This window comes from Streptosporangium sp. NPDC053982 (assembly GCF_055585205.1).
Genome location: NZ_JBVJKQ010000010.1, coordinates 297,708 through 348,206, shown reverse-complemented (window position 1 = coordinate 348,206; position 50,499 = coordinate 297,708). Strand labels below are relative to the sequence as shown.

Here is a 50,499-nt window from a genome sequence, read left to right as displayed (position 1 = left end):
GGGGGGGGGGCCCCCGCGCCCCCCCCCCCCGGGCGCCCCCCCCCCCCCCCGCCCCCCCCCCCCCCCCCCCGGGGGGGGGGGGGGGGCCGCGGCCCCCCCCCCCCCCCCCCCCTCTGCTTCAGGCTCCGCGGTCAGAGGCCGTACAGCCAGTCGGTGTAGCGGTGGTCGGACGGGTCGCGGGTGCGCATCAGCTCGTTCCGCAGCGTCTGGCCCAGGCCGTCGACGTGCCAGATGTCGCCCCAGACGCGGGCGGTGGCCTGCACCCGGGCCGTGCGCGGGACGCGGATCCTCTGGTAGGCGGCGAGCGCGTCGTCCCACGAGCCGGCGTGCCCCGCCGACTGCTCCGCCAGCACCTGGGCGTCCTCCAGCGCCTGGCAGGCGCCCTGGGCGAGATACTGCAGCATCGGGTGGGCGGCGTCGCCGACCAGCGCGACCCTGCCGTCGACCCAGGTGTCCGCCGGTTCCCGGTCGAGCATGTTCCAGTGGCGGTCGCGCCACAGGTGCGCCAGGGCGCCGCGCACCTCGTCGCAGCACCGTTCGAAGGCCGCCTCCGGGTCGCCGGGGCCGCGGAAGACCGCGACCTGGTTGAGCAGGGCGCCCCGGCGCAGCGGGTACTGCACGAGATGGCAGTCCGGGCCCAGCCAGGCGACGACCTCGTCGAGGCTGACGCCGAGGCCGGCGACGGGCACCGTGCCCCGGTGCGCGACGAATCCGGAGTCCACCGGGCCGTCGGCGACGAACCCCGCCCGCAGACCCGACCCCAGCCCGTCGGCCCCCAGCACCACGTCGCCCTCGTACGCCGAGCCGTCGGCGCAGATGACGCGCGCGCCCGCGGGCAGGTGCTCCACCCGTTCCGCGTGGCATCCCCTGATCAGGTCCACTCCCTCGCGCTCGCACGCCTGGAGCAGGACGCGGTGCAGGTCACTGCGGTGGACGACGACATAGGGGCCGCGGTAGCGCCGCAGGAACCCCTCGCCGAGGTCCAGGTGGGTGAGCTCCTCGCCGCTGACCGCGTCGCGGAAGACCAGCCGCCTCGGCAGCACCCCCTTCTCCGCGACCTCGTCCAGCAGGCCCCAGCCGGCCAGCACGCGGGTGGCGTTGGGGCCGAGCTGCAGCCCGGCCCCGACCTCGCCGAACTCGTCGGCCCGTTCGAGCAGCCGTACGGTGCGGCCGGCCCTGGCCTGGGCGTACGCGGCGGCCAGCCCGCCGATCCCGCCTCCGACGACGATCACGTCGGCACGCTTCACATGCACTTCCACTCCTCCCAGATCTCCTAGAGCCAGCGGCCCGGGTCGCGCGGCGCCCCGCCCGGGGCGGCGCCGCGCCCGGTCAGCCAGGCGGCGAGGCGCGCGGCCGGCGCGGTGAGGGGCGGTGAGGGCTCGCCCGCGCTCCAGGTCCGGTCGCGGCCGACGGGCGCCAGGGTGAGCGAGGGCTCCTGCCCGCGCCGGCGTCGCAGTTCCATCACGTCGGTCAGCAGCGCGTCCACGAACTCCGGGGGGAAGTCGTCGAAGCTCGCGCCCGTGCCCAGGTCGACGGCGTGCACCCACACCTCGCGACTCCGCATCCACGGGATCTCGGTCGCCGGGACGGTCCGGCCCTGGGCGGTGACGACCCTCGTCCGCCACTGGAGGTCCGACAGCCCGGTGAGCGCCCCCTCCAGCTCCGCCGCGGTCCGGGCGACCAGCCCCCGCAGCTCGGCGGGCTCCAGCGCGACCCCCTCGGCGATCTCCGCGTCGCGCGCCTCCGGTCCGCCGGGGTACATCGGGGTCTCCTCCCCCGTGCGCGCCCAGTGGACGAGCCGGGTCAGCGCCCTGGCGTTGAAGGCGACGTGGGCCGCCAGGTGGCGGCCGGTCCAGCCCGGCAGCGGGGTGGGCCGGTCCAGGTCGGCGGCGTCCAGGGCGGCCGTGAAGAACACCGTGCCGTGGCGGGCCCACTCCAGGGCCGTCCCGACGCCGGGGTCCCCGGTTCCGCGGTTCCCGGTTCGGGGGTTCCCCGCGCCGGGGTCCTCAACGCCGGGGTCTTCTGCGCCGGGGTTCCCGGCGCCGGGGTCGCGGGCGTCAGCCATCGCGGCGCGCCGTGTTGGCCAGTTCGCCGATCCCGGCGATCCGGGTGACCAGCCGGCTTCCGCCGGCCAGGTAACGCTTCGGGTCTCGGGCGTGCCCCACCCCGCCGGGGGTCCCCGTGGCGATGACGTCGCCGGGACGCAGGGTCAGGATCTCCGACAGGTAGGAGACCAGCTCCGCGGGCCCGAAGACCAGGTCGGCGGTGCCGGCCCGCTGCACGGTCTCCCCGTCGACCTCGCAGGAGATCTCGCACGACGGCCACGGGTCCCCGGCGAGCTCGTCGGGGGTGACCAGGACCGGGCCGAACGGCGTGGTGGCCTCGAAGGTCTTGCCCTGCAGCCACTGCACGGTCCGGTACTGGTAGTCGCGGGCCGTCACGTCGTTGAGGACGGAGTAGCCGGCGATGGCGGCCCGCGCCCGCTCGGGGCTCGCGTGCCGTACCGTGTCGCCGATCACGACGGCCAGCTCGGCCTCCCAGTCCATCTCCGACGAGACGGCGGGCAGGACGATGTCGTCGTACGGGCCGACCAGCGCCTCGGGGAACTTGGCGAAGATCGTGGGGTGCCGCGGCAGTTCACGGCCCATCTCCAGGATGTGGGTCCGGTAGTTCAGTCCGACGCACAGGATCTTGCCCGGCCGCGGGACCACCGGCGCGTAGCCGGCTCCGGACAGCGGGTGCGACGCCCCTCCCCCGGCCGCGGCGAGCTCGCGCCAGCCGGGCCTGGCGAGCAGCTCGCCGACGTCGGCGGCGTCCAGCTCCACGGCCAGGTCCCCCTCGATCCGCGCGGCCACCGTACGGCCCGGCAGGCGCAGCGTGGCGAGCCTCATCCGATCTCCTCCCTGAACTGGTGCAGTGCCTCGAAGACGGGGGTGTCGCTGAAGCGGAACAGGTCGAACCGCGAGTCGGCCCGCACGGTCAGCGCCGACCACGAGGGCACCACGACGAGGTCGCCTCGGCCGAGCCGGTGCTCCACGCCGTCCAGCGTCACCGTGCCCTCGCCGTCGAACACCTGGTAGACCGACGAGCCGACCTCGCGCCGGGTCCTGGTGCGCGTGCCCGGCCGGAGCCGGTGGAACTCGGCCCGGATGGTCGGCATGACGTCGCCGCCGGTGGTGGGGTTGGTGTAGCGGACGGCCGCGTGCCCCGGCTCGACGGTGACGGCGTGGCCCTCGTCCTCCAGGGCGAGCTGCTCGTCGAGCGCGCGGTCGGTGTGCTCCCAGCGGTAGGCGGCGATCGGCGAGTGCGGCCTGGCGTCCAGGCCGGACAGCGGCCGCAGGCCCGGATGCCCCCACAGGCGCTCGGAGCGGGACAACGGCGGCGTCGAGGTGTCGGTGACCTGATCCGGGCCGAACTCGAAGAACGAGCTGCCGGTGTAGTGGACGAACGGGATGTCCAGCCCGTCGATCCAGGCCATCGGCTCGTCGGTGGTGTTGTGGTGGCCGTGGAAGCGCCAGCCGGGGGTGAGCAGGAAATCGCCCCGCCGCATCGCCACGGGGTCGCCGTCCACGACCGTCCAGACCCCCTCGCCCTCCACCACGAAGCGGAAGGCGTTCTGCGTGTGCCGGTGCTCGGGGGCGACCTCGCGCGGGCCGAGGTACTGGATCGCCGCCCACAGCGTCGGGGTGGCGTACGGCCGGCCGCCCAGCCCGGGGTTGGCCAGGGCGATGGCCCTGCGCTCCCCGCCGCGGCCCACCGGCACGAGGTCGCCGGCGCGCCGGGCCAGCGGGTGGAGTCTCTTCCACTCCCACACGTGCGGTTCGGCCTCGGGCCGGGGGTGCGGGGGCATGAGGTCGCCGACCTGCGTCCACAACGGGAGGAGGTGTTCGGCCTCGAAATCGGCGTAGAGCCGCCCAAGGGCGGCGTCCTCACTTGGATTCATGGCCTCAAGCTATCGACCTGTTCTGCATGACGCACTAGCATTCTTCTATGAAGAACAAGCCGGCGTACGCGCTGGGCTCCGTCGACAACGTGCTCCTCCTGCTGCACATGCTGCGCGACCAGGGGAGGCTCAAGGTCACCGACGCCGCGAAGGAGCTGGGCATCGCCCGCTCGACCGCGCACCGGCTGCTGGCGATGCTGGTCTACCGCGACTTCGCCGTGCAGGACGAGAACCACACCTACCTGCCGGGGCCGTTCCTCTCCTCCGCCGGCGGCGTCGGGGGCTCCGCCCTCCGGCGGCTGCGCGAGGTCGCCCAGCCCCACATGGAGGCGCTCTGCGGCCGGGTCCACGAGACCGTCAACCTGATGATCCGGGTGGGCGCGGAGGTGCGCTTCCTGTCGAGCGCGGAGTCACCGCAGATCCTGCACGTCGGCGACCGCCGCGGTTCGATCCTGCCCGCCCACCGGGCGTCGGGCGGCAAGGCGCTGCTCGCCGTACTGCCCGCGGACCGGCTCGGGGAGGTCTGCCCCGACCTGACGGAGGCGGAGCTCGCCAGGCTGACGCGGGAGCTCGACGAGGTCCGGGCCCGCGGGTACGCCCTCAACGTCGAGGAGACGGAGCAGGGGGTCTCGGCCGTCGGGGCCGCCGTGCGCGACGGGCGGGGGACCGCGGTCGCGGCGTTGTCGATCGCCGTCCCCTCGGCCAGGTTCGGCCCCGACCGGGTCGGCGCGTTCGCCCGGGATCTCCACCGGACCGTCCTGGACGTCGAACGCGACCTCGCGGGCGTCCCGGACCTCTGACACCCGGGCCTCTGACACCCGGGCCTCCGGCCCCCGCCGCCCCCCGGGCCGGGCGGGGACGGCGGGCGGAGCGTCGGACCGGCGGCTCTCACCCCATCCGGGTGGCGATCGCCGACGGCCTGGAAACCTGCGAAGGCTTGGAGAGCCGGAGGGCCTCGGACGGCTGCGGAGTCCTGGACTGCTCCAGGGGCTTGGACGGCTGCGGCACCGTGGCGCCCTGCGGCGCGCCGCACAGATGGCGCAGCACCTGCCGGAGCCGGTCACGCAGCTCCGGGTCGGCGACCCGCCCGGCCTCGTCGAACCGGCCGGCGGCCGGCGGCACCGGCAGGTCCACGCCGTGCACGACGGCGCCCGCGGCGCCGAGGGCGCGGCGCAGCTCGATCTGCGTCCAGATCGCCTCGTACGGGCGCAGGCAGGCGGTCACCACGCCGACCGGCTTGTCCACCAGGACCGCGCCGCCGCGCCCGGAGGCCGCCCAGTCGAGGGCGTGACGGAGCTGGGGAGGCAGGTCGCTGTGCGCCGGAGCGGCGATCAGCACGCCGTCCGCGGCGGACAGCGCCCGGCACAGCTCCTCCACGGGGCCCGGGAGCGGGCCGTCCTCGAACGGCGGCACCTCCTCCAGGCCCTCCCACGTCTCGAATCCCACCGAGGCCGGCAGCTCGCGCCCGGACGCCTCCAGCAGCCTTCCGACGTACGCTCCCGGACGCAGGCCACCCGCGATTCCAATGATCTTCATCCCCGACCCCATTCTGTCGCCACGCTGCGACCCCGTCTCCCGCCCGGACCGGGCCGGTGGACGTCCTCCCCGAGCGCCGCCACGACACACGTCACCGGCCTTCGCGCTCCATCACGTCGCTTGACCCTGCCCTGGGGAACGGCTCCCGAACATGACGTACGTCACATCTTTCACAGAGGAGCACCAGGCTCCCTCCAGGAACGCCCGGCGCGCGGCGCGGCGCGGAGCGGGACACGGCTCCTCTCTCCAGACTCGGCCGGAGAGATGGATCATGTACGGAGGACTCATGCGTGCTCTGAGGTACCGGCTGGGGCTGGGAGCCTGCGGCATCGGCGCGGGGGCCATCGCCCTCGCCCCCGCCTCGGCGATGGAACCGATCAACCCGATCGCCGGGAACAACGGCTTCACCGTCATGGTGGAGGGGGACGCCACGCTGACGAGCAACGAGAACGAGGGCACGCTGGCGATCGGCGGGAACCTCATCATGACCGGCGACTACCGGGTCGCCCTCGCCACGGCCGGCTCCTACCTCGTCGACGGCGATGCCCGACCGACGGCGCTGGTGGTGGGCGGCCGGGTCGCCTTCGACCAGAGCACCCCCACCGGCCGCGTCTCGGTCCCCTCCCGGGGATACGTCAAGATCGGCTCCCTGGTGGACTCCGTCGTCATGGACACCGACGACAACCAGGCGCCGGCCGACACGCGGGTGAACTCCACGGGGGACTACGAGGATCCCAAGCGGATGGAGCTGAACGTCCGCCAGCCCGCCGCCTCGGTGGGCCCGGCCACGATCTTCGACTTCCAGCGGCTCTTCGAGACCTACCGGGCGCGGTCCGCGGAGCTGGCCGCGTGCGAGAACAACGTCGTGCTGCGCGACGGGAACGGCCGGCCGTTCCCCGGCGGGGTGATCCCCCCGGGCTCAACCGCGCGGATCAGCCTGGCGGGGAACACCACCAACGTCATCCGGATCACCGGCCGGAACCTGGCGGCCATCACCCGTCTGGTCTTCACCCGCAGACCGACGGCGGCCTCGCCCCTGCTGGTCGTCGTGGACACCTCGGCCGAGGACGGCGTCCTCACCTGGGTGCCGCCCGCCGTCACCGGGATCGGCGGGAAACAGGCCCGTTTCATCCTGTTCGACTTCCCGGACGCCGTCTCGATCACCATGCCGCCCGGGCGGGGCGGTACCGTCAAGGGGACGATCTACGCGCCGGGTGCCACCCTGACCGACACGAACCCGGCAGGCATCGACGGCAACGTCGTCGTCGGTTCTTTCGTCCAGGGCGGACCGGGAAGCGACGGCGGGAAGATCCGCGATCTTCCGTTCGGCGCCACCCTGAGCTGTCCCGCCGTCAGGCCCGCGGCGCCGGCCGGCGGAGAGCCTCCGCGTACCGGGTGAGGCGGCGCCGCCGAAGGCCCCTACAGGCCGAGCACCTCCCGCTCGACGTGGTCCAGGGCGAGGCGGACCGCGCCGAGCGCGACGCTCTCGTCGCCGAAGGTGGACAGCGCCACCTGTGGCGGGGTGAGGCACAGCTCGTCGAGGTGGCGGCGGAGCGGCGTCAGCAGGACGTCTCCGGCGCGCGAGCAGCCGCCGCCGACCACCACGAGCTCGGGATCGATCGCCAGGACGAGCGCCGAGGCGCCCACCGCGAGGTTCGCGGCGAAGCGGTCGACCATCCGCAGCGCGCCGGGGTCGCCGGCCCCGGCCGCCACGAAGACCTCGTCGGCCGCGGCGTCCCGGGTCAGCTCGACGGACCCGCTCTCCCAGGCCACCTGGCGCAGGGCGCCGATCTCGCCCGCCCCGCCGCCCCGGCCGCGGTGCAGCCGCCCGGCGATGAGGACACCCGCTCCCGTACGGTGTCCGACGAGCAGGTAGACGACGTCGGAGGCGTGCTGGGCGCTGCCGCGCCAGTGTTCGGCGAGCAGGGCGAGGTTGGCGTCGTTCTCGGCGAGTCCCGGGCAGCCCAGCCAGCGGCCGGCGACGGCCGCCAGGTCGACCCCGGTCCAGCCCGGCAGCAGGATGGACAGCGACACCCGGCCGGACCGGTCGATGATGCCGGAGGTGCCGGCGGCGACCGTCCAGACCCGCCTCCTCGGCACACCGGCGCCGTCGACGCAGGCCAGGACGGTCCGCTCCGCCAGCGCCAGCCGCTCGGGCGCCGGCGCCCCGTCGTCGACCGCGACCCGTTCGACGGCCACGACCTCACCGTTGAGGTCGGCGAGCGTCGCGAGGATCTTGTTGGCCCCGATGTCCACGCCGAGCACGTAGCCGGCGTCGGCGCGGAACCGGAAACGCCGCGCGGGGCGGCCCATCGCCCCCTCGTCCGGCGGGGTCTCCTGAACCCAGCCGCGCCCGCCCAGCTCGTCGAGCACCGTCTCGACCGTCTGCCGGGAGAGCCCGGTGATGCGGCCCAGCTGGGTGAGGGTCGCGACGCCCTGTCTCCGCAGCGCCCGGAGCGTGATCTGGGTGTTGACCCGCCGAAGCAGGGACGGGTCCCCCGGACGCATGTCAGCCACTTACGAGACTCCGTTTCATAAATGTTACCAGATCACCCCATTGACCCCGATAGACAGTGATTCTAGCATCGGCCGACATACGTCAACGAGTTACATAAGTGGAGGACTCATGACGCGAGCGGTGACCCTCGCCCTGGTCGGCGCCGGTTCCCGGGGGACCGTGTACGCCCGCCACGCCGCAGCCGCCGGGGCGGAGATCGCGGCGGTCGCCGATCCCGTGGCCGCCCGCCGTTCCCGGGTCGCCGCCGAACACCCGGCGGCCGTGCCGTACGAGGACTGGCGGGAGCTGGCCCGGCTCCCCCGGCAGGCGGACGCGGTGGTCATCACCACCCAGGACGCCGACCACGTCGAGCCGGCGACGAGGTTCGCCGAGCTCGGCTACGACATCCTCCTGGAGAAGCCCATGGCGGTCTCCGAGGACGACTGCCGCCGGATCGTCGACGCGGCCGAACGCTCGGCGTCGATCTTCGCGGTCTGCCACGTCATGCGCTACATGCCCTACAGCAGGGCGCTGAAGGAGATCATCGACTCCGGGCGGATCGGCGAGATCGTCAGCGTCCAGCACCTGGAGCCGGTCGGCTGGTGGCACCAGGCCCACTCCTACGTCCGGGGCAACTGGCGGCGCAGCGACGAGTCGACGTTCATGCTGCTCGCCAAGTCGTGCCACGACCTCGACTGGCTGGTCCACCTGACCGGCAGGCGGGTCAGGCGGGTCTCCTCCTTCGGCGGCCTCACCCACTTCCACGCGGGGAACCGCCCCGAGGGCGCCGCGGACCGCTGCCTCGACTGCCCGGTCGAGCCGGGCTGCCCCTACTCGGCGCCGCGCACCTACCTGCCCATGGTGGGCGACCCCTCCTGGGAGAAGTGGCCGCTGCGGGTGCTCACCGAGGACGTCACGACGGAGGGCGTCACCGAGGCGCTGCGGACCGGCCCCTACGGCCGCTGCGTCTACGCCTGCGACAACGACGTGGTCGACCACCAGGTGGTGAACCTGGAGTTCGACGGCGGCGCGACCGCGGCGTTCACCATGACCGCCTTCACCCCCCTGGACTTCCGTCAGACGCGGGTCTTCGGCACCCACGGCTCGATCGAGGGCGACGGGGCCCGGATCACCCTCCACGACTTCGTCACCGGCGCCACCGAGACGATCGAGACCGTCCCGGAGGGCGGCGCGTCGGCCTCGGACGGGCACGGCGGCGGCGACCGGGGCCTCGTCGAGGCGTTCCTGGACGCGGTCCGCACCCGCGACCCCGGCCGGGTGCTGTCCTCGCCCGGGGAGAGCCTGCACAGCCACCTCATCGCCTGGGCCGCCGAACGCTCCCGGCTCACCGGAGAAACCGTCACCCTGGAAGGAAGCTCATATGCAGGCTAAGAAACTGGTGCTCGGCCTGACGCTGGTCACCGTCCTGGGCGGCACGGCCGCCTGCGGCTCCGACGGCGGATCCGGCGGGTCCGGCGGCGGCTCCGGTGACGCGGCGGCGCCGCAGGCCGACGGCGGGCGCGGGCCGATCACCTTCGCCAGCGGCAAGCTGGAGGCCGAGGCCACCGAGAAGGCCATCGCCACCTGGAACACCGCGCACCCCGGCGAGAAGGTGACCTCCGTCCTGCTTCCGGAGAGCGCCGACGAGCAGCGCCGCAAGCTGATCCAGAACGCCCAGACCGCGTCGGACTCGTTGGACATCGTCCTCATCGACGCGGTGTGGACCGCCGAGTTCGCCGCCAACCGGTGGGTCGACGAGCTGCCGGCCGACGAGTTCGACGTCTCCGGCTTCCTGCCGCCCGCGGTCGACACCGGCAAGTACCGCGACAAGCTGTACGCGATGCCGATGTACACCGGCACCGGCCTGCTCTACTACCGCAAGGACCTCGTCTCCGAGCCCCCGAAGACCTGGGCGGAGATGAAGACGATCTGCGACAGGGTGCTGCCGAAGCAGAAGGGCATGAGCTGCTACGGCGGCCAGTTCGACAAGTACGAGGGCCTCACCGTCAACTTCTCCGAGGCGGTCAACTCCGCGGGCGGGGAGTTCCTCGACGCGTCCGGCAAGCCCTCCCTGGACAGCGAGGGCGCCAGGGCCGGCGCCACCTTCATCGCCGACGGCTTCAAGAGCGGCATGATCCCCAAGGAGGCGATCACCTACAAGGAGGAGGAGGGCCGCAACGCCTTCCAGGAGGGCAAGCTGCTCTTCTACCGCAACTGGGCCTACATGTACGAGCTGTCCGGCAAGACCGACGGCTCCAGCAAGGTCGCCGGGAAGTTCGACGTCGCGCCGCTGCCGGGCCTGAACGGCCCCGGCGCCGGCACCCTCGGCGGCAACAACCTCGCGATCTCCTCCTTCTCGAAGCACAAGGAGACGGCGAAGGACTTCATCGCCTTCCTCACCTCGGCCGAGCAGGAGAAGGAGTTCGCGCTGATCAGCTCCACCCCGCTGGCCCGCGCCTCGCTCTACGACGACCCCGCGCTGATCAAGAAGTACCCCTACCTGCCCGCCCTGAAGGACGGCATCCTCGCCGCCAAGCCGCGGCCGAAGGCCGTCAGGTACGGCGACGTCACCGCCGCCATCCAGGAGTCGGCCTACGCCGTGGTCTCCGGGACCAAGCCGGCCGACCAGGCGCTGACCGAGCTGCAGACCGCGCTGACCGGCCTGCTGAAGTGAACCACCGGACGCGGCGGGCGCCCGCCCGCCGGAGGACGGAGCCGGTCTTCCGGGAAACGGCTCCGGTTTTCCGGAGAACGGTGTCGTTCCTCTGGAAGAGGACCTTCCGGAAGACGGCGCCCGCCGTGTCCGCCCCTGGCAAGCACCCCCCGACCTCAGCAGGAGGTGAGCGGTGGCCACGGTCACCACGAAGCGGCGCCCCGGGCCCGTCCGGCGGTCCGGCGGACCCGAGCGCGCCGTACGCGACGGCCGGTCCTGGACCGCGGCGCTGATGCTGTCCCCCACCCTGGCCGTGCTGGCCCTGGTGGTGCTCTACCCGCTGCTCGCCGCGGCGCGGGAGTCGTTCTACACCAGCGGCGAGACGCTGGACGCCGACGGATTCGTGATCAAAGGCGAGCGGTTCACCGGACTGGCCAACTACGCGGGCGTGCTGGACGGGCGTTTCCTGAACGCGATGTTCAACACCACGCTCTTCACCGTGGCCACCGTCTCGCTGGAGGTCGTCCTCGGCGTCGCCATGGCCCTGGTGATGCACCGGGCGCTGCGCGGCCGGGCGATCCTGCGGGCCAGCATCCTGGTGCCGTGGGCGGTGCCCACCGCGGTCTCCGGCCTCATGTGGCGGTGGATCTTCCAGACGGACGGCGTCGCCAACGCGCTCCTCGGCACCGACATCCTGTGGACCGCCGAGGGGGTCTACGCCAAGCTCGTCGTGATCGTCGCCGACACCTGGAAGACCGCGCCCTTCGTCGGGCTGCTGGTCCTGGCCGGACTGCAGATCATCCCCGGCGACGTCTACGAGGCGGCCCGGGTGGACGGGGCCTCGGCCCGGCAGACGTTCTGGCGGATCACGCTCCCCCTGGTCAGACCCGCCCTGCTGGTGGCGGTGCTGTTCCGCATGATGGACGCGCTGCGCATCTTCGACCTGCCGTACGTGCTGATCGGACCGCGCAAGCACTCCGTGGAGACGCTGTCCGCGCTGGTCTGGGACGAGGCGACGCGCGTGCACTACGGGCCCGCCTCGGCGTACGGCACGGCGCTGTTCTGCTACATCGCCCTGATCGCGTTCGTCTTCGTCCGGCTGCTCGGCGCCGACCTGCTGAGCGACGTGCGAGCCCGAAGGAAGGAGTCCTGACGTGCGCGGCGCCCTGCGCGACGGCGGCATGATCGGCATCGCGCTGTACTGCCTGGTGCCGTTCTACTGGATGATCGTCTCCAGCTTCCGCCGCACCAGCGACATCTACGACAAGTCACCGGTGCCCACCCCGTGGTCGCTGGAGAGCTACTCGGCGGTCTTCGACCCCGGTCTGGGGTTCGGCCGGGCGCTGCTCAACAGCCTCATCGTCGCCGGGGTGACCACCGCCGCCACGCTGCTGATCGGCGTCATGGCCGCCTACGCGCTGGCCCGGCTGACCTTCCGCGGCAAGAACGTCATCCTGGCGCTGATCATCGCGGTGTCGATGTTCCCGGGCGCGCTGCTGATCGTGCCGCTGCTGAAGCTGTTCACCTCGATCGGCTGGATCAACACCTACCAGGCGATGATCGTGCCGAGTATGTCGTTCGCGCTGCCGCTGACCGTGTGGAACCTCACCACGTTCTTCCGGCAGATGCCGTACGAGCTGGAGCAGGCGGCGATGATCGACGGGTGCACGCCGCTGGCGGCGTTCCGCCGGGTGATGCTGCCGCTGGCCGCCCCCGGCGTCTTCACCACGGCGATCCTGGCGTTCATCGCGACCTGGAACGAGTTCATCATCGCGGTCACCATGGTCAACGCCGAGGACCGGCAGACGGCGACCGTCCGGATCGCGCAGTTCAGCGGCGCGGCCAAGTTCGACACGCCGTTCGGCACCCAGATGGCCGCCGGCGTGCTCGTCACGATCCCGCTGGTCGTGCTGGTGCTCGTCTTCCAGCGGCGCATCGTCGCCGGGCTGACGGCCGGCGCGCTCAAATGACCGGCGGCGCGACGGGACCGCCGTACGGCGGCCGGCCGTGGCACGCAGCCGGCCGCCGTACGGAAGCGGTCGTCACGCGGTCGCGGTCGTCACACGGTCTTCACGCGGAGACGGTCCTCATGCGGAGGCGGCCTTCACGCGGGAGCGGTCCTCATGCGGAGGCGGGCGGGGGCCCGGGGCGGCGGCTCGGGCAGCCGCAGCGGGCCCCGGCCGGGGGTGACGCTGCCGAGCACCCGCGGCCCCGAGGCGCCCGTGCAGCCCGGGACGGTCCCGGGCAGGCCGTGGGCGGTCAGCCAGCCGAGGAAGGAGAAGGCGATCGCCTCCTTGGCGCCGGACGGCACGCCGAGCTCGTCGCTGAGCACGATCCGCGCCTCACTGGCGCGTTCGCGCAGCATGGCCATCATGACCGGGTTGCGCGTCCCGCCGCCGGAGGCGACGACGATGCCGAGCCGGTGCCGCCGGATCTCCGCGGCGGCGGTCTCCGCGGTCAGCGCGGTCAGCGTCGCCACCAGGTCGGGCAGGGCCAGGCCGTACGGCCCGGCGACGGCGTCGAGGTAACCGGGGTGGAACAGCTCCTTGCCGGTGCTCTTGGGCGGCGCCGCCCGGTAGTACGGCTCGGCCAGCAGTTCGGCGAGCAGCCCCTCGTGCACCGTCCCGGCCGCGGCGAGCCGCCCGTCCTCGTCGTACGGCAGGCCCGTGGCCGCCGCGACGGCCGCGTCGACCAGCGCCGACGCCGGGCCGGTGTCGTAGGCGAGGCCGGCCTCCCGGACGGTCAGGTTGGCGATGCCGCCGAGGTTGAGGGCGCCGCCGCGGCCGGGCAGCCCGGCCAGCAGCAACAGGTCGAAGGAGGAGACCAGCGGGGCGCCCTGCCCTCCCGCGCTCACGTCGCGCGAACGCAGGTCGGAGACCACGGGGACGCCGGTCCGCTCGGCGATCCAGGCGGCCTGGCCGAGCTGGAGGGTGCCGCGCACCCGTCCGTCCTCCACCCAGTGGTATAGCGTCTGCCCGTGCGAGCAGACGAGATCGACCGGCCCGCAGCCGGCGGCGGCGTCGGCGAACGCCTGGCCGATCAGGGTGTCGAGGCGGCAGACCTCGCCCATGTCGGCCGGGCGGGGCGGCAACGCGGCGACGATCCGGGCGCGCAGCGCGTCGTCGTAGGGCCGCTCGCCGACATGCTCCACCACCCCGGTGAGCACGTCGCCGTCCAGCGACCAGTCCACCACCGCGCTGTCGATGCCGTCGTGAGACGTTCCCGAGATCAGACCGAGTACCCGCACGTCTTCTCCTTGCAGGATTTTTTCACGACAATATAGCCGTAAGAAGATTGGCTACAGATGGAGCTTCCGTGACGGCACTGGTCATCGGCGTTGACGGCGGCGGGACGAGCACGCGCTGCGTGGTGGCGACCGTCACCGGGGAGGTCGCCGGACGGGGATACGGCGGGGGATCCAACATCCTGTCGGCCGCCGACCCGGGCGGCAGCCTGCGCGGGGCGCTGCTGGCCGCGCTCGCGGGGCTCGACCCCCGCGAGGTGACGGCCGGCGTGTTCGGCCTGGCCGGCGGGGACTCGGCGCGCGAGCGGACCGAGGCCGTCACCGCGGAGGCGTGGCGGGCCGCCGGCCTGCCCGGACGGCCCTCGGTGGTCTCCGACGCGCTCGTCGCCTTCGCCGGGGCGACCGCGGAGGCGTCCGGCGCGGTCCTGATCGCCGGGACCGGCGCGGTGGCCGCCCGGATCGACGACCGGCGCGTCACCGGCCGGGCCGACGGGTACGGCTGGCTGCTCGGCGACGAGGGCTCGGGGACGTGGATCGGGCGGCGCGCCGTACAGGCGGTGCTGGCCTCGGTCGACGGGCGGGCGGCGCCCACCGCGCTGCTGGGCTGCTTCGCCGGCGACGCGCCGGAGGGGCCGGGACCGACGGGATCACCGGAGAAGGCCGGACCGGGGCCGGGATCGGCTGAGCCGGTGCCGTCCGCGCAGGAGATCGTGCGGCGGGTCCACGCCGGGATCGCCGAGTCCGGCCCGGCGTGGCTCGCGCGTCTGGCGCCGGCCGTGGAGGAGGCCGCCCGGAACGGCGACGCCGCGGCCACGGCGATCCTGGACGAGGCCGCCCGGCGGCTGACCGCCACCGCGGGGGCGCTGGGCCCCTTCTCGGGCCCGCTGGTGCTGGCCGGATCGCTGCTCACCGAGCCCACGCTGCTCGCCGGGAAGGTGCGCGCCGGACTGACCGGAACCGTGGTCACCGCCCGCGACAGCGCCGCCGGAGCCGCCGCCCTCGCGCTGCACGCGGCCGCTCCGGGCGCCGTCCCCGACCCGCTCGCCGCCCACCGCCGCCTGATCGGCTGAGCCTTCCGGGGACCTCGGCGGGGCGGGGCCCGCCTCACCGCCGCCGTCCGCCACCGCCACCGTGCCGTCACCGCGCCGTCCCGCCGGCACACCGCCGCCGTCCCGCCGCCGTCACTCCGCGGCGCGGGCAGCCAGTAGGGTCATCCGATGACCAACGCTCCTCGTCTCTCACGTCCCTTCCGGCTGATCGTCTCGGGGGGAGGCACGGGCGGACACACGTATCCGGCCCTGACCGCGATCCGCACGCTGCGGGACCGTCTCGCGGCGGACGGCGGATCGCTGGACGTCCTGTGGATCGGCACCGGGGAGGGGCTGGAGGCACGGGTCGCTCCGGCCGAGGGGATCGCGTTCACGACGGTCGCCACGGGCAAGATCCGCCGGTCGAGCAATCCGCTGAAGCTGCTGTCCCCGGCGAACATCCGGGACATGGCGCGCGTGCCGCTCGGAGTCATGCAGGCCAGGAGGGTGATCGCGGGCTTCCAGCCGGACGTCGTCCTGGCGACCGGGGGGTACGTCGCGGTCCCGGCGGGCCTGGCGGCCCGCATGTGCCGGCGGCCGCTGGTGCTGCACGAGCAGACGGTGCGGCTGGGACTGGCCAACCGCAGGCTCGCGCGGCGGGCGACGCGCATCGCCCTGTCATCGGACTCGTCGCTGCCGCTGCTGCCGGAGGGGGTGCGCGCCCTCGGGGTCGTCACGGGCAACCCGGTCCGTCCCGAGGTGCTGTCGGGGGACGCGGGCAGGGCGGTCGGGGCGCTGGGACTGCGGGGCTTCGACCGGCGCCTGCCGACCGTGTACGTCACGGGCGGCGCCCAGGGCTCCCAGCAGATCAACGACGTGGTCCGTGACGCGCTGCCGTGGCTGCTGCAGCGGGCGAACGTGATCCATCAATGCGGTTCCGCGCACGTCGACGCGCTGCGGCGGAGCGCGGCGGCCCTTCCTCCGGAGGCGGCCGGCCGCTACCACCTGACCGGGTTCGTCGGACCGGAGCTGCCGGACGTGCTGGCCCTGGCCGACCTGGTGATCTCCCGCAGCGGCGCCGGGACGCTGGCCGAACTGACCGCGCTCGGCAAGCCGGCGGTGTTCGTCCCGCTCGCGACGTCGGCCGGTAACGAGCAGGCGCACAACGCCCGACACCTGGAGGACGCCGGGGCCGCGGTGGCGTTGACCGGTGAGGTCACGGCGGCCGCCCTGCGCGAGGCGGTGGGCCCGCTCCTGACCGACCCGGCCCGGCGGGCGGCGATGGCACGGCGGGCCAGGACGCACGGGAGGCCGGACGCGGCGGACAGGCTGGTGGACGTGATCCTGTCCGCCGCGTCCGTCTGACCCGCGCGAAGCGGCGCGGGAGACACCGGCCGCGCGGGAACCTCTCCGGGCCGGCGGGGGTATCTGAGGCATGAAGCGAATACTGATCGTCGCGGCGCTGCTCCTCGCGCCCGTGCCGGCGTTCGCGGCCCCCGCCCGCGCGGGCGGCTGGGCCGTCACCTACCTGGACCCGGTCCCCGAGGACATCCGCCCGCAGGCCTCCTACGTGATGGGGCTCTGGATGCTCCAGCACGGCACCCATCCCTACGAGGGCGCGAATCTGGGCGAGGTCGGGCTGAGGTTCACCCAGGGGAGGAAGAGCATCGACTTCCCCGGGGTGGAGCTGCGGGAGCCGGCCCACTACGCGGTGGCGGTGTCCCTGCCGCGCGGCACCTGGAAGGTGGAGGCCGTCCAGGGCTGGTTCTCCCCCTATGAGATCGGCACCGTCACCGTTCCGGGGAGCCTGAAGGTCAGGCCGGTCCCCGCCGACCTCCGGCGGGCCATCGACAGCCAGGAGCCGCAGGAGGATCACTGGGGGGACATCCGCCCGCCGGGGATCCCGCCGTCCGGGATCGCCCCGCCCGCCCGCTCCACCGGCGGCCCCGCCACCCCGTCCGCCTCTCCCGCGGCGGCGCCGCCCGGCCGGACCGCGGGGGCGTCCGGCACCGGTGACGCCGGGGCCGCGGTGACCACCGCGTCCGTCGAGTCCGGCGCGGAGTCCGGGTCCGGGTGGCCGGCGCCGTACGGCGTGGCCGTCGCGGCGGGGCTGGCCCTTCTCGGCGGCGCGGTGCTGGTCCGCCGCGGGCGGGCGCGGCGGCGCTGATCCACCGCGCCGGCCGCACGGCCGGGCCCCGAGGCGCCGGCCCACCGTTCCCGCCGCACGACCGGGAACGGCGACGCCGGCCCTCCGTGCCCGGCCGTACGGCCAGAACGGCCTTTTGCGCCCGGCCGTACGACCCGGAACGGCGGCGCCGATCCTCCGTGCCCGGCGACGCTGACGGGCACGGAGGCGTCTCGCGGCGTCCCCCCGGGGTCCCCTCGGGGACCCCGGCCGGGGCTCAGTGCACGCGGCGGACGTCGCTCGGCGCGCTCTGCCGGCTGACCCGGTCGACGGCCGTGACGTAGTAGTGGGCGTTCCGGCCGCCCTCGGCGTCCACCCAGCTCACCTGCTTGCCGGTGGCCGGGACGAGCGCGACCAGGTTGCGGGCGTCGTCGAAGTCCCCGGGCCGGGCCGGGCGGTCGAGCCGGAAGATCGCGTACTGGAACGGCACCCGGTGGCCCCTGGCCTGGATGCGCAGCTCGACGCCGTCGGCCTCCTCCTTGGCCCAGACGAGCACCGGGCGCTCCGGGGCCCTGCCGTGCGCGAGCCTGGGCAGCAGCGGGGGAAGCGCGGGGCGGGTGTAGTGGGCGGCCACGGTCTGGGTGATCGAGCCGATCCGGTCCTCGCGCACGTCGGCGGAGTTGTACCAGATGTCGCCGCCCACCTCGGGGTGGCTGCGGTTCAGGGTCAGGTGGTTGGAGAGCTCGTCAGGGCGGAACCACTCGGCCGGCTGGCCGGCGGCGCCCGCCTTGTAGGCCGCCTGGCCGATCCACAGCTCGGTGCCGGTGCCCGCGGCCACGTCGGACCACCAGGGGACGAGCTTGGCGTAGTCGGCGTTCGACTGGCCGATGTACCAGTAGATCTGCGGGGCGATGTAGTCGAGCCAGCCCTTCTTGACCCAGCCGCGGGTGTCGGCGTGCAGGTTGTCGTAGGACTGCCCGCCGGCCGTGTCCGAGCCCAGCGGGTCGGTGGACCTGTTACGCCAGATGCCCGAGGGGCTGATGCCCCAGGCGACCTCGGGCTTGGCGCTCAGCACGCGCTTCTGCATCTCCGAGACCAGCAGGTCGACGTTGTTGCGCCGCCAGGCCGCCAGGTCGGGGAAGCCCTGGCCGTACTTCGCGAAGGCGGCGGCGTCGTCGAAGGCGGTGGTGTTGACCGGGTAGAAGTAGTCGTCGAAGTGCAGGCCGTCGATGTCGTAGCGGGTGACCGCGTCCATCATGGCGTCCTGCACGAACGCGCGGACCTCGGGCAGGCCGGGGTTGTAGTAGAGCTTGCCGCCGTAGGGGATGATCCAGTCGGGGTGCTTGCGGCCCGGGTGGTCGGGGTGGAGCTTGGCCGGGTCGGCCTGCATCGACACCCGGTAGGGGTTGAACCACGCGTGGAAGGTCAGGCCGCGCCGGTGGGTCTCCTCCACCAGGAAGGCCAGCGGGTCGTAGCCGGGGTCCTGCCCCTGGGTCCCGGTCAGGTACTGCGACCACGGCTCGTACGGCGAGGGCCAGAAGGCGTCGGCCGTCGGCCGGATCTGCACGAACACCGAGTTGAGCTTGCGGGCCTGGGCCAGGTCCAGCCAGGCGAGGTACTCGGCCTTCTGCTGCTCGACGGTCAGCCCGGGCTTGGACGGCCAGTTGATGTTGACCACCGAGGCGATCCACATGCCGCGCATCTGACGCAGCGGCGGGACGTACCCGCCGGGGGCGGAGGCGGCGGACGCGGAGGAGGCGAAGGCGGGCAGGGGCGCGGCGCTCGCCGCGGCGGCGGCGAGCGCGAGGCCGCGCAGGACGGTGCGTCGGGTGGGTGAGCTCATGCGGACTCCAAGGGGGTGTTCGCCCGTGACCCGCTTCGGCCGGATCGCGGCGGGCGGGTCACGGAGCCGCACCTCACGGGCCCGCTGCCGCCGCCGACGCCCTCGGCCGGACACGGGGTCGATCGCGGGGGTCTCGACGGCGAGGATGGCAGAAATCTACTTTTGAAGCAATGAAGATGAAAGAAAGTGTCATGGATGTGTAACCTGCCCAGGACGCCCGGTGAGTCCCGGTGAGAAGGTGGCGATGAGCGAGAACATGTCCGGCAGCACGTCCCCCGGTGGTCGCGGCCGGCCCGGCGGGTCCTCCGGCGACCCCGGCCTGGCCCGGATGGCCATGACGGTGCTCCAGCCCGGCTTCGACGGCACCGAGCCGCCCGAGTGGCTGCGGCGGGCGCTCGGTGAGGGCCTCGGCGGCGCCGTGCTCTTCGCCCGCAACATCACCGGCCCGGCGCAGACCGCCGAACTGGTCGCCGCCCTGCGGCGGGAGAACCCGGACGTGGTCGTCGCGGTCGACGAGGAGGGCGGTGCGGTCACCCGCCTGGAGGCGGCGGCCGGCAGCTCCTGGCCGGGCAACCTCGCGCTCGGCGTGGCCGACGACGCCGACCGTACCGAGCGGGTCGCCCGGGGCATCGGCCGCATGCTCGGCGCGGCCGAGATCACCCTGGACTACGCCCCCGACGCCGACGTCAACGCCGACCCGCGCAACCCGGTGATCGGCATCCGCTCCTTCGGCGGCGACCCCGCGCTGGTCTCCCGGCACACCGCGGCCTGGGTCAGGGGCATGCAGGGCGCGGGGGTGGCCGCCTGCGCCAAGCACTTCCCCGGCCACGGAGACACCGTCACCGACTCCCACCTGGCGCTGCCCACCGTGCACGCCTCCCTCGACCTGCTGCGCGAGCGGGACCTGCCGCCGTTCCGGGCGGCCATCGAGAGCGGCGTCCGGGCCGTCATGTGCGGTCACCTGCTGGTGCCCGCCCTCGACCCCGACCGTCCCGCCACGCTCAGCCCCCGGATCCTGACCGGGCTGCTCCGCGAGGAGCTGGGCTTCGACGGCATGCTGGTCACCGACGCGATCGAGATGGGCGCCGTGGCGGCCCTGTACCCGCCCGGCGAGCTCGCCGTCCGCGCCCTGGCCGCCGGGGCCGACGCGATCTGCGTGGGCACCTCCTCCCCCGGTGGGGAGAGCGTCTTCGCGATGCGCGACGCGATCGTGGCGGCCGTCCGCCGCGGCGAGCTGCCCGAGGAGCGACTGGCCGAGGCCGCGGCGCGCGTGCTGGACCTGGCGGCCTGGCACGCCGCGAACGCCGCCGCCCGCGCCAAGGTGGCCGGGGAGCGAGAGGAGGCCTCCGGTGACCTCGGGACAGGCTCCGGGGAGCTGGGGATGGAGGCCGCCCGCGCCGCCCTGCGGGTCACCGTACGGGACGCCCGCCTCGCGCCCGCGCTCCCGCTCACCCGCCCGCCGCTGGTCGTGGACATCGCCCCGCGGCTCAACCTCGCGGTGGCCCCCGGCACGCCCACCGGCATCTTCGGCGCCATGACCGAGCTGATGCCGGGCACCGCCGGGCACACCGTCACCCCCGACTCCCCCGAGCTGCCCGAACTCGGTGAGGGCGGCGAGGAGGGCCGCCCGCTCGTGCTGGTGACGCACGACGCCCACCGCCAGCCGTGGGCGGCCGAGATCCTGGCCCGCGCCGTACGGCTGCGCCCCGACGCGATCGTGGTCGAGACCGGCGTGCCCGGAGAGCCCACCGGCGCCGTCCACATCGCGACCCACGGTATTTCCCGGGTTTCAGCCCGGATCGTCGCTCTCCAGCTGACCTGCGGACAATAGGCTTGATCCCGACAGGAGAGGCGAGCCGGGCGGTGACCTCCGGCCTGAGAACCGGGTCTCCACGCTGGAGGTAATCGATGAACGACCATGACGACCCCACACCGGGGAACCTGGTGGCCACGGTGCGGGCCGTCCTGCCGTCGCTGACGCCGGCCGCCCAGGCCATCGCCCGCCTCATCCTCGACGACCCCGGCATGGTCGCACGCAGCACCATCACCGAGTTCAGCGCGGTCTCCGGGACGAGCGAGGCCACGATCGTGCGCACCGCCCGCGCCCTGGGCTTCGCCGGCTACTCCCAGCTCCGCTTCGCGCTGGCCGCCGCGGTGGCCAGGGAGGAGCCCGAGCGGCTCGTCCCCGGCGACCTGGGGCCCGACGACCCGCTCACCGACGTGATCGCCAAGGTGGCCAGGGCCGAGTCCGAGGCGCTGGCCGACACCTCGGCCCAGCTGAACCCCGACCGGCTGGGCGCGGTGATCGAGGCCGTCGCCGCGGCCCGCCGGGTGGACGTCTACGGCGTGGGCGCCTCCGGGCTCGTCGCGATCGACATGGAGCAGAAGCTGATGCGCATCGGCCTGTCCGGCCACGCGTTCACCGACTCCCACCTCGCGCTGACCAGCGCGGCCCTGCTCCGCCCGCAGGACGTGGCGGTGGGGGTGAGCACCTCCGGGGAGACGCCGGACGTGCTGGCGCCGATGCGGGTGGCGCACAAGGCGGGCGCGGCCACGGTCGCGATCACCAACAACCCGCGCTCGTCGCTGGCGGAGCTGGCCGACCACGTCCTGGTCTCGGCGGGCCGGGAGACCGCGTTCCGGCCCGGCGCGCTGGCCAGCCGGATCAGCCAGCTGTTGATCGTCGACTGCATCTTCGTCGGCATCGCCCAGCGCACCTTCGAGACCTCGGAGGCGGCGCTGCGGGCGACCCGCGAGGTGGTGGACGAGTACGTCGCCGACACCCGCCGCCGCAACAGGTAGCGGATACGGCCGCCCGGGCCTCGGCGTGCGCGCCGGGGCCCTCGTGCGTGAGGCGTGGAGCGGGCATGTCCGAGAAGGATTTCCGGGGCACCGTGTTCTCACGGCGAGCACGTCGCGGCGCGCCACCGGAAATCATCACGGAGGCATAACGGAGACGCCCGTCGCATTTCTCGCGGCGAGCGTGAGGTGAATCCGGTTATTCGATCTGATTTATCGTCTTATAAAGGAAATCAGCACCGCTCTCGGTGCCAGGGTGATTTCCGATTGGTGCATTGTCCCGGTAGAAACGGCCGTCCCGCCTGGGACGCCGGAAACCCCGGGAACCGCCGGAGCCCGCACGCCCCGGCAGGGGGGCGGGCGGGCCGATCGGGCGGGCCGCCGGGGCCGGACGTGCGGTTCCGGTCCCGGCGGGGTTCAGGCGGGCGTCAGTACCGGCGTCAGTACTGAACCTTCAGGGTGGCTCCGCTGAAGGTCTGCGCCGCGTGGAGGCTGATGTAGACGTAGCCGGCGGGCGGGTTGTTGACGGTCAGGGTCTCGGCGTTGCCCGCGTTGGCGGACCGGGCCGTGTAGTTCGCGGTGGTGGCCCAGGAGGCGGGGCTGTAGTAGAGGTCGGCGTTCCCGGTGCCCCCGGAGGAGGTGATGGTCAGCTTCGCGGTGCCCGCGGGGACGTTGAGGTAGAAGTAGGCGTAGTCGCCGGCGGTCGCCGAGACGTTGCTGCGCTGGCAGTTCCTGCCCAGCTCGTCGGTCCGGGAGGCGGTGCACTCCGGGGTGCTGCTTCCGCCGGTGGTCACCGTGACCTGCTGCGTGCTCGTCCCGGTGGCGCCCGCGTTGTCGGTGACGGTGAGCTTCACCGGGTAGGTGCCCGCGGCGGCGTAGGTGTGCGAGGGGTTGGCCGAGGTCGCCGTCGTCCCGTCACCGAACTCCCAGCGGCGGGAGGCGATGGTCCCGTCGGGGTCGGAGGAGGTGTCGGTGAAGTTCACGGCGAGGCCGGTGGCGGTGAAGGTGAAGCTCGCGCTCGGCGTCTGGTTGCCGCTGCCGCCGCCCGCGCAGGAGCCGGACGCGCAGGCCGCCAGCCACGTCTGCCAGTCGCTGTCGTAGCGGCTGCCGATGGTGCCGGTCAGGAAGGTGCGGGCGGCGTTCCAGTTGCCGGTGCGGTAGTAGCCGAGGACGGTGGTGACGTCGGCGGGGTGCCTTTCGAACATGTACCGCACGGCGAGGTAGCCCCAGCGGTAGATGCGGGTGGTGTCGTGGGAGTAGGTGGTGTTCCACAGCGTGCTGAGCGCGTAGGTGCGCCTGGCCGCCTCGGTGATCGCGGCGTCGTAGACGACCCCGCGGTAGGAGTAGGAGACGTACTCGGCGAAGCCCTCGATCCACCAGATGGTCGGCGTGGTGACATTGGCGTTGAAGTCGCCGTACATGTCGAACCGGCCGTCGAGGTAGTGGGTGTACTCGTGGTTGAGGTTCCAGATCTCGAAGGCGGGCCGCACCCATTCGGCCTCGTAGGCGATGAACCTCGGCTGGTTGCCTGCGGCGGACGGGTCGCCCTCCAGGTACATGCCGCCGTTGTTGGTGTCGATGCCGAACATCGCGCCGGCGTAGGTCTGGTAGTCGGTGCTGGAGTCGAAGACGCAGACCTCGATGGTGGTGTTGTTGTCGCCGGAGACCGGGCGGTTGCCGTCCTTGACGAGGTTGTGGAAGTAGGCGTCCTGGCTGGTGAGGCTGCGGCAGCTGTCGGCGAGCTGGGTGGACGTCATGTCCTGGGCCCGGATCTTGATGCTGGAGCTGCAGGTGTAGTTGATGGTCAGGACGTTGACCGCCAGGGTCTGCGCCAGGTTGCAGGTGCCGTAGGAGGAGCAGTTGGCCTTGTCGTAGGAGTCGGTCATCTCGGCCACGCCGACCCAGAGCGGGGCGGTGGGGCCGGTGATCCGGCTGCGGGAGAGCAGGTCCTTGGCCATCGGCCGGACCTTGGCCTGCAGGGCGGTGTGCTGCAGGAAGCGGCCGAGCTCGCGGCCGGCGTTGGAGGTGAGGTAGCTGCGGTCGGTGCCGAGCAGGGAGAGGTGGCTCGTCGCGAAGGCGTTGAGGGTGTCCAGGACGCTCGGGTCGGCCTGGACCGCGGTGACGAACGCCGGGACCTGGTGGCCGCGGAAGAGCACCGTGTAGACGTTGTTGACCGCGTTGAGCATCCACCAGTGGGCGTCGTAGGAGCTGTCGTAGCCGTTGAGCAGGCGCTTGATGACCCCGAGGTAGCGGTCGTTCTGCTGGGCGCTGTCGATCAGGGTGACCGCCTCGGCGAGGACCTCGCCGTTGGCGTCGCTGACCGTGAAGGCCCTGGAGTTGCCGAAGAAGCCGTCGAGGCCGGAGCGGATGGCGGTCTGCAGCGTGGGGCCGTAGGTGCCCACGGTGGCGGAGTCGTACCACTGCACGTAGTAGCCGGCGCGCAGGTACAGCACGAGCTGGGCGGTGCCGGTGCTGTTGTCACTGGGGTAGTTGACGGCGTTGTCGCGCAGCGCGTACGCGACGCTGGCCATCTGCGACTCGCGGAAGGCGTAGTAGGCGTCACCGCCGGTCAGGCTGAACAGCGTGTTGACGCAGTCGGTGGTCGAGGACTTGATCTGCTGGACGAGGGCGCTGCCGGATCTGCTGGTGAAGTCGCTCGCGTTGCACGCCGCCGCGGCTGCCGCCGTCTTCGACGACTTCGCCGAGGGGCGCGGATGCTCCGACGTGCGGGCGGGCTTGTCGACGGTGCGCCGCAGCGCGTCGTCCGACGCGGGCCGCGGAGGGCGTGCCTCGACCTTCCGTGAGGACGCGTCCGCGTGCCGGGCGTCGTCGGCCGCGTCCACGCCGACGGGCGGGGGCTTGTCGACGGTGCGGGGGGCGGGGGCGGCGATCGCGGGAACCGGGGCCGCGGCGGAGGCGGGGGACGCCGCCAGCGGCTGGAGGACGATTCCCAGGGCGAACACGGGTGTGAGGAGCGACCGCAGACGCTTCCCGAGTTCGCCGGGGGGTGGTTTGATCGACAACTGAACCTCCGGGGGGGTGTTCACGAGGGCGCGCGAGATCGGCTCGGTCAGCCGGGGCGAGGTGGTGAGGGGCAGGCGGCCCACGGGGTCGGGGGGGTCGCCGTCCTTTCGGGGGGTTCCGCTCCCGGAAGGGACCGGGGAGCACGTCTCCCGTGGCCTCGTGACCGGGCGCGGGCCGTCGCCGCAGGACGGCGTCGGCTCCCCGCTATGGGGTCCCGCGTCCCGGTGCATTCACCGGTTCGCGCGCTTATGTCGCAGTTTGCTTGGGAAGTTCATGCGATGGTCATCAGCCGTCACATAATTCTTGGCTATGGAGCTCGACATCAGGCATCTCCGTACGATCTGTGCGATAGCGGAGATGGGAAGCGTCACCCGCGCCGCCGCCCGGCTGGGCCTGTCCCAGCCGGCCATGACCAACCAGCTACGCCGGGTCGAGGAGATCGTCGGCGGGGCGCTGTTCGTGCGCAGCCACTCCGGGGTGCAGCCGACCCCGCTGGGCTGGCAGGTCGTCGCCCGCGCCCGCATCGTGCTGACGGAGGTGGACGCGCTCTTCGGCGACCTGCGCGTCCCCACCGCGGTGCAGACCCTCCGGCTGGGCTGCGCGCACCTGTCCTGCGTGGGGAGCATCGTCGACCGGATCGGTGAGCGGCTTCCCGGGCACGAGATCTCGCTGCGCATCGAACCCTCGGCGACGGTGCTGGCCACGGCGCTCGCGCAGGGGCAGCTCGACGTGGCGCTGCTCGGCATCGTCGAGGGGTTCGACGTCACGCTGACCGCGCCGGTCACCGGCCGTACGCTCGTCCCCCGGTATCCGATATTCGTCGCCCTGTCGGCGGACCACCGGCTGGCCGGACGGGAGGAGGTACGGCTCGCCGACCTGCGGGACGAGCACTGGATCAGCCCGCCGGGCGCCGACGACGGCTCGCTCGCCGCGCTGCGCGCCGCCTGCCGCGCGGCCGGGTTCGAGCCCGACGTGCGCTACGACGCCCCGAGCGGCGCGGGCCGGCCGCTGGTGGCGGCGGGCCTCGGGGTCCGCCTGGTCGATCCCACCTGGCCCGCCGCGCCCGGTACGGTCGTCCGCCCGCTCGCCGGTCAGCCGCAGACCGCCAAGCTGACCGTGGCCTGGCGCCGGGACCGGCTCGGCACCGAGCAGGCGGCGGAGCTGTACCGCGGCCTGGCCGACGCCTACACCGACCACGTGGACGACAACCCGCTGTTCCGGCGCTGGTGGGACGCCCATCCCGAGGTGCATCCGCTCATCTGACGGCCGGACCGGGGCCGTCCGGCCGGGGGCCGGAAGCCACCGGGCGGAGACCGGGGAAACCGCGGAACCGGAGGGCGGGAAAGCCGCCGGACGGGACCGGAGAGGTCGCGGATCCCGGGAGCGGGAAAGCCGCCGGTCGGGACCGGGGAAACGGAGGGAACACCGGGTCGGGCGAATTACGGATCGGTAACGCACTATTGCCGGTAATATTTCACATTACTATGTTACGTGTCACTCGCGCTCTCCCCCCACAACGACGTGGAGTGACACATGTCCGTGAAGACCACGGCGGCCCCCTGCCTTCTCGCGCTGGCGGTGCTGCTCGGCACGGCGGCCTGCGGCAGCGGCGGGACGCCCGCCGCCGGGCGTTCCGGGAACGGCTCTCAGCCCCCGGCCGGTGAGGCCACCAGGGGCGGGACGCTCACGATCCTGTCCAACCAGGACTTCTCCCACCTCGACCCGACCCGCAACTGGACGATGCCGGAGATGGACTTCGGCCTGCGCTACCTCTACCGCTCCCTCGTCACCTACAGGTCCGAGCCGGGACCGGCCAGCCTGCAGATCGTCCCGGACCTCGCCACCACCGTCGGCGAGATGTCCGACAGCGGCATGACCTGGACCTTCACCCTCAAGGACGGCCTCAAGTACGAGGACGGCTCCCCCATCGTGGCCGCCGACGTCAAGTACAACGTGGAGCGGTCCTTCGCCCCCGAGCTGCCCGGCGGACCCAACTACGCCCGCCTGGTCCTGACCGGCGGCGAGAAGTACCGGGGCCCCTACCGGGACGGCCCGCTGAAGTCGATCGAGACGCCCGACGACAAGACGATCGTCTTCCACCTCAACCGCCCCGTCGCCGAGTTCCCGTACTACGCCACCCTGCCGACCTTCGCGCCGGTGCCCCGGAGCAGGGATACCAAGGCGCGGTACGACAACCGCGTCTTCTCCTCGGGACCGTACAAGATCGACACCTACGACCGGGGCAAGCAGCTCGTGCTCAGCCGGAACGAGCACTGGGACCCCGCCACCGACCCGGTCCGCAAGGCGCTGCCGGACAAGGTCGTCGTCAGGCAGGGCCTGCGGCAGAGCGTGATCGTGGACCGGCTCATCGCCGACCAGGGCGAGGACCGGACCGCGGTCACCTACGCCGACGTCAACGGCGAGAGCTTCGCCAAGATCCTCACAAACCCCAAGGTCAAGGCGCGCTTCCACAACGAGATCCGGGGCTGCACCGACACCCTGGCCATGAACACCGCCAAGGCGCCCTTCGACGACCCGAGGTTCCGCCTGGCCCTGCAGTATGCGATCGACAAGGAGGCGTACCAGACCGTCAAGGGCGGACCGGCCGCCGGCACGGTCGCCACCGCCTACCTGCCGCCGTCGCTGTCCGCGGGCGTCCCGCAGGACACCCTGAAGATCCCGCCGACCGGTGACGTGGCGAAGGCCAAGGCGCTGATCGCCGAGTCCGGCGTGGCGACGCCGGTCAGGATCACGCTGTACGCCTCCACCGGCGACAAGGGGGCCGCCACCGCGATCCAGGAGTCGCTCAAGCGCGTCGGCGTCGAGACCGAGATCAGCACCTTCGACCCGTCGGTCTACTACGACACCATCGGCGACACCGCCAAGTTCGACGGGCTGGCCCTCTACGGCTGGTGCCAGGACTACCCGTCCGGATCCTCGTTCATCCCGATGCTCTTCGACGGCCGCACCATCACCGACAAGGGCAACAGCGGCAACGTGTCCCTGTTCCGGGACAAGGAGACCATGGACGGGATCGACGGGATCCGGGCCATGACCGACCTCAAGGCCGCCGACCGCGCCTGGGTCGGCCTGGACGCCGAGATCATGAAGAAGGCTCCGATGATCCCGCTGCTCTGGATCCGCAAGCCGCTGCTCACCGGCTCCAAGGTCGGCGGCGCGTTCGGCCACCTGATCTGGTCAGGCCAGTTCGACTACGCCACCCTCGGGATCAGGAAGTGACCACCGCCGCGCCGCAGGGGGTCGCGACGGCCGTCGCGGCCCCCGCCGTCCGGGGCCGCTCCCCCGGGCGCATCGCCTACGAGCGGCTCCGGCGCGACCCGGCCGCGCTCCTCGGCCTCGCCATCGTGACGGTCTTCGTCGTGGCGGCGCTCGCCGCCCCGCTGCTGACCGGGCTGAACGGCTGGCAGCCCGAGACCTTCGACAAGAACGCGATCGACCAGGCGCTCGGCGGGGTGCCCAAGGGCGACTTCGGCGGGATCGGCGCCGAGCACTGGCTCGGCGTCGAGCCGGGCAACGGGCGCGACGTCTTCAGCCGCGTCGTGTACGGCGCGCGGGTGTCGCTGCTGATCGCGGTCGCCGCGACGGCCGTCACCGTGCTCGCCGGCACCGCGGTCGGCCTGGTCGCCGGGTACCTCGGCGGCAGGGTCGACACCGTGCTCAGCCGGATCATGGACCTGGTGATGTCCTTCCCGAGCCTGATCTTCATGCTGGCCCTGCTGTCCATCGCGCCGGGCACCGACCGCGTGCTGCTGCTCGTGCTGATCATGAGCGTGTTCAGCTGGCCGTACGTGGGGCGCATCGTGCGCGGGCAGACGATGAGCGTCCGGCACCGGGAGTTCGTGGACGCCGCGCGGGTCAACGGAGCGATGGGACCGCACATCCTGCTGAGGGAGATCCTGCCCAACATCGCCGCGCCGATCCTCGTCTACACGACGCTGGCGATCCCGGCCAACATCGGCACCGAGGCCGCGCTGTCCTTCCTCGGCGTCGGCGTGCGGCCGCCCACCCCCTCGTGGGGTCAGATGATCGACAACGGGCTGCTCTGGTACCAGGTCGCGCCGACGTACTTCATGATCCCCTGCGTCTGCCTGTTCCTGACCGTGCTGGCCTTCACCCTGCTGGGCGACGCGCTGCGCGACGCCCTCGACCCGAAGGGAGGCGGCCGATGACCCGCTACCTGCTGCGGCGGCTCGCCGCGGTGGCGGGCGTGCTGCTCGTCATCTGCGCGGTGACCTTCGCCGTCTTCTACGTGCTGCCCTCCGACCCGGCCACCCACGCCTGCGGCAAGACCTGCACCCCGGAGCAGGTGGCGCTGGTGCGGACGCAGATGGGCCTGGACCGGCCGGTGTACGAGCAGTTCGGCGGCTACGTGGCCGGGATCTTCACCGGCCGGACGCTGGGCGACGGCCCGGCCGCGCTGGAGTGCTCGGTCCCCTGCTTCGGCTACTCCTACCAGAACGCGCTGCCCGTCTGGGACCTGCTGACCGACCGCCTGCCGGTGAGCGCCTCGCTGGCCCTCGGCTCGGCCGTGCTCTGGCTGGCCGGCGGCCTGGCCGTCGGGCTGGTCGCGGCCCTGCGCCGGGGGACCACGCTCGACCGCTCGCTCATGGCCGCCACGCTGGCCTCCGCATCCGCGCCGGTCTACTTCACCGCGATGATGCTGCTGCTGATCCTGGTCCAGCGGCTCGAATGGCTGCCCTACCCCGACTACCGGCCGTTCGCCGAGGGCCCGGCCGCCTGGGCGGGCAACCTGCTGCTGCCCTGGATGACGCTCGCCAGCCTGTACGCCGCCATGTACGCCCGGCTCACCCGGGCCTCGATGATCGAGACGATGGCGGAGCCGTACATCAGGACGGCCCGCGCCAAGGGCCTGTACGAGCGGACCGTCGTCACCAAGCACGGTCTGCGCTCGGCGCTCACCCCCATCGTGACGATCTTCGGCATGGACCTGGGCGGGCTGCTCGCCGGGGCCGTCATCACCGAGCACGTCTTCGGCCTGCCCGGCGTCGGCCAGCTCACCTACGACGCGATCTTCAAGGCCGACCAGCCCGTCGTGCTCGGCGTGACGCTGCTGGCGGCGTTCTTCATCACCCTGGCCAACCTCGGCGTGGACCTCGTCTACGCGGTGATCGACCCCCGTGTGAGGTACACGTGATCCTGCGAGTGAGAGACCTGCGGGTCGCCTTCCCCGCCGGGACCGCGGTGGACGGGATCGGCTTCGACCTGGACCGGGGCCGCACGCTCGGCGTCGTCGGCGAGTCCGGCTCCGGCAAGTCGGTGTCGTCGCTGGCCATCATGGGCCTGCACCGCGAGGCGGCCGTCTCCGGCTCGATCGTCTTCGACGGCGAGGAGCTGGTGGGCGCGCCCGCCTCCCGCCTCCGCGAGCTGCGCGGCCGGCGGATGGCGATGATCTTCCAGGATCCGCTGTCGTCCCTGCACCCCTTCTACACCGTCGGCGAGCAGATCGCCGAGGCGTACCGGCTGCACCTGCGCGTCCCACGCCGGGTGGCGCGGGAACGCGCGGTGGAGATGCTGGCCGAGGTGGGCATCCCCGAGCCGAGGCGCCGCGCGGGCGAGCACCCCCATCGTTTCTCCGGCGGCATGCGGCAGCGCGTGATGATCGCGATGGCCCTGTCCTGCGAGCCGGACCTGCTCATCGCCGACGAGCCCACCACCGCCCTGGACGTGACCGTGCAGGCGCAGATCCTCGAACTGATCGGGAGGATCCAGCGGGACCGCGGCATCGCCGTCATGATGATCACCCATGACCTGGGCGTCGTGGCGCGGGTCGCCGACGAGGTCCTGGTGATGTACGGCGGCCGCACCGTCGAGCACGCCCCGGTGCGGGAGATCTTCAGGTCTCCCCGGCACCCCTACACGCAGGGGCTGCTCGCCTCCGCTCCCCGTCTGCCGGCCGGAGGCGCGGAGGGCTCTCCGGATCCGGCGGCCGAGGGCTCTCCGGGCCCGGCGGGCGAGGGTACGGCGGGCGGGAGCGCGGCGGGCGGAGGCGTGCCGGGCGGAGGCGTGGCGGGACCGGCGGCCAAGGGGCGGCTGAGGGCCATCCCCGGCAGCCCGCCGTCGCTGCTCGCGCCGCCGTCCGGCTGCCGGTTCCATCCCCGCTGCGCCCGCTACGCCGCGACCCCCGACGACGCCTGCGTCACCGAGGCGCCCGAGCTCCGCGAGCTCCGCGAGCTCCATGGGATCCGTGAACTTCACGAGGTCCGTGCGGGCCGCGCGCTCCGGCTGGTGGACCCGGAAGGCTCCCCGGCCGGGCCGGTCCACCGTACGGCCTGCCACCTGGACGAAACCCCTGGAGGCCCGCGATGACCGGGACGTCGTCCGTCCGGCCGGCCGACGCGCCGGGCGCCGTACCCGACGCGGCGCCGGAGGCCGGGCCCCGGTCCACGCCGCTGCTGTCCGTGCGGGACCTGCGGATGACCTTCGGGAGGCGGAACGGGGTCAGGGCCGTGGACGGCGTCACCTTCGACGTGTGGCCGGGAGAGACCCTCGGCCTCGTCGGGGAGTCCGGTTGCGGCAAGTCCACCACCGGCCGGATGATCGTCCGGCTGCTGGAGCCGACCGGCGGCACCGTCGCCTTCGACGGCCACGACATCACCCGGCTCGGCCCGCGCGGCATGCGCCCGTTCCGCCGCGACATCCAGATGATCTTCCAGGATCCGTTCGCGTCACTGAACCCCCGCCAGACCGTCGAGCGGATCGTCTCCGGTCCGACGCGGCTGCTGGACCGGCGCGGCGTGATCGAGCTTCTGGAGATGGTCGGCCTGGGCGCCGAGCACGCCGACCGCTACCCGCACGAGTTCTCCGGCGGCCAGGCCCAGCGCGTCGGCATCGCCCGCGCGCTGGCGTCCCGGCCCAGGCTGATCGTCTGCGACGAGCCGGTCTCGGCGCTGGACGTGTCGATCCAGGCGCAGATCGTCAACCTGCTGGCCGACCTCCAGCGGGAGCTGGGCCTGGCGTACCTGTTCATCGCCCACGACCTGTCGGTGGTGCGGCACGTCTGCGACCGGGTCGCGGTGATGTATCTCGGCCGCGTCGTGGAGATCGGCTCACGCGACGCCGTCTACACCGCCCCGGCCCACCCCTACACCAGGGCGCTGCTGTCGGCCGTACCGGTCCCCGACCCGGAGGTGGAGCTCGCCCGCGAGCGGATCGTCCTGCCGGGCGACCCGCCCAGCCCCGCCGACCCGCCTCCGGGCTGCTCCTTCAACCCGCGCTGCGCCATGGCCCAGGACGTCTGCCGGACCGAGGCCCCTCCCCTCGAGGTCCACGGCCCGGGAGACGCGGAAGACGCGGCGGAGAGGAAGGCGGCCTGCCACTTCGCCGGCTGACGGCGCGCGTCTCCGTGCGTCCGGGGTCGCCGGGCGCACGGAGACGCGCGGGACCCAGAACGCGCGGGACCCAGAACGCGCGGGACCCAGAACGCGCGGGACCCAGAACGCGCGGGAGCGCGCGACCGCGATCGCGCGCTCCCGCCGGCCCGGTGCCCCGGCCGGTCATCATCCGGTCATCCGGGCCGGTCACCCGGGCCGGTCACCCCGCCGATCAGTAGACGACCGGGACGTCCACTGAGACGGACGTCGGACCGGGCAGGGGCGTGCCGCCTCCGCCGCCGGGCCCCGTGGGGCCGGGGGTGATCGTCACCGTGGCGCGGACCGTGGACCCGGAGGCCACGGTCGCGGTGACGCCCTCGACGGTGAAGACGTTGTTCCAGATGCTCAGCGCCCGGCGCCCGGAGCCGAGAAGGGGACCGCCGACGATCGCGCCGGAGACCTCCGCGCCGACGTCACGGGGGTTGACCGGCGGCTCGGAGATGCCGAGGGCGCCGACGATCCCGTACACACGTACCTGGTCGCCGGTGACGTCCGCGCACGCCTTGACGTTCAGGCCCTGGATCGGTCCCGAGACGCTGCACGTGGTCGTCGTCGTGAGGGTCGCGGCCGACGCGGGGGCGGTCGTGGCGAGCCCCCCGGCCACGACCGTCCCCGCCGCCAGGAACGCGAGACCACGCTTGGCGATCTGGTTCATCGATTTCCTCCCATGGAACGGTGCCCGGCCCCGTGCCGAGCGCCCGCAAGGAAAAGATGTCATATGTGAAATTGCACATAAAGATCTTCAAGCCGAAGAGCAGGAAAACAGCCTGGAACGATCCCGCGACGCCGCGATGACACGGCATCGCGCAACAGAACGGCGACCCCGGCCGCGTGAATCGTGAGTTCCCCTTCCTGTCGGGCGGCACCGGTTCACACCGAGCAGGTCCGCGGGGCGGGTGGATTCGGAAGGGCGCCGTGGCCGGGTCGGCGGTTTGGAGTTCGTATGGGCAGGAAGGGGCATTTTCGTCCGGCCGGATCGCGATGGAGGGAGACGCGGGATGTTCGAGGGGTTCGCCGAGGAGCGGATCGGCACCGGTGAGGCGGAGCTGTTCGTCCGGCACGGCGGCTCCGGGCCGCCGCTGCTGCTCCTGCACGGCCATCCCCGCACCCACGCGACCTGGCATCGGGTCGCGCCGCTGCTCACGGACGGCTTCACCGTGGTCTGCCCCGACCTGCGCGGCTACGGCCGCTCGTCGAAGCCGCCGACCACCCCAGACCACGAGCCGTACTCCAAGCGGGCGATGGCCCGCGACTGCGCGGCGCTGATGCGCGCGCTGGGCCACGAGCGGTTCGCCGTCGCCGGCCACGACCGGGGCGCCTACGTGGCGCAGCGGGTGGCGATGGACCACCCGGACGCCGTGACCCGCCTCGTCGTGATGGACGCGGTGCCGATCGGCGAGGCGCTCGACCGGGCCGACGCCCGGTTCGCCGCCGCGTGGTGGCACTGGTTCTTCCTGGGGCAGACCGCCAAGCCCGCCGAGCGGGTGATCAACGCCGACCCCGACGCCTGGTACCGGGCGACGCCCGAGCAGATGGGCGCCGAGGCGTACGAGGACTACCGGCGGGCGATCCACGACCCGGCCGTCGTCCACGCGATGTGCGAGGACTACCGCGCGGGACTCGGCGTCGACCGGGCCGCCGACGACGCCGACCGCCGGGCGGGCCGCAGGATCACCTGCCCGGTCCTGTTCCTGTGGGCCGAGCGGGACGACATGGAGGACCTCTACGGCGACCCGCTGGCGATCTGGCGCGACTGGGCCGACGACGTCCGCGGCGCATCGATCGACTCCGGCCACCACATGGCCGAGGACGCCCCGGCGGAGCTGGCCGCCGAGCTCCGCCGCTTCCTCGGCGCGCCACCGGCCTGAGGCTCGCAGGGTCCCCCGTCAATCCTGGAGCACCTCGCGCAGCCGGGCGGCGAACGCCTCGGGGACCGCGCCGAAGCCCCCGTGGTCGCCGGGGAACACCTCGGGCCGCCCGCCCAGCCGCTCGGCCAGGGCGAGGGCCGCCCGGTGCGGCGGCTCGCCCTCCGACGCCTCGCCCACGGCCGTCACCACCCGCGTCCCGGACGCGTGGAGCGCGTCGAGGTCGGGGGTGTATCCGGAGAACGACGGAACCTCGTAGCCGATGAAGAACTCCATGTTCCGCCCCATCCGCGCCATCATCTCCAGCGTCTCCGCGTCGGGCTCGCCCTGCGGCGCGTCGGCTCCCCCGGGGATGCGCTCCCGCTCACCGCCGCCGTCGGCGTCGGCGGCGGCGGCGGCGTTCCGTGTCGTCCCCGCGTCCGCCGCGTCTGCGGTCTCCCCCGGCGCCGCGGTGCCCGCCGCATCTTCCATGGCCCCGGCGTTGGCCGCGTATCCGGCCTCGAAGACCCGGCCCGCCGCCTCGGCCCCCTCGGCGCGGAAGGCGTCAGCCACGTCGCGGGCGAGGGCACGCCAGCGGTCGCGCTCCGGCAGCAGCTCGAAGACGGGCGGTTCATGGGCGACCAGCGTGTGAACCCGCCCGGGGTGGCGGGCGGCCAGCTCCAGCCCGATCATCGCGCCGGAGCTGTTGCCGAAGACGCGGGCCGGCTCGTCCCCGGTGACGCCCATGGCCGTCAGCAGGCGGTACGCGTCGTCGCCGTGGACGGCGATGCTCTGCGGCTCCGGCGGCCCGTCGAGAGGGCTGCGCGAGTTGCCGCGCCGGTCGTAGGTCACCACCGTGTACCGGTCGGCGAGCCGGTCCGCCAGGGCGGCGTACCCGGCGGCGTCGTAGACGCCGCCGCAGATCAGCAGCAGGACGGGGCCGGAGCCGCGGACCTCGTAGTGGAGGTTCGCACCCGGGACCGGCAGACTGTCCGTCTTCACGTTCTTCACGTCGTCACTCCAAGGATCATGCGTCGCCGTCCCGCTCGGTCCGGCCGGTACATCCGTGAGTCGTAGCCGAGGCCGCCGCCTTGACACGCCCGGCGGAGGAATCCGGAGAGACTTCCAGGTCTCCGCGCGGGACCACGGGGTGAGCCGCGCCGCGCCGCCGTACGGTCCCTGGGCGGCTCGCGCCGTACTCACCCGCGGAGCTTTCCGGACAGGTCGCGCGTGACGCGGCTTCGGCCCGGCCCGTGCCGGGGCGGCCGTGCCGTACGGCGCCCCGGCGGCGGGTCAGTCGCGGCCCTGCCAGGTCGTCACGCACGCCTCGTTGCCCTCGGCGTCGGCCAGGACCCAGAAGGCGGGCGCCTCGGAGGCGTACGCCAGCACTCCCCCGGCGGCCAGCGCGGCCCGGATGCGGTGCGGCGCCTCGTCATGGGGGACGGAGACGTCGAGGTGGATCCGGTTGCGCTGGGGCCGCGGGGCGTCCATCTGCTGGAACCAGATCGCCGGGCCCTGGCCTACCGGGTCGACGAGCGCGTCCTCGGGGCCGCTCGCGCCGGCCTCGTCGACGTAGCCCATGACGGCCTTCCAGAACGGGCGGATCGCGGCGATGTCGAGCGCGTCGACGGCGATCTCGACGAGCTGCACGGACCGCGATCCCCGCCCGGCGACCTCAGGATCGGTGCGTAGGCCCAGTTCGCTCACGGCGACCGAGATCCTGCGGGCCAGGTCGATCTCCAGCGGCGTCACCCGGGCGGCGGCAAGCGACTGCAGGGTGAGGACCACCCGGTCGGCGCGGATGTCCATCCGCAGGCTTCCGTCGGCGTCGGCACCGGCTATGGCGGCGGCGCGGACGGCGACCTCCACCGCCCGGGCCGTCGACGGCACGGGCACGGACGCGCGCACGGCTCCGAGGACGTAGCGCCAGCCGATGTCGCCGACGGCATCGGATATCTCCTGTCGGGTCGGCGTCGTGCCGGTGCCCGCGACTCCCTGTGTCATCCCGTCATGGTCGCAGGCTTCCGGCCTATGGCAACAGCGCGAAAGAGATCGGCGATCTAGGACGTACCACAGCGAAGTGGCGTCGGTCGAGAGTGGCGATGGCATCCGCACCGAGTCGCTCGGCGATCGCGAAGACGGAGGCGTCCACCGCGCCGAGTGGGAAGTCTGCGTACTTTTCCACCAACTCGACCATTCGGTCGACATCTGCGCGGGTCAACGGGATGAGGCTGATCTGTCCGGCGCTGATGGATCGCAGGAAAGCGGCCTCCGCACGCGTCCCCTGCTCCCGCTCCAGCAGGTAACAGACTTCCGTGAGAACGGGATACGGCACGATCAGAGGCCGGGGGGTATGCCGCATCAGCTCGACGCATCAAGCATGATATTGATCATCGGTATCGGCGGCGGCGATGAGCGCGCCGGTGTCCCAAATGATCATTCAGGCTTACGCCCCATCTCCTGGCGCAGGATCTCGCTCGATCGGGCGGCGAGATCTCCCTCGCCACTGGAAAGAGCACCGACGAAATCGGGGAGCGGCCATTCGTCACCGCCGTCCTCGGTCGGAGTGCTCTCACGAACGATGGCCGGGATCGGCGCCATCTGCGACTCGGGAAGCCGGTCGATGAGCTGGTGTAACTCTTCTCGCAAGGTACTCATAGAGCCCAGGATACGGACCACGGGGCGGATACGGGCAGGACTCACGAGACCCACCAGGTCGGCGTCGTACCGGTACTCGCGATTCCCTATCGGCGGCCTGCTCCTGCTCGCCGGTCACGAGACCACCGCCGGCACACTGGCGCGGATGGTGGGACGGGCCGGGCGATCGCCCGGTTCTGCGGGGACGATCGCCCGGCCCGTCGGAGGCCGTCGCGCGAGGTCCCACCGCCGGGTGACGGCGGGTCGGCTTCAGGCCGTCGCCGACAGGCGCAGCGCCTCGGCGGCGACGGCGTGGCGCAGGTCGCGGATGCCGGCGCGGCCCCGGAGCGGGTGGACGTTGTTGGTCAGCAGGACCGCCGTCAACGCCCTGTCCGGATCCACCACCACCGACGTGCCGGTGAAGCCGGAGTGGCCGTAGGCGTCGGCGAGCGGGCCGACGATGGCCGGGTCGCCGATGCGCACCCCGAGCCCGTGGCGGAAGGCCGCGCCGCGCACCCCCTGGTCGCGGGTCATCTCGGCGACCGACTCGGACCGCAGGATCGGGGCGCCGCCGGTGCGCAGGGTTTCGGCGAACCGCAGCACGTCGTCGGCGGTGGCGAAGATCCCGGCGTGCCCGGCGACGCCGCCGAGGTCGTAGGCGGTCTCGTCGTGGACCTCGCCGCGCACGCATCCGCCGCCGGGGCGGCCGGGTGTGTCCTCGGTGGCGGCGATCCGGTCGCGCAGTGACGCCGCGGGCCGGTAGCCGGTGTCGGCCAGGCCGAGCGGCCCGGTGACCCGGGCGCGGAGCAGCTCGTCCAGGGGCGCTCCCCCGGCGATCTCCGCGATCCGGCCCGCCGTGATCATGCCGACGTCGGAGTAGACGTAGCCGTGACCGAGGGGGTGCGGCGGCGGGGTGGTCAGGACGTGGTCGAGGTGCGCGGCGCGGAAGGCGGCTCCCATGCCGATGGCCTCGTGGCCGGGTGCCCGGCTGGGCGGGAAGCCCGCGGTGTGGGTGAGCAGGTGCCGCATGGTGAGCCCGGCGCGTGCGCCGGGCAGCCGGGCGGCGACCGGCTCGTCCAGGCCGAGCAGGCCGTCCTCGGCGAGAGACAGGATGACGGCCGTGACGAAGAGCTTGGTGACGGACGCCAGGTCGAAGATCGAGTCGCGGCGGGCGGGCGGGCGGTCGTCGACGAGTTTCCCGGAGACGTCGGCGTAGCGGACCAGTTCCCCGGCCGCCGCGGCGGCCACCACGTCGCCGCCGACGGCGATCACGGCGACCGCCGCCGAGCAGGCGTCCGGTACGGCCGCCGTCAGGATGCCGTCGAGCCGGTCAGGCACGCCGCACGTCCTCGGTGGCCCGCTCCCCCGCCGGCACGCCGGCCGGCCGCGCTCCGTCGGCCCGGTCGCCGCGGTCGCCGTCGGCCCGGCCGCCGTCCACCCGCGCCCCGTCGGCCCGCGCCCCGTCCACCCGGGCACCGTCCACCCGGGCACCGCCGCCCCGGGGATCCCCGGCGGCCGGGCGCGCCTCTCGGGCGTCCTCCAGCCGGTCACCGTGTACGGCGAGCAGGTCCCGGGCCGCGTCGGCGCCGATCCCGTGCTCGATCACCAGCACCGCGATCTTGACGTTCCACTCCGCCTCCTCCAGCGCGGCGCGGGCGGCGGCGTGGTCGGCGCCGGTGAGATCGGAGACCATGCGGGTGGCCCGGCCCTCCAGCTTGGAGTTCATCGCCGACACCTCGATCATGGTGTTCCCGTAGGTGCGGCCCAGCTTGACCATGGTGATGGTGGACACCATGTTCAGGACCAGCTTCTGCGCGGTCCCGGCCTTGAGGCGGGTCGAGCCGGTCACCACCTCCGGGCCGACGACGACCTCGATCGGGTGCGCGGCGGCCGCGGACAGGGGCGTGCCGGCGTTGCACGACATGCCGACGGTCAGCGCGCCGCGGCGTTCCGCCTCTCCGAGCGCGCCGATCACGAATGGCGCCCGGCCGCTGGCGGAGACCCCCATCACCGAGTCGAGCGGGCCCACCTCCAGGCCGGCGACGGCGGCGATGCCGGCGGCCTCGTCGTCCTCGGCGCCCTCGACCGAGCGGGTCAGCGCGGGCTCGCCCCCGGCGATGACGCCCTGCACCAGCTCGGGATCGGTGCCGAAGGTCGGCGGGCACTCGGAGGCGTCCAGCACGGCCAGCCGGCCGGAGGTCCCCGCACCCACGTAGATCAGACGTCCGCCCTGCCGCATCCGGTCGGCGACGGCGTCGATGGCGGCCGAGATCGCCGGTACGGCGGTGGCCACGGCGGCGGGCACCGTGGCGTCGGCCGCGTTCATCAGCCTGGCCACCTGCTCGGTCGAGAGCCTGTCGATCTGGCCGTAGCGCGGATCGCTCTGCTCGGTTGACAGGTCGGCGAGTGGATCAATCATGACGCCCCATGTCGCTAATTTTCACCGAAGTCTTCTATTCTGCAAATTATCTTCTATGAATGGAGCGATGTCACTCGTGCGGACCGGAATCGAACGAGTTGTTCACGACCCCGCCCTCCTCGGCGGCGGACGGATCGGCCTCGTCACCAACCCCACCGGAGTGCTGCCCGACCTCACCCCGGGCGTGACCGCCCTGCTGTCGGCGGGCGTTCCGGTGACCGCGCTGCTCAGCCCGGAGCACGGGGTGCGCGGAGCCGCCCAGGACGGTTACGGCGAGGAGGCGGGCACCGACCCGGCCACCGGCCTGCCGGTCCTCGACACCTACGGCGCCGCGGGCGAGGCCCTGGACGAGCTGGTGGCGGCCTCGGGGGCCGACACCCTCGTCTTCGACATCGCCGACATCGGGACGCGGTTCTACACCTACGTCTGGACGATGTACGACCTCATGGCCTCCGCCGCCCGGCTCGGGGTGCGCTTCGCCGTACTGGACCGGCCCAACCCGCTCGGCGGGACCGTCGCGGAGGGGCCGCTCCTCGACCCCGCCTTCGCCAGCTTCGTGGGCCGCGCGGCGATCCCGCTGCGGCACGGGCTGACCGCGGGCGAGCTGGCGCGGCACGTCAACCGTTCCATCGGCGCCGACCTGCTGGTCGTCGAGGCCGAGGGGTGGCGGCGCGACATGCCGTACGCGGCCACCGGCCTGCCCTGGGTGATGCCCTCGGCGAACATGCCGACCCCGGACACCGCGCTGGTCTACCCCGGCACCGGCCTGTTCGAGGGCACGAACCTGTCGGAGGGCCGCGGCACGACCCGCCCCTTCGAGCTCGTCGGCGCCCCCTACCTCGACGAGCGGTTCGCCGCCGGGCTGAACGCCCTGGACCTGCCGGGGGTGCGGTTCCGCGACGCGTGGTTCACCCCGGCCTTCCGCAAGCACGCGGGGCGGGCCGTACGGGGCGTGCAGCTCCACGTGCACGACGCCGAGGCGTTCCGGCCGGTGCTGACGGGGGTCTCGATGTTGCACCTGGCGCGCTCGCTGCACCCGGAGGAGTTCGGCTGGCGCCGCGGGGACGCCGTGCCCGAAGAGGAGGCCGGGCAGGGCGGGGACGGCGCCGCACCGGAGCGGAGGACCGCCCGGCCGTACTTCGCCGACCTGCTGTGGGGGTCGGACACGCTGCGCCGGACCCTGGACGCCGGGCAGGACCCGCGCGGGCTGTGCCCGGCCCCGGCCCACCCGGAGGCCTGGACGGGCGGCGAGCCGCTCCTGTACGGCTGAGCCCCCCGCACCGGCCGGGTCCCGCGACGCGGCGGAGCACCCGGCCGGGTGCGCGGCGCACCGGTCCCGGGCCGGGCTCGCGGCGTACGCCGCGGCCCCGGCCCGGGAGGCGGGCCGCCGGCTCAGCCGGCTCATCGGCACCCGGGACGCCGGCATCCGGCCGTCACCGCAGGGCGCGCCGGTAGAGCCAGAAGACCCGTTCGGCGCGCGCCCCCGCCGCCCGGGAGTAGAACCTGAGCGGTCCCACCCAGCCGATCTCCGCGTTCTCCTGGCCCGCGGCCCGCTGGTCGGCCAGGCAGCGGCGCAGCAGGACCCGGCCGACGCCCAGCCCGCGCGCGGCCGGGGCGGTGCCCATCGGGCCGAACCAGGCGGGCCTGGCGCCCCAGGCGGCGAAGCCGAGGATCTCCGAGCCGCGGGCGGCGTAGTGGCAGCCGCCCGCGTGCTCGGCCTCCCACGCCCAGTTGTCGTTCCAGTGCTCCCGGATGAAGGCGAGCACCGTGTCGAGCCCCGCGCGGTCGCCGGGGCCGGCGGCGTGGACGGTGACGCCCGCCTCCGCCAGCCGTGCGACGTCGGCGTCGGTCGACAGGTCGGTGTCGGCGCCGAGGGAGGCGGTCATGTTCCAGGCGACGTCGTGGCGCTCGTAGCCGAGGCTCTCGGCCAGCGCCGCCGCCGCGGTGTAGCGGACGTCGATCCCGGGCCAGGCGTAGCAGGGCGGGTTCCCCGCGAAGCGCGCCTCGGCGGCGCCCTCGGCCCGCAGCCAGTCCTCGGCGGCGGCGACCAGCGCGCGGCCCCGCCCCGCGTCCCGCGCCTCCGGGCGTACGGCGAGCAGGTCGATGTGCCCGACGGAGGGGTCGCGCTGGGACACGGACGCGAAGACGACGCCGCCGAGGTCGGCGGTGACCAGCGCGGTCCACCTGCGCCCCGCCGGAGGCGACGACAGGCTCGCCACCAGCTCCGGGGCCTCGGGGGCGTCCAGGGTGAGGGCGGCGGCGGCGATCTCGCGCAGCGCCGCCGCGTCCGCCGGGCCGGCCGTACGGACCACGATGCCTGAGGCCCCGGCGGCCGGAGCGTTCCCGGCGTCCGGGGCGGAGGCGGCGTGCTGTCCCATGGGGTTCGTCCTCATCCGATCGGGGTGGCGATGACGTCGCGTCGCTCGGGGTGGAAGCAGGCGTACTCCTGGGGGAAGCCCTCTCCCCGGCCGAGCAGCGGCAGCTCGTTCTCGCAGCGGTCGGTGCGGAACGGGCAGCGCCGCGCGAACAGGCAGCCCGCGTCGTGGTGGCTCTCGTTCAGCGCCTCGGTCGGCACCACGGGCTGCTCGCCCGGCTTCTCCAGCCCGTGCAGCACCGGGATGGCCGACAGCAGCGACTGCGTGTAGGGGTGCACCGGGTCGGCGATGATCGTCTCCACGTGGCCCCGCTCGACGACCTGGCCGCGGTAGATGACGTACAGCTCGCCGTCGTCGCCGATGTAGCGGGCGGTCGCCACGTCGTGCGTGATGAACAGCACGCTGACGCCGAGCCGCTCGCGCAGGTCCTTCAGCAGCGCCAGGATGCCCAGCCGGAGCGACACGTCGATCATGGAGACGGCCTCGTCGGCGACGAGCATCTCCGGGTCGACGGTGAGCGCGCGGGCGATGACCACGCGCTGGCGCATGCCGCCCGACAGCTGGTGGGGGTAGCGCGGCAGCACGTAGCCCGGGTCCAGCCCGACGAGGGCGAGCAGTTCCTCGGCCCGTTCGTCGGTCCACGCGCGGGAGCGGCCGGTCTGCTTGGCCCGCAGGGACAGCGGCGCGTCCAGCGTCTGGTGGATCGTGCGGGTCGGGTTGAGCGCCGAGTACGGGTCCTGGTGGATCATCTGGATCCGCCGGAAGTACGGCTGGCGCTGCCGGTGCCGCAGCGACGACATGGCGGTGCCGTCGATGACGATCTCACCGGCGTCGTAGCCCTCCAGCCCGGCGATGATCCGTCCCAGCGTCGTCTTGCCGCAGCCGGACTCGCCGATGAAGGACGCCGCGCCTCCCTTGGGGATCGCGAAGTCGACGCCGCGCAGGGCCTTCACCTCGCGGCCGGCGAGCACGCCGCCCCGCTGCTTGAAGGTCCTGGTGATGCCCGTTCCGGTGATCATGCCTGCTCCCCCGATGCTCCCGGCGTCCCGGCGGTCTCCCGCGCTCCCACGGTCTGCCGCGCCGCGGCCTCTCCCGTCTCCCCGGCCCGGTCCGCGGCGCGGTCCTCCGCCTGGACCTCGACCCGGTCCGCGGCGCGGTCCTCGGCCTCGACCGCGTGGCAGGCCACGATGGACGTCCCCCGGACGACGACCGGCGGCTCCACCGTCTCGCAGACGTCCATGCGCAGCGGGCAGCGGTCCCGGAACACGCATCCCTGCTTCGGGATGGTGCCCAGCGTCGGGGGGCGGCCCGGCAGGGCGCTGGCCTCGCCGATGTCGCCCACCAGGCGCGGGATGGCCCGCAACAGGCCCTGGGTGTAGGGGTGGCGTGCCGCCCTCAGCACGTCCATGGTGGGGCCCTGCTCGACGATCTGCCCGCCGTACATGACGGCCAGCCGGTCGGCGACCTCGGCGACGACGCCGAGGTCGTGGGTGATGATCATCGTGGTGAGGCCGCGTTCGGCGTGGACCTCGCGGACGATCCGCAGGATGTTCGCCTGTGTGATCATGTCGAGGGCGGTGGTGGGCTCGTCCAGCACCACCAGGTGGGCGTTGAGCACCAGCGCCAGCATGATGCCGACCCGCTGGCGCATGCCGCCGGACAGCTCGTGCTGGTGGGAGTCGAGGACCCGCGCGCCGTCCAGGCCCATCCGGCCCAGCAGTTCCCTGGCGTCGGCCACGAGGCCGCGCAGGTCCTCGACGCCGTGCGAGCGGCCCAGGTCCAGCAGCTGCTTGCCGACGGTCTTGAGCGGGTTGAGGGAGTTCTGGGCGGCCTGGAAGACGTAGCCGATGTGCCGGCCGCGCGCCTTGCGCAGGTCCTCGCCACGCAGCGTCACGACGTCGCCGAGACCGTCGATCTCCACGCTGCCCTCGCTGATCCTCCCCGGAGGCTGGACGGCGTTGAGCAGCGACAGCGCCAGTGTGGACTTGCCGGAACCCGACTCGCCGACCACGCCGGTGATGGTGCCGGGCGGCAGCTCCAGGTCGATCCCGCGGATGGCGGGCAGTTCCCCGGACGGTGTCCGGTAGACGACGGTCAGGCCGCTGACGCGCACCCCCGGCGTCGCCCTGCCGGTGTTCTTGTCGGTGGTGGGCACCCGTCACTCCTCACGCAGGCGGGGGTTGAAGATCTCGTCCATCGCGTCGACGACGAGCACGATGCCCAGGGTGAGCAGCAGGATCGCCAGCAGCGGCGCCATGAGGTACGGCAGCGCGGCCGGCGACGACATCGCGCCTCCGCCGAACACGGCGAGGTTGAGCATCACGCCCCAGTTGTTGGCCTCGAACGGCAGGACGCCCAGGAAGAACAGGCCCACCTGCGCGTAGACCGCGCCGGTGACGGCGATGAGCATGTTCATCGCGATGAAGGGGGCCATGCTGGGCAGCAGCTCCTTGCCGACGATGTGCGTCGTGGACAGCCCCAGACCGCGGGCGGCCTCGATGAAGCCGCGCTCACGCAGCGACAGCGTCTGCGCGCGCACGGCCCGCGCCACGCCGCCCCAGCCCAGCAGGCCGAGCACCAGGCCCATCTCCAGGGCGCTGTTGAACTTCCAGATCGTCGACAGCACCAGCAGCAACGGCAGGCCGGGGATGGTGAGCTTCATGTCGGTGATCCGCATGAGCACGGTGTCCCAGCGTCCGCGCCGGAACCCGGCGAACAGCCCGATGCCGGTGCCGAGGACCACCGTGATGACGGCGGTGACCAGGGCGGTCAGCAGGACGTACCGGGAGCCGGTGACCAGCAGCGACAGGACGTCGGTGCCCTCGAAGTCGGTGCCGAAGGGGTGTGCCCAGCTCGGCGGCGCGTACAGGGCGCTGGTGTCGCGGGGCAGGTGCTCGGGGTAGAACATCGGCCCGAAGATTCCCATGAACGCGAACCCGGCCACGATGACCGCGCCGAGCATGCGGCTGGGCTTGCGCTTGAGCACGCGCCAGACGCCGCGCCAGAAGTTGCGCCGCAGGGCGGCTCTGCCGCCGCCCACCGGGCCGCCGGCGGTGGCGCCGCCGGCCGCGGTGATGGTCTGCGCCGTCATGCGGCCCCCTCTCCACTGCGCACCCGCGGGTCGATCACGGTGTAGAACAGGTCGGCCGCGATGTTCGCGATGATGATCGCCCCGGTGATCAGCAGGAACGCGCCGCCCATCAGGGCGTAGTCGCGCTCGGTGATGCTGTTGATGAGCATCAGCCCCAGGCCGGGGTAGTTGAAGATCCGCTCGATGAAGATCGCGCCGCCGAACAGCAGCCCCAGCGACAACGCCAGGATGGTGAACAGCGGCAGGATCGCGTTGCGGGCCACGTAGCGGAAGATGAAGCCGCGTTTGAGGCCGCGCAACTCGGCGGCGAGGATGAAGTCGTCGCCGAGGACGGTGACCACGCTCGACTTCATCGCCAGGATCCAGCCGCCGTAACTGGCCAGCGCGTAGGTCAGCACCGGCAGCGTGGCGTGCGAGATGAGCGAGCCGATGTACCCGGCGTTGAAGCCCGGCTCGAACATGATGTCGGCCGTGCCGCCCGCGGGCAGGATCGGGATGAGCGTGGTGAACACGGCGCCCAGCAGCAGCGCGAGCACGTACTGGGGGACGCCGTGCAGCAGCGACCCGGAGATCGCAAGGATGTCGCCGAGCTTGCCCGAGCGCCTGATGGCGGCGTAGACCCCCATGATGACGCCGATCAGGAAGCTCAGCAGCGTGCCCACCAGCACGGGCAGGATGGTCCACTTGGCGGCGGAGAACAGCACGGTCGACACGCCCACGCCCGGCACGGTCAGCGACTGGCCGAGGTCTAGGCGGAGCAGGCCGCTCATGTAGTCGACGTACTGCTGCCACATGCCGCCGGTCGGGGCGAAGCCGTAGAGGACCTCGACGGACTGCTGCGCCGCCTCGGGCGACATGCCCTGCTCGACGAGCTTCTCGTACTTGGCGGCCATCGGGTCACCGGGGATGCTCCTGATGACGAAGAAGCTGACCGTGGTGACTATCAGAACCATGACGAGCCCGCGGGCCAGGTGGCCCGCGAGCTTTCTTGCGATCATCGTCATACGCTGCTACTTCTTCTTGACCATGCCGAGCTGGATCCACACGCCCGACGTCTGGCGGAGCAGGTCGCTGTCGTTCTGCGGGAATCCGGTGAAGCGGTTGGTGTTGATGAACTGGGTGTTCACGTAGTCCCAGAGCTGGATGACCGGGAGGTCCTGGTTGGCCGCCTTGGCGAGCTGGCCGACGATGGCCTTCTGCTCGTCCTCGGGGGCGGAGTTGAGCTTGGCGGTGAGCTCACCGGGGTTGATCTTCTGGCCGTCGACCTCGATGGTCTCCGGGCCGCCCATCCAGTTGCCGTTCTTGCCGGGCGCGGAGTGCTTGACCTTGCCGCCCAGGTTGGCCCAGCCGTTGGAGGCGCCGTAGAGGCGCTGGTAGATGTTGTACGGCGCGGGGCCGAGCGCGGTCAGCCAGAACCCGACGTCGTACTTGCCCGCCGCGATCTCCTCAAGGTAGATCGGGTAGTCGGCGACGGTCAGCACCTCGGCGTCGATCCCGGCCGCGTTGAGCTGGCTGGTGATCGCCTTGGCGCCGGAGACCCAGTCGGAGAACGGCGCCGGGACGTTGATGGAGAACTTCCACGGCGTGCCGTCGGGCAGCGTCCACTTGCCGCCCTCCTTCTTGAGGCCGGCCTCCTTGAACTCCTGCTCGGCCTTGGCCACATCCAGCTTGTACGGCTCCAGCTTGCCCAGCTCGTCGCCGAGCCACTCGGCGGCGGGCTGCTGGTGGATGCCGGTGGTGGTGACCGACGCGACGCCGCCCTCGGGCGAGGCGATCTTGGTGATCTCGGCGCGGTCGATCAGGTAGGCCAGGCCGCGGCGGACGTGCACGTTGTCGTAGGGCTTCTTGGACTGGTTGAACGCCAGGCCCAGCGCCACCGGGGAGAAGCCCTTGACGACGGCGTTGCCCGGGGTGGCCGCGATGCGCTTCATCACGTCGGCGGGCACCGCGGTGAACGGCGCGTTGTCGAGCTTGCCGGCGATGAGGTAGTTCCAGATCTGCTCGTTGCCGGTGTAGTTGAGCAGCTTGACCTGGTCGGGACCGACGTTGGCGGCGTTGTAGAAGTTCTTGTTCTTGACCAGCAGCGCCTCGCCGGGGTTCATCCGCTCCAGCGTGTACGGGCCGGCGGAGACGTCCTTGGGCGGGGCGAAGGCGATGACCTTCTCGGCCAGCGCGGTGATCTCCTCGCGGGCCTTGTCGGCGTCGGCGCCCTCGCCGCGGGCGGCCTTCAGCTTGTCCCAGAAGTCGGCGGGCAGCACGCTCTCCCAGACGTGCTTGGGCACGACCGCGCTGTCCATGACGCCGCGCACGAACGTGACGCTGGGGTTCTTCATGTCCTGGGAGATCTTGACGGTCTTGTCGTCGACCACCTCGACCTCGGAGGCGGCGCCGGCCGCGCCCGGGGTGATCGCGAAGGCCGTGCTGCCCTGGGTGTAGGCGAGGGCGATGGAGAACTTGACGTCCTCGGCGGTGACGGGCTTGCCGTCGGACCACTTGTTGTTCGGCTGCAGGTGCAGCGTGATCGAGGAGTTGTCCGGCGCGATGTCCCAGCTCGCCGCGATGCCCGGGTAGAACTGGTTCGGGTCGGTCAGGTGGTTCTTCGCCCAGCCGAGCTTCATGACGTTGTAGCCGGAGAACGCGTTGCCTTTGGGGCTCCACGGGTTGATCGGGCCGTTGACGTCGAGGCCCGGCTTGGTGCCGTCGATCGTGGTGTAGAGACCACCGCCGCCACCCGTGCCGCCCGCGGCGGACTTGTTGTCGGTGTTGCCGCTGCACGCCGTGACGGCGGCGAGGCCGAGCAGTGCCGCTACGGCCGCTAGTCGCTTCATGAACCACTCCGTTGGGGCTTACGTGGCCGGGTTAGCCGGGGTTGACCGGACCCTATGTTCGGCCTGCGAGGGACGTCAATAATCTCCAGACGTTGTGAGAATCCTGTAACTTTCCTTCATCGTCCTCCGGGGGGCATGGAGAGCCGTCCTTCGGTACGGCACGCCCGCTCCGGTCGCACGACGTGCCCGCCCGTACGGTTCCGCCCCTCATCGCGCAGCGGTCCCACCCGGTCGTACGGGATGCCCAGGGAGGCTACCCGGCAATAGGTCATGCAGTGGCAAAAACCCCATCAAGGACGTGAACGGCGCCCCAGGACGCGGCATGATGCCCGCTCGTGACCGAGACGGAACGCAGTTCACCGGAAAGGGGCCGGCCGTGGCGCAGAAGGTGATCCTGGTCGACGACCTCGACCACTCCGAGGGCGCGGATGTGACGAGGCGGGAGTTCTCCCTGCTGAACCGGACCTTCGCCATCGACCTGTCCGACGACAACCAGCGGCGGCTGTGCGAGGCCCTCGGCCTGATCGAGAAGGTCCTGGAGAGCTCCCGGGAGGTCAGGCAGGCGTCGCGGTCGCGGCGGCCCGCCGACGCCCCCGTCCGCCTGCGCGGGCACACCACCACCGACGTCCGCGAGTGGGCCCGTGAGCAGGGGCTGGAGGTGCCGGTCAGGGGCCGCGTCCCGGAGGAGGTGCTCGAACGGTTCCTCACCGCCCACCCCGGCGCCGCACCGGACCGGGCGGAGGCGGAGTAGGCGGAGACGGAGCGGACGGCCGAGGCGGCGGAGACGGCGGAGGAGAGACCCGCGCCGCAGACCCGCGCTACCCTCCTTCGAGGGGGTGAGCGCGCTGGCCACGGAGGTCTCCGGCACGGGCGGGGAAGGCGGCCTCGACGTGCGCGAACTGCGCGACGCCGGGGAGTTCGAGGACGTCGTGCGGCTGTTCGACGCGATCTGGCGTCCCGACCCGGGCAACCGGCCGATCACGGCAGAGCTGATGCGGGCGCTGTCGCACGCGGGCAACTACGTCGCCGGCGCCTACGAGGGCGGGCGCCTGGCGGGGGCGTCGGTGGCGTTCCTGGCCGCTCCGATCGGCCGGGCGCTGCACTCCCACGTCACCGGCGCCCTTCCCGGCCGCGGCGCCGGGCTCGCCCTGAAGCTGCACCAGCGCGCCTGGGCGCTGGAGCGGGGCCTGGACCGCGTCACCTGGACCTACGACCCGCTGGTCCGCCGCAACGCCCACTTCAACCTCGTCAAGCTCGGCGCCCGCGCCGAGGAGTACCTGCCGTCGTTCTACGGGGCCATGGACGACGCGATCAACGCCGGGGACGAGTCGGACCGGCTGCTCGCCGTGTGGCACCTGCCGGAGCCGCGGGTGGTGGCGGCCGCGCGGGGCGAGCCGTACGTCCCGGAGGTGCCCGCGGACGCGGTGACCGGCCTGGCCTCCCTGGGCGGTCTGCCGTCGCCGGGCCCGGCGGAGAGCTGGGGTGGGGCCCGGACGGTGCTGGTGGCCGTGCCCGGGGACATCGAGGCGCTGCGCCGGACCGACCCGGAGGCGGCGCGGGCGTGGCGGCGCGCCGTACGGGAGGTGCTGGGCGGGCTGCTGGCGGAGGGCGCCCGGGTCACCGGCTTCGACCGCCGGGCCGGCTACGTCGTGGAACGGCCCGGCCCATGAGGGCGGGTCACGTCGTGGAACGGCCCCGGCCGCGAACGGCGTGAGCGCACGAGTGACATGAGTGAAGGGAGAGGCGGCGCGGGCCGCACACCATGAAGATCACCGGAATCGAGCTGCGGCGGATCGCGATGCCGCTGGTGGCGCCGTTCCGCACCTCGTTCGGCACCGAGACCGAGCGCGACGTGCTGATCGTGCGGGTCGTCACCCCCGACGCCGAGGGCTGGGGCGAGTGCGTGGCCATGTCGGAGCCGCTGTACTCCTCCGAGTACGTGGACGGCGCCGCCGACGCGCTGCGCCGCTTCCTGATCCCCGCCCTGCCCGCGCACGCCGACGCCGAGTCCGTGAACAGGGCGATGGAGCCGTTCAAGGGCCACCGCATGGCCAAGGCCGCCCTGGAGACCGCCGTGCTGGACGCGTCGCTCCGCGCCTCGGGACGCTCCCTCGGCGCGTTCCTCGGCGCCTCCCGCGACCGGGTGCCCTGTGGCGTGTCGGTCGGCATCATGGACTCGGTCCCCGAGCTGCTCGACGCCGTGGAGGGCTACCTGGACGAGGGGTACGTCCGGGTCAAGCTGAAGATCCAGCCGGGCTGGGACGTGGAGCCGGTGCGGGCCGTACGCGAGCGGTTCGGCCCGGACCTGCTCCTTCAGGTCGACGCCAACGCCGCCTACACCCTCGGCGACGCCCCCCGGCTGGCCGCGCTCGACGCCTTCGGCCTGCTGCTCGTCGAGCAGCCGCTGGCCGACGACGACATGGTGCAGCACGCCCGGCTCGCCCGGCGGATCGCCACCCCGATCTGCCTGGACGAGTCGATCGAGTCGGCCCGGCACGCCGCCGCCGCCATCTCCCTGGGCGCGTGCTCGATCATCAACGTCAAGCCCGGCCGGGTGGGCGGCTACCTCGAGGCGCGCCGCATCCACGACCTGGCCCGCGCCCACGGAGTGACGCTGTGGTGCGGCGGGATGCTGGAGACCGGCGTCGGCCGCGCCGCCAACCTCGCCCTGGCCGCGCTGCCCGGCTTCACCCTGCCGGGCGACACCTCCGCCTCGCGCCGTTACTTCGCGACCGACGTCACCGCCCCGTTCGAGCTGCGCGACGGCCACCTCGACGTCCCCACCGGCCCGGGCATCGGCGTCGACCCGCTCCCCGGCGTCCTGGACGAGGTCACCGTCTCCACGGAGTGGATCCCGCTCTGACCCGGGCCGCGCGCCGCGGCACGGGGCTCGGCAGAGGCCCCTTCCGGAGCTCCGTGGAGCCTCAGTGCTTCGGTGTTCCGACGCCCATGTCCGGGACGAACTGGGTCATGCACCCCATGGGGTCGTCCGCCGTGCCGCAGAGGACCGGCCAGCTGAGGAACGGCCCGTACTTGAGCTGCCGGTTGACCCTGGAGATGGGGCCGAACGCGCTGTCCGGGCCGTACTTGCTGCGCGTGCCGAACCTGTCGGTGAAGGGGACCTCCGCGCGGGTGTCGGCCCGGACCTCGCCCGCCCGGTCCGGCGCGGCCGCGTTCTCCGCCTGCCCGGAGGAGGGGGCC

Annotated in this window: 45 protein-coding genes (1 of these 45 cut by a window edge); 22 read left to right on the top strand and 23 right to left on the bottom strand. The window is 73.0% G+C overall.

Features of this window, described 5'->3' with window-relative positions:
• Nucleotides 1–131: 131 nt before the first annotated feature.
• From ACZ6W9_RS20535 to ACZ6W9_RS20520, 4 genes are read right to left on the bottom strand one after another with little or no spacing between them, the layout of a single operon-like run.
• The gene (locus ACZ6W9_RS20535) at nucleotides 132–1,253 is read right to left on the bottom strand and encodes an FAD-dependent monooxygenase (protein WP_470119081.1); all 1,122 of its coding nucleotides are present in this window, start codon (nucleotides 1,251–1,253) and stop codon (nucleotides 132–134) included.
• 20 nt (nucleotides 1,254–1,273) lie between these two features.
• A complete protein-coding gene (locus tag ACZ6W9_RS20530) occupies nucleotides 1,274–2,065 on the bottom strand; it encodes a maleylpyruvate isomerase family mycothiol-dependent enzyme (RefSeq protein ID WP_389968106.1) in 792 nt (263 codons plus the stop codon).
• On the bottom strand, nucleotides 2,058–2,891 hold the full coding sequence (locus ACZ6W9_RS20525) for a fumarylacetoacetate hydrolase family protein (RefSeq protein ID WP_389968104.1): 834 nt from the start codon (nucleotides 2,889–2,891) through the stop codon (nucleotides 2,058–2,060). The genes ACZ6W9_RS20530 and ACZ6W9_RS20525 overlap by 8 nt, the downstream gene beginning before the upstream one ends.
• A complete protein-coding gene (locus ACZ6W9_RS20520) occupies nucleotides 2,888–3,943 on the bottom strand; it encodes a cupin domain-containing protein (protein WP_470119078.1) in 1,056 nt (351 codons plus the stop codon). Before ACZ6W9_RS20520 ends, ACZ6W9_RS20525 begins: the two co-directional genes overlap by 4 nt.
• A gap of 47 nt (nucleotides 3,944–3,990) precedes the next feature.
• On the opposite strand from ACZ6W9_RS20520, the gene ACZ6W9_RS20515 reads away from it, so the two are divergent.
• Nucleotides 3,991–4,743, top strand: coding sequence for an IclR family transcriptional regulator (locus tag ACZ6W9_RS20515; RefSeq protein WP_470119076.1), 753 nt, complete (start codon nucleotides 3,991–3,993; stop codon nucleotides 4,741–4,743).
• Between the two features lie 88 nt (nucleotides 4,744–4,831).
• Here ACZ6W9_RS20515 and ACZ6W9_RS20510 read toward each other — a convergent pair whose 3' ends face one another.
• Nucleotides 4,832–5,479: an NADPH-dependent FMN reductase gene (locus ACZ6W9_RS20510; protein WP_389968099.1), complete on the bottom strand. Its 648-nt coding sequence runs from the start codon at nucleotides 5,477–5,479 to the stop codon at nucleotides 4,832–4,834.
• Between the two features lie 286 nt (nucleotides 5,480–5,765).
• Here ACZ6W9_RS20510 and ACZ6W9_RS20505 point away from each other — a divergent pair, with 286 nt between their 5' ends.
• The gene (locus tag ACZ6W9_RS20505; RefSeq protein WP_389968097.1) at nucleotides 5,766–6,878 is read left to right on the top strand and encodes a collagen-binding domain-containing protein; all 1,113 of its coding nucleotides are present in this window, start codon (nucleotides 5,766–5,768) and stop codon (nucleotides 6,876–6,878) included.
• 20 nt (nucleotides 6,879–6,898) lie between these two features.
• Here the strand turns inward: ACZ6W9_RS20505 and ACZ6W9_RS20500 are convergent, their stop codons facing one another.
• Nucleotides 6,899–7,987 (bottom strand): ROK family transcriptional regulator, encoded by a 1,089-nt coding sequence (locus ACZ6W9_RS20500; protein ID WP_470119112.1) that lies wholly within the window; start codon nucleotides 7,985–7,987, stop codon nucleotides 6,899–6,901.
• A 118-nt stretch (nucleotides 7,988–8,105) separates the two neighbouring features.
• On the opposite strand from ACZ6W9_RS20500, the gene ACZ6W9_RS20495 reads away from it, so the two are divergent.
• The 4 genes from ACZ6W9_RS20495 to ACZ6W9_RS20480 all read left to right on the top strand — a co-directional run bounded on the left by ACZ6W9_RS20495 (nucleotide 8,106) and on the right by ACZ6W9_RS20480 (nucleotide 12,599).
• Nucleotides 8,106–9,368 carry a Gfo/Idh/MocA family protein gene (locus ACZ6W9_RS20495; RefSeq protein ID WP_470119074.1) on the top strand — a complete coding sequence of 421 codons (1,263 nt, stop codon included), beginning with the start codon at nucleotides 8,106–8,108 and terminating at the stop codon, nucleotides 9,366–9,368.
• Nucleotides 9,358–10,650 (top strand): ABC transporter substrate-binding protein, encoded by a 1,293-nt coding sequence (locus tag ACZ6W9_RS20490; RefSeq protein ID WP_389968093.1) that lies wholly within the window; start codon nucleotides 9,358–9,360, stop codon nucleotides 10,648–10,650. The genes ACZ6W9_RS20495 and ACZ6W9_RS20490 overlap by 11 nt, the downstream gene beginning before the upstream one ends.
• Nucleotides 10,651–10,822: 172 nt before the next feature.
• On the top strand, nucleotides 10,823–11,782 hold the full coding sequence (locus ACZ6W9_RS20485; protein ID WP_389968091.1) for a carbohydrate ABC transporter permease: 960 nt from the start codon (nucleotides 10,823–10,825) through the stop codon (nucleotides 11,780–11,782).
• A 1-nt stretch (nucleotide 11,783) separates the two neighbouring features.
• Nucleotides 11,784–12,599, top strand: coding sequence for a carbohydrate ABC transporter permease (locus ACZ6W9_RS20480; RefSeq protein ID WP_389968089.1), 816 nt, complete (start codon nucleotides 11,784–11,786; stop codon nucleotides 12,597–12,599).
• A gap of 134 nt (nucleotides 12,600–12,733) precedes the next feature.
• Here ACZ6W9_RS20480 and ACZ6W9_RS20475 read toward each other — a convergent pair whose 3' ends face one another.
• Nucleotides 12,734–13,876 (bottom strand): anhydro-N-acetylmuramic acid kinase, encoded by a 1,143-nt coding sequence (locus ACZ6W9_RS20475; protein WP_470119071.1) that lies wholly within the window; start codon nucleotides 13,874–13,876, stop codon nucleotides 12,734–12,736.
• 68 nt (nucleotides 13,877–13,944) lie between these two features.
• Between ACZ6W9_RS20475 and ACZ6W9_RS20470 the strand changes: the two genes are divergently transcribed.
• The 3 genes from ACZ6W9_RS20470 to ACZ6W9_RS20460 all read left to right on the top strand — a co-directional run bounded on the left by ACZ6W9_RS20470 (nucleotide 13,945) and on the right by ACZ6W9_RS20460 (nucleotide 17,068).
• The gene (locus ACZ6W9_RS20470) at nucleotides 13,945–14,943 is read left to right on the top strand and encodes an N-acetylglucosamine kinase (protein ID WP_389968085.1); all 999 of its coding nucleotides are present in this window, start codon (nucleotides 13,945–13,947) and stop codon (nucleotides 14,941–14,943) included.
• 147 nt (nucleotides 14,944–15,090) lie between these two features.
• Nucleotides 15,091–16,266 carry a UDP-N-acetylglucosamine--N-acetylmuramyl-(pentapeptide) pyrophosphoryl-undecaprenol N-acetylglucosamine transferase gene (locus ACZ6W9_RS20465; protein ID WP_470119070.1) on the top strand — a complete coding sequence of 392 codons (1,176 nt, stop codon included), beginning with the start codon at nucleotides 15,091–15,093 and terminating at the stop codon, nucleotides 16,264–16,266.
• A 70-nt stretch (nucleotides 16,267–16,336) separates the two neighbouring features.
• Entirely contained in the window at nucleotides 16,337–17,068 is a 732-nt protein-coding gene (locus ACZ6W9_RS20460; RefSeq protein WP_470119069.1) for a hypothetical protein, read from the top strand.
• A gap of 235 nt (nucleotides 17,069–17,303) precedes the next feature.
• On the opposite strand, the gene ACZ6W9_RS20455 is transcribed toward ACZ6W9_RS20460, so the two are convergent.
• A complete protein-coding gene (locus ACZ6W9_RS20455) occupies nucleotides 17,304–18,869 on the bottom strand; it encodes a glycoside hydrolase family 10-like protein (protein WP_389968079.1) in 1,566 nt (521 codons plus the stop codon).
• Nucleotides 18,870–19,113: 244 nt separating this feature from the next.
• Here ACZ6W9_RS20455 and ACZ6W9_RS20450 point away from each other — a divergent pair, with 244 nt between their 5' ends.
• Both ACZ6W9_RS20450 and ACZ6W9_RS20445 read left to right on the top strand, forming a co-directional pair.
• Nucleotides 19,114–20,700, top strand: a complete 1,587-nt coding sequence (locus ACZ6W9_RS20450; protein ID WP_389968077.1) for a glycoside hydrolase family 3 protein — start codon at nucleotides 19,114–19,116, stop codon at nucleotides 20,698–20,700.
• A gap of 77 nt (nucleotides 20,701–20,777) precedes the next feature.
• Nucleotides 20,778–21,671, top strand: a complete 894-nt coding sequence (locus tag ACZ6W9_RS20445; protein ID WP_389968075.1) for a MurR/RpiR family transcriptional regulator — start codon at nucleotides 20,778–20,780, stop codon at nucleotides 21,669–21,671.
• 437 nt (nucleotides 21,672–22,108) lie between these two features.
• On the opposite strand, the gene ACZ6W9_RS20440 is transcribed toward ACZ6W9_RS20445, so the two are convergent.
• Nucleotides 22,109–24,691 carry a collagenase gene (locus ACZ6W9_RS20440; protein WP_470119067.1) on the bottom strand — a complete coding sequence of 861 codons (2,583 nt, stop codon included), beginning with the start codon at nucleotides 24,689–24,691 and terminating at the stop codon, nucleotides 22,109–22,111.
• A 310-nt stretch (nucleotides 24,692–25,001) separates the two neighbouring features.
• On the opposite strand from ACZ6W9_RS20440, the gene ACZ6W9_RS20435 reads away from it, so the two are divergent.
• The 6 genes from ACZ6W9_RS20435 to ACZ6W9_RS20410 all read left to right on the top strand — a co-directional run bounded on the left by ACZ6W9_RS20435 (nucleotide 25,002) and on the right by ACZ6W9_RS20410 (nucleotide 32,062).
• On the top strand, nucleotides 25,002–25,955 hold the full coding sequence (locus ACZ6W9_RS20435) for a LysR family transcriptional regulator (RefSeq protein WP_389968059.1): 954 nt from the start codon (nucleotides 25,002–25,004) through the stop codon (nucleotides 25,953–25,955).
• 270 nt (nucleotides 25,956–26,225) lie between these two features.
• Nucleotides 26,226–27,932 carry an ABC transporter substrate-binding protein gene (locus ACZ6W9_RS20430; RefSeq protein ID WP_362938440.1) on the top strand — a complete coding sequence of 569 codons (1,707 nt, stop codon included), beginning with the start codon at nucleotides 26,226–26,228 and terminating at the stop codon, nucleotides 27,930–27,932.
• Complete coding sequence (locus tag ACZ6W9_RS20425) at nucleotides 27,929–28,882, top strand: ABC transporter permease (RefSeq protein ID WP_389968056.1); 954 nt, start codon at nucleotides 27,929–27,931, stop codon at nucleotides 28,880–28,882. The genes ACZ6W9_RS20430 and ACZ6W9_RS20425 overlap by 4 nt, the downstream gene beginning before the upstream one ends.
• Nucleotides 28,879–29,868, top strand: a complete 990-nt coding sequence (locus ACZ6W9_RS20420; protein ID WP_470119064.1) for an ABC transporter permease — start codon at nucleotides 28,879–28,881, stop codon at nucleotides 29,866–29,868. Before ACZ6W9_RS20425 ends, ACZ6W9_RS20420 begins: the two co-directional genes overlap by 4 nt.
• Complete coding sequence (locus tag ACZ6W9_RS20415; RefSeq protein WP_470119062.1) at nucleotides 29,865–31,040, top strand: ABC transporter ATP-binding protein; 1,176 nt, start codon at nucleotides 29,865–29,867, stop codon at nucleotides 31,038–31,040. The genes ACZ6W9_RS20420 and ACZ6W9_RS20415 overlap by 4 nt, the downstream gene beginning before the upstream one ends.
• A complete protein-coding gene (locus ACZ6W9_RS20410; RefSeq protein ID WP_470119060.1) occupies nucleotides 31,037–32,062 on the top strand; it encodes an ABC transporter ATP-binding protein in 1,026 nt (341 codons plus the stop codon). The genes ACZ6W9_RS20415 and ACZ6W9_RS20410 overlap by 4 nt, the downstream gene beginning before the upstream one ends.
• Nucleotides 32,063–32,276: 214 nt before the next feature.
• Here ACZ6W9_RS20410 and ACZ6W9_RS20405 read toward each other — a convergent pair whose 3' ends face one another.
• Nucleotides 32,277–32,759 (bottom strand): hypothetical protein, encoded by a 483-nt coding sequence (locus ACZ6W9_RS20405; RefSeq protein WP_389968050.1) that lies wholly within the window; start codon nucleotides 32,757–32,759, stop codon nucleotides 32,277–32,279.
• A gap of 343 nt (nucleotides 32,760–33,102) precedes the next feature.
• On the opposite strand from ACZ6W9_RS20405, the gene ACZ6W9_RS20400 reads away from it, so the two are divergent.
• On the top strand, nucleotides 33,103–33,972 hold the full coding sequence (locus ACZ6W9_RS20400; RefSeq protein ID WP_389968048.1) for an alpha/beta fold hydrolase: 870 nt from the start codon (nucleotides 33,103–33,105) through the stop codon (nucleotides 33,970–33,972).
• Between the two features lie 18 nt (nucleotides 33,973–33,990).
• On the opposite strand, the gene ACZ6W9_RS20395 is transcribed toward ACZ6W9_RS20400, so the two are convergent.
• The 6 genes from ACZ6W9_RS20395 to murQ all read right to left on the bottom strand — a co-directional run bounded on the left by ACZ6W9_RS20395 (nucleotide 33,991) and on the right by murQ (nucleotide 39,004).
• Complete coding sequence (locus ACZ6W9_RS20395) at nucleotides 33,991–34,959, bottom strand: alpha/beta fold hydrolase (RefSeq protein WP_389968046.1); 969 nt, start codon at nucleotides 34,957–34,959, stop codon at nucleotides 33,991–33,993.
• Between the two features lie 282 nt (nucleotides 34,960–35,241).
• Complete coding sequence (locus ACZ6W9_RS20390; RefSeq protein ID WP_389968044.1) at nucleotides 35,242–35,952, bottom strand: VOC family protein; 711 nt, start codon at nucleotides 35,950–35,952, stop codon at nucleotides 35,242–35,244.
• 25 nt (nucleotides 35,953–35,977) lie between these two features.
• Nucleotides 35,978–36,310: a type II toxin-antitoxin system VapC family toxin gene (locus ACZ6W9_RS20385; protein WP_389968042.1), complete on the bottom strand. Its 333-nt coding sequence runs from the start codon at nucleotides 36,308–36,310 to the stop codon at nucleotides 35,978–35,980.
• A 74-nt stretch (nucleotides 36,311–36,384) separates the two neighbouring features.
• On the bottom strand, nucleotides 36,385–36,606 hold the full coding sequence (locus ACZ6W9_RS20380) for a hypothetical protein (RefSeq protein WP_389968040.1): 222 nt from the start codon (nucleotides 36,604–36,606) through the stop codon (nucleotides 36,385–36,387).
• Nucleotides 36,607–36,855: 249 nt separating this feature from the next.
• Entirely contained in the window at nucleotides 36,856–37,923 is a 1,068-nt protein-coding gene (locus ACZ6W9_RS20375) for a serine hydrolase domain-containing protein (protein ID WP_470119056.1), read from the bottom strand.
• Nucleotides 37,916–39,004, bottom strand: coding sequence for an N-acetylmuramic acid 6-phosphate etherase (gene murQ, locus ACZ6W9_RS20370; protein WP_470119054.1), 1,089 nt, complete (start codon nucleotides 39,002–39,004; stop codon nucleotides 37,916–37,918). The genes ACZ6W9_RS20375 and murQ overlap by 8 nt, the downstream gene beginning before the upstream one ends.
• A 67-nt stretch (nucleotides 39,005–39,071) precedes the next feature.
• Here murQ and ACZ6W9_RS20365 point away from each other — a divergent pair, with 67 nt between their 5' ends.
• On the top strand, nucleotides 39,072–40,274 hold the full coding sequence (locus ACZ6W9_RS20365) for an exo-beta-N-acetylmuramidase NamZ family protein (RefSeq protein WP_389968034.1): 1,203 nt from the start codon (nucleotides 39,072–39,074) through the stop codon (nucleotides 40,272–40,274).
• 163 nt (nucleotides 40,275–40,437) lie between these two features.
• Here ACZ6W9_RS20365 and ACZ6W9_RS20360 read toward each other — a convergent pair whose 3' ends face one another.
• Genes ACZ6W9_RS20360 through ACZ6W9_RS20335 form a run of 6 tightly spaced genes read right to left on the bottom strand, consistent with a single transcriptional unit; the run spans nucleotide 40,438 to nucleotide 47,298 of the window.
• The gene (locus ACZ6W9_RS20360; protein ID WP_389968032.1) at nucleotides 40,438–41,382 is read right to left on the bottom strand and encodes a GNAT family N-acetyltransferase; all 945 of its coding nucleotides are present in this window, start codon (nucleotides 41,380–41,382) and stop codon (nucleotides 40,438–40,440) included.
• Between the two features lie 11 nt (nucleotides 41,383–41,393).
• Nucleotides 41,394–42,398: an ABC transporter ATP-binding protein gene (locus tag ACZ6W9_RS20355; RefSeq protein WP_389968030.1), complete on the bottom strand. Its 1,005-nt coding sequence runs from the start codon at nucleotides 42,396–42,398 to the stop codon at nucleotides 41,394–41,396.
• A complete protein-coding gene (locus tag ACZ6W9_RS20350) occupies nucleotides 42,395–43,534 on the bottom strand; it encodes an ABC transporter ATP-binding protein (RefSeq protein ID WP_389968028.1) in 1,140 nt (379 codons plus the stop codon). The genes ACZ6W9_RS20355 and ACZ6W9_RS20350 overlap by 4 nt, the downstream gene beginning before the upstream one ends.
• A gap of 3 nt (nucleotides 43,535–43,537) precedes the next feature.
• Nucleotides 43,538–44,470, bottom strand: a complete 933-nt coding sequence (locus ACZ6W9_RS20345; protein WP_389968027.1) for an ABC transporter permease — start codon at nucleotides 44,468–44,470, stop codon at nucleotides 43,538–43,540.
• Nucleotides 44,467–45,468: an ABC transporter permease gene (locus ACZ6W9_RS20340; RefSeq protein WP_389968025.1), complete on the bottom strand. Its 1,002-nt coding sequence runs from the start codon at nucleotides 45,466–45,468 to the stop codon at nucleotides 44,467–44,469. The genes ACZ6W9_RS20345 and ACZ6W9_RS20340 overlap by 4 nt, the downstream gene beginning before the upstream one ends.
• A gap of 12 nt (nucleotides 45,469–45,480) precedes the next feature.
• The gene (locus ACZ6W9_RS20335) at nucleotides 45,481–47,298 is read right to left on the bottom strand and encodes an ABC transporter substrate-binding protein (RefSeq protein WP_389968023.1); all 1,818 of its coding nucleotides are present in this window, start codon (nucleotides 47,296–47,298) and stop codon (nucleotides 45,481–45,483) included.
• Between the two features lie 376 nt (nucleotides 47,299–47,674).
• Between ACZ6W9_RS20335 and ACZ6W9_RS20330 the strand changes: the two genes are divergently transcribed.
• The 3 genes from ACZ6W9_RS20330 (at nucleotide 47,675) to menC (ending at nucleotide 50,161) form a co-directional block, all read left to right on the top strand.
• The gene (locus tag ACZ6W9_RS20330; RefSeq protein WP_389968021.1) at nucleotides 47,675–48,049 is read left to right on the top strand and encodes a histone-like nucleoid-structuring protein Lsr2; all 375 of its coding nucleotides are present in this window, start codon (nucleotides 47,675–47,677) and stop codon (nucleotides 48,047–48,049) included.
• A gap of 85 nt (nucleotides 48,050–48,134) precedes the next feature.
• Complete coding sequence (locus tag ACZ6W9_RS20325; RefSeq protein ID WP_389968019.1) at nucleotides 48,135–48,968, top strand: GNAT family N-acetyltransferase; 834 nt, start codon at nucleotides 48,135–48,137, stop codon at nucleotides 48,966–48,968.
• A 92-nt stretch (nucleotides 48,969–49,060) separates the two neighbouring features.
• Nucleotides 49,061–50,161 (top strand): o-succinylbenzoate synthase, encoded by a 1,101-nt coding sequence (gene menC / locus ACZ6W9_RS20320; RefSeq protein ID WP_389968017.1) that lies wholly within the window; start codon nucleotides 49,061–49,063, stop codon nucleotides 50,159–50,161.
• 61 nt (nucleotides 50,162–50,222) lie between these two features.
• Here the strand turns inward: menC and ACZ6W9_RS20315 are convergent, their stop codons facing one another.
• Nucleotides 50,223–50,499, bottom strand: partial view of a hypothetical protein gene (locus ACZ6W9_RS20315; protein ID WP_389968015.1) — the end only. 566 nt of this gene lie beyond the right edge of the window; 277 of the gene's 843 nt are visible here — the last part of the coding sequence; its start codon lies off the right edge, out of view; it ends in the stop codon at nucleotides 50,223–50,225.

Bases quoted from the DNA above. Each gene is read 5' to 3' on its own strand.
- ACZ6W9_RS20530 (WP_389968106.1), bottom strand. From the start codon at position 2,065: ATGGCTGACGCCCGCGACCCCGGCGCCGGGAACCCCGGCGCAGAAGAC.
- ACZ6W9_RS20525 (WP_389968104.1), bottom strand. From the start codon at position 2,891: ATGAGGCTCGCCACGCTGCGCCTGCCGGGCCGTACGGTGGCCGCGCGG.
- ACZ6W9_RS20520 (WP_470119078.1), bottom strand. From the start codon at position 3,943: ATGAATCCAAGTGAGGACGCCGCCCTTGGGCGGCTCTACGCCGATTTC.
- ACZ6W9_RS20515 (WP_470119076.1), top strand. From the start codon at position 3,991: ATGAAGAACAAGCCGGCGTACGCGCTGGGCTCCGTCGACAACGTGCTC.
- ACZ6W9_RS20510 (WP_389968099.1), bottom strand. From the start codon at position 5,479: ATGAAGATCATTGGAATCGCGGGTGGCCTGCGTCCGGGAGCGTACGTC.
- ACZ6W9_RS20505 (WP_389968097.1), top strand. From the start codon at position 5,766: ATGCGTGCTCTGAGGTACCGGCTGGGGCTGGGAGCCTGCGGCATCGGC.
- ACZ6W9_RS20500 (WP_470119112.1), bottom strand. From the start codon at position 7,987: ATGCGTCCGGGGGACCCGTCCCTGCTTCGGCGGGTCAACACCCAGATC.
- ACZ6W9_RS20495 (WP_470119074.1), top strand. From the start codon at position 8,106: ATGACGCGAGCGGTGACCCTCGCCCTGGTCGGCGCCGGTTCCCGGGGG.
- ACZ6W9_RS20490 (WP_389968093.1), top strand. From the start codon at position 9,358: ATGCAGGCTAAGAAACTGGTGCTCGGCCTGACGCTGGTCACCGTCCTG.
- ACZ6W9_RS20465 (WP_470119070.1), top strand. From the start codon at position 15,091: ATGACCAACGCTCCTCGTCTCTCACGTCCCTTCCGGCTGATCGTCTCG.
- ACZ6W9_RS20460 (WP_470119069.1), top strand. From the start codon at position 16,337: ATGAAGCGAATACTGATCGTCGCGGCGCTGCTCCTCGCGCCCGTGCCG.
- ACZ6W9_RS20455 (WP_389968079.1), bottom strand. From the start codon at position 18,869: ATGAGCTCACCCACCCGACGCACCGTCCTGCGCGGCCTCGCGCTCGCC.
- ACZ6W9_RS20450 (WP_389968077.1), top strand. From the start codon at position 19,114: ATGAGCGAGAACATGTCCGGCAGCACGTCCCCCGGTGGTCGCGGCCGG.
- ACZ6W9_RS20445 (WP_389968075.1), top strand. From the start codon at position 20,778: ATGAACGACCATGACGACCCCACACCGGGGAACCTGGTGGCCACGGTG.
- ACZ6W9_RS20435 (WP_389968059.1), top strand. From the start codon at position 25,002: ATGGAGCTCGACATCAGGCATCTCCGTACGATCTGTGCGATAGCGGAG.
- ACZ6W9_RS20430 (WP_362938440.1), top strand. From the start codon at position 26,226: ATGTCCGTGAAGACCACGGCGGCCCCCTGCCTTCTCGCGCTGGCGGTG.
- ACZ6W9_RS20420 (WP_470119064.1), top strand. From the start codon at position 28,879: ATGACCCGCTACCTGCTGCGGCGGCTCGCCGCGGTGGCGGGCGTGCTG.
- ACZ6W9_RS20410 (WP_470119060.1), top strand. From the start codon at position 31,037: ATGACCGGGACGTCGTCCGTCCGGCCGGCCGACGCGCCGGGCGCCGTA.
- ACZ6W9_RS20405 (WP_389968050.1), bottom strand. From the start codon at position 32,759: ATGAACCAGATCGCCAAGCGTGGTCTCGCGTTCCTGGCGGCGGGGACG.
- ACZ6W9_RS20400 (WP_389968048.1), top strand. From the start codon at position 33,103: ATGTTCGAGGGGTTCGCCGAGGAGCGGATCGGCACCGGTGAGGCGGAG.
- ACZ6W9_RS20390 (WP_389968044.1), bottom strand. From the start codon at position 35,952: ATGACACAGGGAGTCGCGGGCACCGGCACGACGCCGACCCGACAGGAG.
- ACZ6W9_RS20385 (WP_389968042.1), bottom strand. From the start codon at position 36,310: ATGCGGCATACCCCCCGGCCTCTGATCGTGCCGTATCCCGTTCTCACG.
- ACZ6W9_RS20380 (WP_389968040.1), bottom strand. From the start codon at position 36,606: ATGAGTACCTTGCGAGAAGAGTTACACCAGCTCATCGACCGGCTTCCC.
- murQ (WP_470119054.1), bottom strand. From the start codon at position 39,004: ATGATTGATCCACTCGCCGACCTGTCAACCGAGCAGAGCGATCCGCGC.
- ACZ6W9_RS20365 (WP_389968034.1), top strand. From the start codon at position 39,072: ATGTCACTCGTGCGGACCGGAATCGAACGAGTTGTTCACGACCCCGCC.
- ACZ6W9_RS20360 (WP_389968032.1), bottom strand. From the start codon at position 41,382: ATGGGACAGCACGCCGCCTCCGCCCCGGACGCCGGGAACGCTCCGGCC.
- ACZ6W9_RS20355 (WP_389968030.1), bottom strand. From the start codon at position 42,398: ATGATCACCGGAACGGGCATCACCAGGACCTTCAAGCAGCGGGGCGGC.
- ACZ6W9_RS20345 (WP_389968027.1), bottom strand. From the start codon at position 44,470: ATGACGGCGCAGACCATCACCGCGGCCGGCGGCGCCACCGCCGGCGGC.
- ACZ6W9_RS20340 (WP_389968025.1), bottom strand. From the start codon at position 45,468: ATGATCGCAAGAAAGCTCGCGGGCCACCTGGCCCGCGGGCTCGTCATG.
- ACZ6W9_RS20335 (WP_389968023.1), bottom strand. From the start codon at position 47,298: ATGAAGCGACTAGCGGCCGTAGCGGCACTGCTCGGCCTCGCCGCCGTC.
- menC (WP_389968017.1), top strand. From the start codon at position 49,061: ATGAAGATCACCGGAATCGAGCTGCGGCGGATCGCGATGCCGCTGGTG.